This is a genomic window from Mesorhizobium sp. P160927 (assembly GCF_057766385.1).
The window spans coordinates 4858806-4916476 of the sequence record NZ_JBYMDW010000001.1; the positions used below are offsets into that span (position 1 = coordinate 4858806).

44 protein-coding genes (1 of these 44 only partly in view) are annotated in these 57671 nt (G+C 63.4%); 21 read left to right on the plus strand and 23 right to left on the minus strand.

The window, feature by feature from the left end; all coding sequences use genetic code 11:
* Nucleotides 1-38 precede the first annotated feature (38 nt).
* Nucleotides 39-527, minus strand: a complete 489-nt coding sequence (locus AC3CB8_RS23695; protein ID WP_023782739.1) for a hypothetical protein — start codon at nt 525-527, stop codon at nt 39-41.
* A gap of 213 nt (nt 528-740) precedes the next feature.
* Here AC3CB8_RS23695 and AC3CB8_RS23700 point away from each other — a divergent pair, with 213 nt between their 5' ends.
* Entirely contained in the window at nt 741-1136 is a 396-nt protein-coding gene (locus AC3CB8_RS23700) for a DoxX family protein (protein ID WP_015317141.1), read from the plus strand.
* 18 nt (nt 1137-1154) lie between these two features.
* Here the strand turns inward: AC3CB8_RS23700 and AC3CB8_RS23705 are convergent, their stop codons facing one another.
* Nucleotides 1155-3596 (minus strand): GcvT family protein, encoded by a 2442-nt coding sequence (locus AC3CB8_RS23705; protein ID WP_023782740.1) that lies wholly within the window; start codon nt 3594-3596, stop codon nt 1155-1157.
* Between the two features lie 90 nt (nt 3597-3686).
* Entirely contained in the window at nt 3687-5225 is a 1539-nt protein-coding gene (locus tag AC3CB8_RS23710) for a trimethylamine methyltransferase family protein (protein WP_023769599.1), read from the minus strand.
* Nucleotides 5226-5441: 216 nt separating this feature from the next.
* Here AC3CB8_RS23710 and AC3CB8_RS23715 point away from each other — a divergent pair, with 216 nt between their 5' ends.
* Entirely contained in the window at nt 5442-6032 is a 591-nt protein-coding gene (locus AC3CB8_RS23715; RefSeq protein WP_023792305.1) for a transglycosylase SLT domain-containing protein, read from the plus strand.
* Nucleotides 6033-6100: 68 nt separating this feature from the next.
* Here AC3CB8_RS23715 and AC3CB8_RS23720 read toward each other — a convergent pair whose 3' ends face one another.
* From AC3CB8_RS23720 to AC3CB8_RS23755, 8 genes are all read right to left on the minus strand, one after another.
* Nucleotides 6101-6538, minus strand: coding sequence for a TA system VapC family ribonuclease toxin (locus tag AC3CB8_RS23720; RefSeq protein WP_352563834.1), 438 nt, complete (start codon nt 6536-6538; stop codon nt 6101-6103).
* Nucleotides 6535-6762, minus strand: a complete 228-nt coding sequence (locus tag AC3CB8_RS23725; RefSeq protein WP_023769596.1) for a hypothetical protein — start codon at nt 6760-6762, stop codon at nt 6535-6537. Before AC3CB8_RS23725 ends, AC3CB8_RS23720 begins: the two co-directional genes overlap by 4 nt.
* Before the next feature lie 164 nt (nt 6763-6926).
* Nucleotides 6927-9119: a dipeptide ABC transporter ATP-binding protein gene (locus tag AC3CB8_RS23730; RefSeq protein ID WP_023769595.1), complete on the minus strand. Its 2193-nt coding sequence runs from the start codon at nt 9117-9119 to the stop codon at nt 6927-6929.
* A 50-nt stretch (nt 9120-9169) separates the two neighbouring features.
* Nucleotides 9170-10327: an ABC transporter permease gene (locus AC3CB8_RS23735; protein WP_023769594.1), complete on the minus strand. Its 1158-nt coding sequence runs from the start codon at nt 10325-10327 to the stop codon at nt 9170-9172.
* Nucleotides 10328-10338: 11 nt separating this feature from the next.
* The gene (locus tag AC3CB8_RS23740; RefSeq protein ID WP_023769593.1) at nt 10339-11373 is read right to left on the minus strand and encodes an ABC transporter permease; all 1035 of its coding nucleotides are present in this window, start codon (nt 11371-11373) and stop codon (nt 10339-10341) included.
* A gap of 148 nt (nt 11374-11521) precedes the next feature.
* Nucleotides 11522-13180: an ABC transporter substrate-binding protein gene (locus AC3CB8_RS23745; RefSeq protein WP_023782742.1), complete on the minus strand. Its 1659-nt coding sequence runs from the start codon at nt 13178-13180 to the stop codon at nt 11522-11524.
* 252 nt (nt 13181-13432) lie between these two features.
* On the minus strand, nt 13433-19486 hold the full coding sequence (locus AC3CB8_RS23750; protein WP_352563833.1) for a translocation/assembly module TamB domain-containing protein: 6054 nt from the start codon (nt 19484-19486) through the stop codon (nt 13433-13435).
* Nucleotides 19487-19488: 2 nt separating this feature from the next.
* Nucleotides 19489-21417 carry an autotransporter assembly complex protein TamA gene (locus AC3CB8_RS23755; protein ID WP_488377347.1) on the minus strand — a complete coding sequence of 643 codons (1929 nt, stop codon included), beginning with the start codon at nt 21415-21417 and terminating at the stop codon, nt 19489-19491.
* A 280-nt stretch (nt 21418-21697) separates the two neighbouring features.
* On the opposite strand from AC3CB8_RS23755, the gene AC3CB8_RS23760 reads away from it, so the two are divergent.
* From AC3CB8_RS23760 to AC3CB8_RS23805, 10 genes are all read left to right on the plus strand, one after another.
* On the plus strand, nt 21698-27178 hold the full coding sequence (locus AC3CB8_RS23760) for an MG2 domain-containing protein (RefSeq protein WP_352563831.1): 5481 nt from the start codon (nt 21698-21700) through the stop codon (nt 27176-27178).
* Nucleotides 27179-27376: 198 nt separating this feature from the next.
* Entirely contained in the window at nt 27377-29482 is a 2106-nt protein-coding gene (gene pbpC / locus AC3CB8_RS23765) for a penicillin-binding protein 1C (RefSeq protein WP_031240740.1), read from the plus strand.
* An 18-nt stretch (nt 29483-29500) separates the two neighbouring features.
* On the plus strand, nt 29501-30223 hold the full coding sequence (locus AC3CB8_RS23770; protein WP_023782748.1) for a M15 family metallopeptidase: 723 nt from the start codon (nt 29501-29503) through the stop codon (nt 30221-30223).
* Nucleotides 30224-30433: 210 nt separating this feature from the next.
* Nucleotides 30434-31462 carry a sulfate ABC transporter substrate-binding protein gene (locus tag AC3CB8_RS23775; protein WP_023782749.1) on the plus strand — a complete coding sequence of 343 codons (1029 nt, stop codon included), beginning with the start codon at nt 30434-30436 and terminating at the stop codon, nt 31460-31462.
* A 22-nt stretch (nt 31463-31484) separates the two neighbouring features.
* On the plus strand, nt 31485-32336 hold the full coding sequence (gene cysT, locus AC3CB8_RS23780) for a sulfate ABC transporter permease subunit CysT (protein ID WP_023769584.1): 852 nt from the start codon (nt 31485-31487) through the stop codon (nt 32334-32336).
* On the plus strand, nt 32329-33213 hold the full coding sequence (cysW, locus tag AC3CB8_RS23785) for a sulfate ABC transporter permease subunit CysW (RefSeq protein WP_023769583.1): 885 nt from the start codon (nt 32329-32331) through the stop codon (nt 33211-33213). Before cysT ends, cysW begins: the two co-directional genes overlap by 8 nt.
* A 12-nt stretch (nt 33214-33225) precedes the next feature.
* Nucleotides 33226-34266 carry a sulfate/molybdate ABC transporter ATP-binding protein gene (locus AC3CB8_RS23790; protein ID WP_023769582.1) on the plus strand — a complete coding sequence of 347 codons (1041 nt, stop codon included), beginning with the start codon at nt 33226-33228 and terminating at the stop codon, nt 34264-34266.
* 275 nt (nt 34267-34541) lie between these two features.
* Complete coding sequence (locus AC3CB8_RS23795) at nt 34542-35528, plus strand: sulfate ABC transporter substrate-binding protein (protein ID WP_352563830.1); 987 nt, start codon at nt 34542-34544, stop codon at nt 35526-35528.
* A 246-nt stretch (nt 35529-35774) separates the two neighbouring features.
* Nucleotides 35775-36224, plus strand: a complete 450-nt coding sequence (locus tag AC3CB8_RS23800) for an RrF2 family transcriptional regulator (protein WP_023769580.1) — start codon at nt 35775-35777, stop codon at nt 36222-36224.
* Between the two features lie 10 nt (nt 36225-36234).
* Nucleotides 36235-37383 (plus strand): lysophospholipid acyltransferase family protein, encoded by a 1149-nt coding sequence (locus AC3CB8_RS23805; RefSeq protein WP_352563829.1) that lies wholly within the window; start codon nt 36235-36237, stop codon nt 37381-37383.
* On the opposite strand, the gene AC3CB8_RS23810 is transcribed toward AC3CB8_RS23805, so the two are convergent.
* The 7 genes from AC3CB8_RS23810 to AC3CB8_RS23840 form a co-directional block, all read right to left on the minus strand.
* Complete coding sequence (locus AC3CB8_RS23810) at nt 37378-37926, minus strand: gluconokinase (protein WP_352563828.1); 549 nt, start codon at nt 37924-37926, stop codon at nt 37378-37380. The genes AC3CB8_RS23805 and AC3CB8_RS23810 overlap by 6 nt on opposite strands.
* Nucleotides 37927-37928: 2 nt before the next feature.
* On the minus strand, nt 37929-38915 hold the full coding sequence (locus AC3CB8_RS23815) for an ABC transporter permease (protein WP_023769577.1): 987 nt from the start codon (nt 38913-38915) through the stop codon (nt 37929-37931).
* On the minus strand, nt 38912-39892 hold the full coding sequence (locus AC3CB8_RS23820) for an ABC transporter permease (RefSeq protein WP_023769576.1): 981 nt from the start codon (nt 39890-39892) through the stop codon (nt 38912-38914). Before AC3CB8_RS23820 ends, AC3CB8_RS23815 begins: the two co-directional genes overlap by 4 nt.
* Nucleotides 39889-41436 carry a sugar ABC transporter ATP-binding protein gene (locus tag AC3CB8_RS23825; protein WP_023782754.1) on the minus strand — a complete coding sequence of 516 codons (1548 nt, stop codon included), beginning with the start codon at nt 41434-41436 and terminating at the stop codon, nt 39889-39891. The genes AC3CB8_RS23820 and AC3CB8_RS23825 overlap by 4 nt, the downstream gene beginning before the upstream one ends.
* A 77-nt stretch (nt 41437-41513) precedes the next feature.
* Nucleotides 41514-42641, minus strand: coding sequence for a sugar ABC transporter substrate-binding protein (locus AC3CB8_RS23830; protein ID WP_023769574.1), 1128 nt, complete (start codon nt 42639-42641; stop codon nt 41514-41516).
* Nucleotides 42642-42927: 286 nt separating this feature from the next.
* Complete coding sequence (gene gntR / locus AC3CB8_RS23835) at nt 42928-43956, minus strand: HTH-type transcriptional regulator GntR (RefSeq protein ID WP_023782755.1); 1029 nt, start codon at nt 43954-43956, stop codon at nt 42928-42930.
* 158 nt (nt 43957-44114) lie between these two features.
* Complete coding sequence (locus AC3CB8_RS23840) at nt 44115-45344, minus strand: MFS transporter (protein WP_023782756.1); 1230 nt, start codon at nt 45342-45344, stop codon at nt 44115-44117.
* A gap of 171 nt (nt 45345-45515) precedes the next feature.
* Between AC3CB8_RS23840 and AC3CB8_RS23845 the strand changes: the two genes are divergently transcribed.
* The gene (locus AC3CB8_RS23845; RefSeq protein ID WP_015317112.1) at nt 45516-45806 is read left to right on the plus strand and encodes a DUF3175 domain-containing protein; all 291 of its coding nucleotides are present in this window, start codon (nt 45516-45518) and stop codon (nt 45804-45806) included.
* A 93-nt stretch (nt 45807-45899) separates the two neighbouring features.
* Here the strand turns inward: AC3CB8_RS23845 and AC3CB8_RS23850 are convergent, their stop codons facing one another.
* The 3 genes from AC3CB8_RS23850 to AC3CB8_RS23860 all read right to left on the minus strand — a co-directional run bounded on the left by AC3CB8_RS23850 (nt 45900) and on the right by AC3CB8_RS23860 (nt 48272).
* Nucleotides 45900-46343 carry an SRPBCC family protein gene (locus AC3CB8_RS23850; RefSeq protein ID WP_023769571.1) on the minus strand — a complete coding sequence of 148 codons (444 nt, stop codon included), beginning with the start codon at nt 46341-46343 and terminating at the stop codon, nt 45900-45902.
* Between the two features lie 153 nt (nt 46344-46496).
* Nucleotides 46497-47273, minus strand: coding sequence for a FadR/GntR family transcriptional regulator (locus AC3CB8_RS23855; RefSeq protein ID WP_023782757.1), 777 nt, complete (start codon nt 47271-47273; stop codon nt 46497-46499).
* 102 nt (nt 47274-47375) lie between these two features.
* On the minus strand, nt 47376-48272 hold the full coding sequence (locus AC3CB8_RS23860) for an NAD-dependent epimerase/dehydratase family protein (RefSeq protein ID WP_023782758.1): 897 nt from the start codon (nt 48270-48272) through the stop codon (nt 47376-47378).
* A 91-nt stretch (nt 48273-48363) separates the two neighbouring features.
* On the opposite strand from AC3CB8_RS23860, the gene AC3CB8_RS23865 reads away from it, so the two are divergent.
* The gene (locus AC3CB8_RS23865; RefSeq protein WP_348626362.1) at nt 48364-49332 is read left to right on the plus strand and encodes an NAD(P)-dependent oxidoreductase; all 969 of its coding nucleotides are present in this window, start codon (nt 48364-48366) and stop codon (nt 49330-49332) included.
* A 20-nt stretch (nt 49333-49352) separates the two neighbouring features.
* Here the strand turns inward: AC3CB8_RS23865 and AC3CB8_RS23870 are convergent, their stop codons facing one another.
* Both AC3CB8_RS23870 and AC3CB8_RS23875 read right to left on the minus strand, forming a co-directional pair.
* A complete protein-coding gene (locus AC3CB8_RS23870) occupies nt 49353-50135 on the minus strand; it encodes a FadR/GntR family transcriptional regulator (RefSeq protein ID WP_023782760.1) in 783 nt (260 codons plus the stop codon).
* 186 nt (nt 50136-50321) lie between these two features.
* Entirely contained in the window at nt 50322-51311 is a 990-nt protein-coding gene (locus AC3CB8_RS23875; protein WP_023769566.1) for a sugar-binding protein, read from the minus strand.
* Nucleotides 51312-51760: 449 nt separating this feature from the next.
* Here AC3CB8_RS23875 and AC3CB8_RS23880 point away from each other — a divergent pair, with 449 nt between their 5' ends.
* The 7 genes from AC3CB8_RS23880 to AC3CB8_RS23910 form a co-directional block, all read left to right on the plus strand.
* Nucleotides 51761-52504 (plus strand): ATP-binding cassette domain-containing protein, encoded by a 744-nt coding sequence (locus AC3CB8_RS23880; protein WP_023782761.1) that lies wholly within the window; start codon nt 51761-51763, stop codon nt 52502-52504.
* 61 nt (nt 52505-52565) lie between these two features.
* Nucleotides 52566-53564, plus strand: coding sequence for an ABC transporter permease (locus AC3CB8_RS23885; protein ID WP_023782762.1), 999 nt, complete (start codon nt 52566-52568; stop codon nt 53562-53564).
* Between the two features lie 176 nt (nt 53565-53740).
* On the plus strand, nt 53741-54568 hold the full coding sequence (locus AC3CB8_RS23890) for a helix-turn-helix domain-containing protein (RefSeq protein WP_023792374.1): 828 nt from the start codon (nt 53741-53743) through the stop codon (nt 54566-54568).
* Between the two features lie 114 nt (nt 54569-54682).
* Nucleotides 54683-55126 carry an SRPBCC family protein gene (locus AC3CB8_RS23895; RefSeq protein ID WP_023769561.1) on the plus strand — a complete coding sequence of 148 codons (444 nt, stop codon included), beginning with the start codon at nt 54683-54685 and terminating at the stop codon, nt 55124-55126.
* A gap of 10 nt (nt 55127-55136) precedes the next feature.
* Nucleotides 55137-55931 carry an FAD binding domain-containing protein gene (locus tag AC3CB8_RS23900; RefSeq protein ID WP_023769560.1) on the plus strand — a complete coding sequence of 265 codons (795 nt, stop codon included), beginning with the start codon at nt 55137-55139 and terminating at the stop codon, nt 55929-55931.
* A gap of 53 nt (nt 55932-55984) precedes the next feature.
* On the plus strand, nt 55985-56467 hold the full coding sequence (locus AC3CB8_RS23905) for a (2Fe-2S)-binding protein (protein ID WP_023782765.1): 483 nt from the start codon (nt 55985-55987) through the stop codon (nt 56465-56467).
* 12 nt (nt 56468-56479) lie between these two features.
* Nucleotides 56480-57671, plus strand: partial view of a xanthine dehydrogenase family protein molybdopterin-binding subunit gene (locus AC3CB8_RS23910; protein WP_023769559.1) — the 5' portion only. Its footprint extends 176 nt past the window's final position; 1192 of the gene's 1368 nt are visible here — the first part of the coding sequence; the start codon lies at nt 56480-56482; its stop codon lies off the right edge, out of view.

Below are 57671 nucleotides of genomic sequence, written 5' to 3' on the forward strand. Positions count from 1 at the left end.
CCGCGTCAACCGCTGATATCATGCTTGCTGGCGTCGGCTCATTCCGGTGCCAGCACCGCGACCTTGAGGGTCTCTTTCTTGGCACCGCTGAACTGGACGGTGGCTTGGCCGGCCGCGAGCTTGAAGCGCACGCTTTTGCGGATGCCGGGGCAGGTCTTGACGCCGCTATAGCCGGACGATTTCACGGCTTTGCCGTCCTGGATGACATCGACCCAGGCCTCTCCCGACAGGCTGATCTGGATGGTCCCTTCCGGCGGCACCGCCACATTGGCGACAGCGCCGAACGTGCCCTGCGCGGGCGCGCGTTCGGGCGGCACCGGAAAGCCGGCCTTCTCGGCCGGTACCAGGGCCAGATCCGCGGCCTCCCCCACTGCCAGTGTCGCTCCGGACGGCGTTGAGGGCGCAGTTGCAAACAGCGCCTGTTCGCGCGTCACAGGCCATTTGAAGGCCTCGCAGCCGGCGTCCTCGGCCTTGACTAAGCTGGTACTCACAAGGATCGCGAACAGGCTGATGGCGGCTTTTTTCATGGCAAGAGGACCCACATGTCAAGAGCGTTCAAATCGGCGACTACAACCAATACAACCATACAGAAAAGAATGCAACCTAGACGAGAGCATAATGAAAGGTCAGGCCGGGGAACAGTTCCAATCACTAATTGTTGATGGCCGGCCCTGGGAAGTGAATGGTCCACCGCCGGGCAATAACCTATGGCCGATCCGAGAAGCTAAACGGAGTTTTGGATGAAGCTTTTCGATGGCCTTGCCAGATATCAGCCGCAGGCGCTCGGCGTCCTGCGCATCATGACCGCGCTGCAGTTCATCGAGCACGGCACGCAGAAACTGTTCAATTTCCCTGCCAGCGATCACGCAGCCACCGCGTTGAGCGGATTGCCGTTAGCAGCCGGCATCCTCGAATTCGCCGGCGGCATTCTGCTGGCGCTGGGCCTTTTCACGCGCCCGGTCGCATTCCTTCTGGCCGGCGAAATGGCGATCGCCTATTTCATGGCGCACATGCCGCGTGACTTTTTTCCTGTCAACAACAGCGGCGATTCGGCGATCTCGTTCTGCTTCATCTTCCTCTATCTGGTCTTTGCCGGCGCCGGCGCCTTCGCGCTCGACAACCGCCGGAGCGCGTGATCCCCGTGCGGGGGTGGTTCACCCCCGCATCCGTTCGAAATTCGCATCGAACAGCGGCGCCGCCTGCATGCGCGCCGCATGCCGCTTGCCGAGCAACTCGATTTCGAAGCCGTCGCTCTCGTCCGCGATCTCCTTCGGCACATAGCCGACAGCGACCGACTTCTTCGAATGATGGGCATAGCCGCCCGACGTCACCCAGCCGCGCACCGCGCCACCGAACCAGATCGGTTCGTCGCCAATGACATCGGCATCGTCGGCATCGACGATGAAGGCGCGCAGCCGCAACTTGCCGCCCTGTTTGCGCTCGGCCAGAGCCGCCGCCTTGCCGATGAAATCCGCGTCCTTGCCGTAGGCGACGAAACGATCGAGGCCGGCTTCCAGCGGCCCGTAGATCGGCCGGTATTCGCGCCCCCATGAACCGTAGTTCTTCTCCAGCCGCAGCGCGTTGAGCGCGCGCGAGCCGAACAGGCCGATACCGAATTCCACCCCCGCCGCCATCAGCGCCTGATACGCGGCACGTTGATATTCCGGCGCCACCCAGATCTCGTAGCCGAGATCGCCGGTGTAGCTGACGCGGCCGACCAGGCACGGCGCCATGCCGACGTCCATCTTGCCGACTGCCATGAAGGGAAATGCCTCGTTAGATGTGCCGGAGCGCGTGGCTTTTGCCAGCACGTCCCTGGCCTTGGGGCCGGCAATCGACAGGCCGGTAAGCTTTTGTCCCAGCGCTTCGATATGAACCGAGCCATCATCAGGCAGATGCTGCTCGAACCAGCGCATGTGATATTGCTCGGCAATGCCGGAGCCGGCCAGGAACCAGCCCCCTGCTTCCCGATCTTGGGGGCTGAGATTGGCCAACGTGAAGTCGCCGATCAGCCTGCCGTCTTCCTTCAGCATCGGGGCGAGCGTCATGCGACCGGGTTTCGGCAGCTTGCAGGCGAGCATCCGGTCGAGCCAGGCCGCCGCCCCCTCCCCTGTCACCTTGTATTTGGCGAAGCTCGATATCTCCGATAAGCCGACGCCTGCGCGAACCGTGGCGACTTCGGCGGCGACATGGCTGAAGTCGCTCGAGCGCCGCCATGAGAACTCGTCCTTGACGCCTTCCGGCGCATACCAGAGCGGCACCTCCAGCCCGTAGGCGACGCCCCACTGCGCCCCCTTGGCCGACAACAGGTCATAGACGGGCGTAGTCTTCAGCGGCCGCCCGGCCGGCAATTCCTCGTTCGGGAAGCGGATCGAAAAACGCCGGGAATAGTTTTCGCGCACCTTGGCGTTGGTGTAGGCCATACCAGCCCAGTCGCCGTAACGCGCCACGTCCATCGCCCAGATGTCGGCGCCGGGATCGCCCTCGATCATCCAGTTGGATAGCGCCAGACCAACGCCACCGCCCTGGCTGAAGCCGGCCATGACGCCACAGGCGACCCAGAAGCCCGGCAGGCCGCGCACCGGCCCGACCAGCGGGTTGCCGTCGGGCGCGAAAGTGAAAGGCCCGTTGATGATCTGCTTGATGCCGGTGTTCTGGAAGGCCGGGAAATGCCGGAAGCCGACCTCGAGCGACGGCGCGATGCGGTCGATATCCGGCGCCAGCAATTCATGGCCGAAATTCCACGGCGTCTGGTATTCTGACCATGGTTTGTTGGCCTTCTCATAAGTGCCCATCAGCATGCCGCCGCGCTCCTGGCGCAGATAGAGCTCGCCGTCGAAATCGACCGCATGGATGATTTCGGTGCCGGTTTTCTGGTTCCAGGCGGCAACCTCCGGCATGTCCTCGGTGATCAGGTACATGTGCTCCATCGCCAGCACCGGCAGTTCGAGCCCGACCATGCGGCCGACCTCGCGCGCCCACAGGCCGCCGGCATTGACGATATGCTCGGCCACCACCTCGCCCTTGTTGGTGATGACGCGCCACAGCCCGTCGGGACGGCGCACGATATCCTCGACCTTGGTGAAGCGCTCCACCTCGGCGCCGAGTTTTCGCGCCGCCTTGGCATAGGCGTGGGTGACACCGGAGGGATCGAGGTGGCCGTCCTCCTTGTTGCGGACGGCGCCGACGAATTGCTTGGGATCGAGCAGCGGCATCAGTTCGGCCGCCTCCTTCGGCGAGATTTCCTCCAGCTCGATGCCGAGATAACGGCCCTTGGCGACGACGCCGCGCAGCCAGTCGAGCCGCGCCTCGGTGGCCGCCAGAAGCACGCCGCCGGTCAGGTGGACGCCGGTCGCTTGTCCCGACAACTCCTCGATCTCCTTGTAGAGATTGATGGTGTATTTCTGCAGCTTGGCGACGTTGGGATCGCCATTGATCGTGTGCATGCCGCCGGCCGCGTGCCAGGTCGAGCCTGAAGTCAGCTCGTCGCGCTCCAGCAGCACGACGTCGGTCCAGCCATGACGGGCAAGATGGAACAGCACGGAACATCCGACGACGCCACCGCCGATGACTACGACCTTTGCATGCGATTTCATCGATTTTTCCCTGATATCAGTGAGTTGGGAGAGAAAGTGATGCGAAAGGACAGCGCCCGGCTCCCCTGCCGCGCGCCAACACCGCGAAATTCACGGCTCGCCCTGCCCGATCGCTTCCTTGCGCTTGGCCACATAGGCCTCGAGCGCTTCGCGCACGGCGATGTCCATCACCGGCTCGACATAATCCTCCAGCGCCTTCTTCCACAGCCGCGTCGCGCGCGCGGTCGCGTCGAGGCCGCCGGCCTCCTGCCAGGCTTCGTAATTTTGCCAGTTGGAGAGCATCGGCTGGTAGAAGGCGGTGGCGTAGCGCTCCAGCGTGTGCGGCTCGCCGAAGAAATGGCCGCCGGTCGGCACAGCCCCCAGCGCCTCCACGGCAAGCTCCGCCTCATCGACCACGATCGGGCGCAGAAACTCCATCATGTGCTGGATCATCTCCACGTCGATGATGAATTTCTCGAACGACGCCGTCAGCCCGCCCTCCTGCCAGCCGGCGGCGTGGTAGACGAGATTGCCATGGCCAAGCACCGCGCCCCACAACGCCATCAGCGTCTCATAGGCGCCTTGCGCGTCGGCGGCATTGGAAGCCGAGCCGGGCGTCGTCCGGTATGGCAGGCCATAACGGCGCGCCAATTGTCCCGAAGCAATGTTGGCCTTGGTGTTTTCAGGCGTGCCGAAGGCCGGCGCGCCCGACTTCATGTCGACATTGGAGGTGAAGGCGCCGTACATCACAGGCGCGCCTGGCCGCACCAGTTGCGTCAGCACCACGCCGAACAGCGCCTCGGCATTCTGCTGCGCCAGCGCCCCGGCCAGCGTCACCGGGCTCATCGCTCCCATCAACGTGAACGGTGTCACCGCAACCGACTGGCCGTACTCGGCCATGGTCATCAGCCCCTCGGCCATCATCTCGTCGAAGCGACGCGGCGAGTTGACCGAGATGATGGTGGCAATGCCGGGATCATCAGCCATCTGGGCCAGCGTCATCCCACGCGCGATCGCCATCATCTCGATGCCGTCCAGCGCCCTGCCGCGGCCGATCGCCGAGACATGAAAACTCTTGTCGGTCAGCGTCAGATTGGTGAAGTATGTATCGAGATGGCGTGAGTTGGCCGGCAGTTCGACCGGCGCGCAGACCTGGTTGCCAAGCATGTGGACGCAGTTGAAATGCTGCGCCAGCCTGGTCAGATCCGCATAGTCGCGCAGATTGCCGGCACGGCGGCCCCGCTCCATGTCATGCACATTGGGAGGACCGGCAACCAGCGTGAAATTAATGGTGTTGCCGCCGAGATGGATTGTGTTGGCCGCATTGCGTGGGGTCAGCGTATAGCCGGACCGCGTCGTCTTCAGCGCCTCGTCGATCATGCCGCGATCGACGCGCACATTCGCCGAGGCGTGATCAACCTTCGCGCCGGCCTGCTCGAACAGCGACAGCGCACGCGGACTCATTACCTCGATGCCGAAATTCTCCAATATGTGCATCGACGCCTGATGGATCGCCTCGACCTGTTCTGGTGACAACAACGCCATCGGCGGATAGGGATTGATCACCCGCCTGGGCGGCAGTTGCGTGATGGGCGCTGGCCCCCGGTTGCTGGTGCGCTCGGCGCCGCGCTTTCGTCTAGGTTCGCTCATGTCGGCATCAAAGCTTCGGCAGGGCGGTCAAGCTGTCGGAAATACGCCATTTGTCGACGCGATTTTAGCCAAGGCGCCATATATGCGATGTCCATTTAGAAAAGGCGACAAATAGCGTCGGAATACCTATATGGCATTTTCTTGCCCGCTCGTGCCGACAAGGCGTTAACGGCGACAGCAAGATTCCTTTTATGATTTCGGCCTATTGCTCATCCAATGCGTAGGTCGAGTTTTAGTAAAATTGTAGCGGTTGGCGTGCTGCTGGCACTTTCGGCCTGCGCGACGGCACCCAGTCACATCAACAATGTCTGCGCCGTCTTCGATCAGAACGATGGCTGGTTCGACAATTGGCAGTCGGCTGCAGAGCGCGCCTCACAGAAATACGGTGTGCCGGTGCCGGTGCTGATGGCGACCGTGCGCAAGGAATCCGGTTTCAAGAGCAACGCCCGCCCGCCACGCACCAAACTCCTCGGCTTCATTCCGTGGAAACATGTCTCCTCGGCCACCGGTTTCTCGCAGGCGCTGGACGGCACCTGGTCGCAATATCAGCGCGAAACCGGCAACTGGGCGGCGCGGCGCACGAGATTCGCCGACGCCGTCGACTTCGTCGGCTGGTACCATTCCAAGACATCGGACAGCTACGGCGTCGCCCGCAACGACACCTACAACCTCTACCTCGCCTATTATCTCGGCTGGACCGCCTATGGCCGCGGCAATCGCGGCGATGCCGGCGTCCAGGGCTACGCACGGGCCACCGACAAGATGGCCCGCGACTATGACGCTCAGCTAAGGCAGTGCAACAACTGATCCGCCGGGGTCAGCGAAATCACTCGGCATCTTTGATGCTATGTCAGAGCCGGGCCTGAGTCCGGATTTCACTCGGTCGGTATGAGGTGGAGAACCAACTTTCCTCCCTTTACCGCCGCCGTCGACAATTTTCGATCAAAGGTCGCCAACTTGCCGTCACGCGCACTGGCTAGCGCCAGTAGGTAACTATCCGTGACTTGCGCCGAGGTCAGGATCTTGCCGGTATCGATATCGGCAGAACCGACCAGACTGATGTCGTCCGGCCAGAATTGATGTCCTGGAAGTGCGTGCATTTTACCAACAATCCGCGCAACGACCGCAGGCGAGCCGGGAGAATTGGGGTATTTGGAATTGCCCACGATCCTGATGACACCATTCTCGGTGATAGGGCTTGTGGCCCATGAGGTGCGTCCGACGGATTCGAACCATCGATGGGCATCGTCATGCGCGACATGGCTGGGATCGATCAGCGCGATCAAGACATTCACGTCGAGCAGGAAGATCACGGCAGTTCGTCGCGAAGCCTGTTGACCGTCTCGAGATCAACCATCGTGCTGCCAGGCTGGGACGACAGCAAGGGAATGCCATTGCGCTCATCGCCCGCCTGAGGCCGATGCAGCGAGCGGCGAACAAGATCGGAAATGACCTCCCCAACGCTGCGATCCTGCTGCCGCGCCATGGCTTTGGCGGCAAGGAGGACATCATCGTCGATGGCAAGTGTCGTTCTCACAACTTATCTCCTTGCGCGCATCAAGCATCACGCATCACATAGGACAACAAGGAGAAATACTCAAGGCGATGGGGGGAATATGGTCCGCCCTCCAAACGCATGTAAGATATCCCGGCCGCTTCGAGAGGCAATGCGCCGCCCTGACGGCCCGGCTTTAATGCATATCAAATCGGCTTCTTGCCATGTGGCCGCTTCGGCGGCTCGCCGGCAAAGCCCGGACCTTCGCCATGGGGCGCGTCGTCAGGCACGCCTTCATGGGCAGCATGTTCCTTGTCGAACTTGATCACCGGCTCCATGGTCTTGAGCACGTCGTCGGAGAGCCAGCACAGGCTCATATGGCCATCGCCGAGGTTCTTGACCGGCGGCACCTTGGTCTCGCACAGATTGTCAGGCACCAGCTTCTTGTAGCCGCAGCGTGTCTGGAACGGACAGCCGGACGGCGGGTTCATCGCCGAGGGGATGTCACCTTCCAGCACGATGTGCTTCTTGACCACGCTGGTATCGGCAATCGGGATCGCCGAGAGCAACGCCTCGGTATAGGGATGATAGGGCGGCGCGAAGATCTGGTCGGTCGTGCCTTGCTCGACGATATAGCCGAGATACATGACGACGACGCGGTCGGCTATGTAGCGCACGACGGAGAGATCGTGGCTGATGAACAGCATCGTCGTCTTGTTCTTGCGCTGGATATCCATCAGCAGTTCCGTCACCGCCGCCTGCACCGAGACGTCGAGCGCCGAAACCGGCTCGTCGGCCACCACCACCTTGGCATCGCCGGCGAAGGCTCGCGCCACGCCGATACGCTGCTTCTGGCCGCCGGAAAGCTGACGCGGCTTGCGGGTTTCGAACGCCCGCGGCAGTTTCACCAGGTCGAGCAGTTCCAGCATGCGCTTGCGCCGGTCGGCGACGGTCCTGCCGACGTTGAATTTTTCCAGCGTCCGGATGATCTGCGACCCGACCGAATGGCTGGGGTTGAGTGTGTCGAACGGGTTCTGGAACACCATCTGGATCGACGACACGGTGTCGACGCTGCGCTTCTCGATGCCGGTCGACTGGATTTCCTTGTTGCCGAGCGTGACGCTGCCGGAGCTGGCGGTTTCCAGTCCGAGCAGCACCTTGGCCAGCGTCGACTTCCCGCAGCCGGATTCGCCGACGATGGCGACTGTCTCGGATTCGCGTGCCATGAACGAGATCGTCTCGTTGGCCTTGACGACGCGGCCTTCGCTCGAGCCGAACACCTCGCTGCCGCCGACCTTGTAGTATTTCCGCAGGTCCTCGATCTTGAGTACTGGCGCGCCCGGTACGACGCGCTCATTCACCTTCTTGGCGCCCGGCGGCAATGCCTCCCAATCGATCTCGTTGAAGCGCACGCAGCGCGAGAAATGACCCTCGTGTCCGGCGACTTCTATCATCGGGATTTCGGCGGCGTTGCAGACGCCCTCGACGAAATGGTGGCAGCGCGGGCCGAAATTGCAGCCTTTTGGCCGTTCATGCGGCAGTGGCAATTGCCCCGGGATCGAGATCAGCGGCCGCGAGTTCTTGTCCGCGCCAGGCAGCGGGATCGAACGGAACAGCCCCTGCGTATAGGGGTGGCGCATCCGGTCGAAGACGTCCTTGATCTTGCCGGTCTCGACCGCCTCGCCCGAATACATCACAGTGATGCGGTCGCAGGTTTCCAGGATGAGGCCGAGGTTGTGCGAGACGAAGATCATAGAGGTGCCGAACTTCTCGCCCAACCCCTTGACCAGATCGACAATGCCCGCCTCCACGGTCACATCGAGCGCCGTCGTCGGCTCGTCGAGCAGAAGCAGCGCCGGCTTCGACAGCAGCGCCATCGCGATAACGATGCGCTGCTGCTGGCCGCCGGAAAGCTGGTGCGGATAAGAGCGCATCATGCGCTCGGGATCGGGAAGCTTGACCGAGCGCACCATTTCGAGCGCCCTGGAGTAGGCCTCTTTCGTCGACACCTTGTCGTGGATCAACGGCACTTCCATCAGCTGCTGGCCGATCTTCATCGCCGGATTGAGGCTGGCCATCGGCTCCTGGTAGATCATTGCGATCTTGTTGCCGCGGATGCCGCGCAGCTCCTCGTCGGAGAGCTCGCCCATGTCCTTGCCCTGGAACTTGATCTTGCCGCCGACGATCTTTCCGATATTGGAGAGGTCGCGCATGATGCCGAGCGACACGGTCGACTTGCCGCAACCGGATTCGCCGACGATGCCCATTGCCTCGCCCGGCATCACCGTGCAGGAAAAGTCCATGACGGCCGGTATCTCGCCCTTGCGGGTGAAGAAGGAGATCGAAAGGTTTTCGATCTCGATGATCGGCTGTGCCGGATTTCGAACTGCCTCGTTCATGGGTCGCTCCAATCCTAATTCTTGGCCAAGTGGGATCTGGGACCCCGCCATCAATCCTTCATCGATTGCTCACGCAGTGAGTCGGCGAGCAGGTTGAGACCCAGAACGAACGACATCAACGCGATCGTCGGCGGCAGCGCCGGGTGAATGAAGGAACGCAGCAATCGGCTGGCATCCTTGATCGCCGTACCCCAGTCCGGGCTCTCGGGCGCAAGGCCCAGGCCGAAGTAACCCAGCGTGCCAAGCAATATGGTTGTGTAGCCGATGCGCAGGCAGGCATCGACGATCAGCGGCCCGCGCGCATTGGGCAGGATCTCCCACAGCATGATGTACCAAGGCGATTCACCGCGCGTCTGCGCCGCCGCCACATAGTCGCGCGTCTTGATGTCCATCACCAGGCCACGCACGATGCGGAACACGCCCGGGCTGGAGGCGAACACCACCGCCACGAAGATGTTGAGCTGGTTGGGATCGATGTGGACGATGTGCAGCGGGTCCCTGTCGAAGACAAGGCCGAGGTAGATCCAGCCGCCTATGATCAGTGTCAGGCCAAGCAGGATATAGATCCGGTCGGGCCGGTTCTTGTAGCGCGTCCAGAACAGCACGCTGAAGAAAATGATCGGAAACAGGAAGAAGACGCCGGCCAGCGCATAGGGGATCGGCGTGTCCATGATGCCGGGCGTTACCAGCAGGTAGAACAAGAGGATCACCGGGAAGGCCAGTACGAGGTTCGCCAGGAACGACAGGATGGAATCGATCTTGCCGCCGTAGTAGCCGGCCGGCAGGCCAAGCGTGATGCCGACCATCAGCGCGAAACCGGTCGCGGCGGGTGCGATGATCAGCACGATCTGGCTGCCATAGACCATGCGCGAGAACACATCGCGCGCCAGCTTGTCGCCGCCGAACAGATAGGCGAGCCCCGATTGCGGTTCGATGGCGCCCGGCAGCGTGTCCTTCATCATCGGGATCTGGCCGAGCGGATCGAAGGGCGAGATGGTCGAGGCGAAGATCGCCGTGAACAGCCAGAACAGGCAGATAAAGACGCCCGCTACGCCGACGCCGCTATCGAACAACTGGCCGTAGAGCGCCAGCTTCTTCTTGTAGAGAAAGCTCGCACCCATGACGATGGCGAGGGCGACCCAGACCGGCCAGAAGCGCCAGAGCACTTCGAGGATGATGGTGGAGGCGCCGATATATTGAGCTTGCATGCGCCTTCTCCCTACTGAACGCGGATGCGCGGATTGAGGAATGCGTAGCCGACGTCGGAAATGAGCTGGGTGATCAGCACGATGAACACCGAGACCAGCGAACAGCCGAGCAGAAGATCGATGTCGTTGTTGCCGGCGGCCTCGACCAGCGTGTAGCCGAAGCCCTGGTAGCGGAACATCACCTCGACGATGACGACGCCGGTGAGCAGCCAAGGGAACTGCAGCATGATGACCGTGAAGGGTGCGATCAAGGCGTTGCGCAGCGCGTGCTTGACCACGACGCTTTTAAAGGAAAGCCCCTTCAGGCGTGCCGTGCGGATATATTGCTGCGTCATCACCTCGACCATGGAGGCGCGTGTCATGCGTGCGATATAGCCGATGCCGTAGATCGCCAGCGTGATCACCGGCAGGGTGAAATTGTAGAATGTGATGCCCTGGCTCGCGGAAGCGGCCGACCCGTTCAGCCAGCCGAGCCAGGAGGCGAAGACGACGGTGAAGATGACGCCCGACACATATTCAGGTGTCGCCGTCGAGGCGATCGAGGCGATCGACAGAACGCGATCGGTGCGCGACCCCTCCCGCATGCCGGCAAGGATGCCAACCAGCAGCGACACCGGCACCATTACGCCCAGCACGCAGAGCATCAGAATGCCGGTAGCGCCCAGCGCAGGGAATAGCTTGGCCGCGACCGTGGTCTTGAACTTGGTCGAACAGCCGAAATCACCCTCGATCACGCCGGAGAATGTCGGCACGGCCGGGTCATTGCAGAAGGAGAAGCGCTGCGTGGTCTTTCCGGTCGCCGAATCCGTGATCGGCTGCTTGGGCACGACGCCGAGCCACTGGCCATAGCGAACGAAGAAATTCTGGCGATAACCGTGATTGACCAGCCAGCTTTCAAGCTGCTCGGCCGATGTGTGCATTTCGGTCTGGCTGATCGCCAGCTTCTTCAGATTGGGTTCGAGATTGACGAGGAAGAAGACGACCAGCGTCAGGCACAGCATCGTGAGCAGTATCGTGCCGATGCGTCTGATGATGAATGAGAACATTGTGCCCCCCTGCCGGCCGGGTTGGGGTCAGATATGGTCAACCCTGTGACGAAAACCTTGTGACGTCACGCCGCCGCTGCATCCAATGCAACGGCGACGATCCTGAGAATATGAGGGACACGCGCCCCTCATATTCATCAAGCAGCGGTCACGCCTTGTCGAGCCAGACCTTGCCGAAATCGTGCTCGTAGGTGGGGTGCATCGAGTGGTTCTTCACCTCGGGCTTGATGTTGATGTAGAGCTTGCGCCAGTAAGGCTGGATGATGATGCCGGAATCCTGCAGCATCTGCTCGATATCCTTCATCACCACCTTGCGCTTCTCCGCATCAGCGACGCCGAGCGCCTCGTTGACTTTCTTGTCGAAGTCCGGATTGGCATAGGCCGTCTCGTTCCAGGCTTCGCCCGAGCGGTAGGCGATGGCGATGACCTGGATGCCAAGCGGACGCATGTTCCAGTTGGTCTCCGAGAATGGATACTTCGTCCAGTCGTTCCAGAAGGTCGAGCTCGGCAGCACGGTGCGCTTCACCTTGATGCCGGCTTCGCGCAACTGGGCCGCGATCGCGTCCGTGGTGTTCTTGTGGTAGTCCTCGTCGTTGCTGATCAGCTCGTGTTCGAAATCGATCACGCCGGCTTCCGTCAGCATCTGCTTGGCCTTGGCGACGTCGCGCTTGATCTTCGGCAGTTCGACATATTCCGGATGGATCGGCGCGACATGGTGGTTTTCGGCCGGCGTGCCGGCATTGCCGTAGCCGAGTTGCAGGACCACCGAATTGTCGACGGCCAGGCACATCGCCTGACGCACCTTCTGGTCGCCGTAAGGCTTGGCGTTTACGTTGAAGCGCGACACCACGGTAGCCGCGGTCACCACTTCCGAAGGCGGCGCGCCGACGTCCGCGATGATCTTTACGTAGTCGGCGGTCGTTTCGTGGTTGGTCTGCACTTCGCCCGATTCGAAGGCCGAAACGGTCGCGGCCGGATCGGTGCCGTAGTCGATGAACTCGACGCCGTCGAGGAAGGCTTCGCCCTGCCACCACTTGCCGGTCGTGCGGCGCTTGTAGACCACCTTCTGGCCGACATCATAGGAGACGAGCTCGAACGGACCAGTGCCGATCGGGCAGTTCTTGAAGTTGGCGCCCTTCTCGTCGAAGCTCTTGTGGACGACGAGGCCGGGATAGTCGCACAGGTTCGGGATGATGGCGATGTCGGGCTTCGACAGCTTCAGTTTCACGGTCATGTCGTCGACCTTGACGATCGACCCTTCGCGCAACTTCTTGGTCTTTTCGTCGACGAGGCTGCCGAGACGTCCCGGCATCGAGTTGCCTTCGGCTGATTTGTCGGCCCAGCGTGTGAAATTGTAGATCACGTCATCGGCCGTGAACTTGTCGCCATTGTTCCATTCGACGCCAGGCCGCACATGCAGCGTGTACTCGGTGGCGTCGTCGTTGATGTCCCAGCTTGCCAGCAGATATGGAGCGAATGTGTACTCCTTGGTGTATTTCACCAGCGGCTCGAGCGCCTGGCGCTGGGCGTTGGCAATCTCGGACCAGTCGGCGGTACGCGGATCTTTGGGATCCTTGACCGACATCGCCACTTTCAGCACGCCGCCCTTCTTGCCCTGGACGTCCTCGGCCTTGGCCGGGGTCGGAGCGGCAAGGCCGAGCAGGCCGTAGGCCATGGCGGTCGAGGCACCGAAGACGCTGGCGAGCGCGAGGAATTCGCGGCGATCGACTTTGCCCGACTTGGCTTCTTCGGCCATCGCCAGGATGTGATCCGGAACGCTGTCGCCGTTGCTCTTATAGATTGTCATGACTAACTCCCATTGTTGGCTTTCCGCCGATTAACATTCCGCATCCGGGCCATGATGTCAAAGACGGCATGGATTGGGAACATGTTAGCGAATGTGCAACTTTGGAAGGGGGGCAGTTCGCGTGATAGCGACAGTCTTGGCGCAAAATTGCTAGTGCGCCCAGATTTCGCCAAAATCTCTTCGAGCAATTAAATTGAGACATTCGCACTGGTTACGACAGCGCCAGCTGCGGCCAGGATGAAGGCCAGGGCCTCAATATTCCTTCTCGTAGAAGATGCCGCCCTTGGCTTCACCGGCGTCCGTCGCCTCGCCGCGCAATTTGACGCCGCGCCCGACATTGAGGTCGATGGTCGCCTTGCCGGAACCCGGCTTGTCCCCCTTCTGGATGGTCACATAGGTGCGGTCGTTCAGGTACTTGCCGGCCGAGACCGCCGTGCCGCCCTTGTCGTCGGTGGTCACGTCGAGGTCGTCGACGCCGATGGCGCTGCGCAGGTTTTCCAGAAGAGACGTCGAACCGCCGACGCCGGCCAATTGTCCGGCGGCCTCGGCCAGCTGCGCGATCTGCAGCGGCGACAGGTTCGACATCGACCGCCCGAAGATGAGTTGCGCCAGCACCTCGTCCTCCGGCAGCGCCGGCACCGAACTGAAGTTGAATTTGGGATTGGTCGCCTCGCCCGACACGACGATGGTGACGGTCGCGCCGGTTGTCGTCGTTGTCGCCGTCAGGTTGAGATAAGGCACCAACGAACCTGAGAACCCGACCGTGCCTTCGGTGAAGGTCAGCCGCTTGCCAAGGATCGACAGCCGGCCGCGCTGCAAGGTGAAGGTGCCGACGGCTTGCGGCGACGAGGCCGGGCCGGTCAGCTTGAGCGAGCCGCCGAGTTCGGCGTCGACACCCCTGCCCTGGATGAAGATCTGGTTCGGCGCGTTGACCGTGACGTCGAGCGCAAGACCGCTGCCACCGCTCTTGCCGCTGGTCGTGGCCGGGCGCAGCGCCTTGTCCTGCGCCCTGACCGGTCCCGGCGCATTCTTGTGCCTGACGTCGAGCGCCGAGAGCGAGCCCGGCAACTTGTCCGGGACCGTGATGACGGTCTTGGCCAGGTTGACGGTGCCGGCAATCGCCGGTGCCGAAGTCAGCGGTCCCTTGATCGTCAGGTCGCCGCCAAGGTTGGCGGTCACCACGCGACCGTCCGTATAACGACCGTCCGTGAGCTTGATCGACAGGTCGGCCGGGAACCCTTGCGCCGGATTGATACCGACCGTGCCACTGGCCGACAGGCTGCCGCGCGTCGACAGTGTACCGGTCAGCCGGTTGATCCTGGCGACGCCGTTGCCGATCGAGACATCGAGGGCGATGTCGTTGACCGCGAGGCCCGAATTGGCATCGACCAAGCGTGCGCCGGACGCCCTCACCGTACCGCCGATGACGGGCGATTTCGCCGGGCCGCGCACCTGCACATTGACATTGGCGTTGCCGCTCAGCGACAGGCCCTGCGCGGCAAGCTTCTCGCTGAGGAGACCGAACGGCACCGCACCGTTGAAGTCGAGCGACAGCGCCGGCGTGCCTGATGTCGTCACCGTGCCGCCGCCCTTGAGGCCAAGGCCGGCCCCGTCGCTGATATTGGCGTTGAAGGCCAGCTTGTTGCCGGCAAAGGTGCCGGTCGAGGAAACGCTCACCGCGCCGACGCCCGCGCCACGGGTCTGCGATGTCTGCACGCCCGCCGCGTCTATGTTGAAGGCAACAGCGGGGTTCGCCGGTGCGCCCGTCACCTTCACCGTCCCGGAAATGGAACCCGCGGCATCGAGCCCGGGCGAAAAACCGTTGGCGAGCGACATCGGCACGCGCGCCAGCACCGCATTGATGTCGAGCGCCTGCCCGACCTTGCCGGTTACCGTCGCGGTGCCGCCGCCAAGGTTGAGCACCAGCCTGTCCAGCGTCGTCGTGCCATTGGCGATGCTGACGGTCGAGGCCTGGGCGATGGCCGCCTTGATGCCCTGGACGGTTGCCTGCCCCGAAGCGAGCTCGATCGTGGTGGTGCCGCCGGCCACCTTCACGCGGCCGGCTGCCTTGGCCGGAATGCCCTTGACCGTGGCGCCGCCGGAGAAGCCGGTCCAGTCGCCGTCGCGCCTGAGGTCCACGTCGATGCCGCTGATCACGGTGCCGCCCGATATAACCGTGTCGGCGCGGATCTTGCCGGAGACGACTGGCGCCGCAAGATAGTTTGCGATCAACGCATCGATGGAAACTGCCTTTGCCTGGAGATCGCCACGCGTGATCGAGGTCGTAGCCGCCTTGATGGCGACCTGGGGTGCCGCGCCATTCCTGGAGAAGGCGATCGTGCCGCGAACGTCGCCTTCCGCCTTTTCCAGCGCCAGCGCGGCAAGTGGCCCGATGTCGGGGAGGTCGAGCGAAATTGTGCCTTCAGGCACGAACTTGTCGTCCAGCGCCAGATCGCCTGAGACCCGGTTCTTGCCCAGCGACAGCAGCAGTCCGTTGATGGCGCTCTTGCCGTTCGTCGTTGCCAGCACGGCACTCCCCTGCAGCGCCTGCCCGGCGACATTGCCGGTGAGTTGGACATTGGCCGCCGGATTGGCGGCATCGGCCTTGCCGGTAGCCGTGAGCTTCAACCCGGTGATCTCGCGCGATGCCACCGAGAGCCTGTCGCTGTTGACGGTAAGCGACAGGTCGGGCGCCATGGCCGGCCCTTGCGCGCTCAGCGCGAAGGCGATGGCGCCCTTGGCATCCCTAGACAATGGCGAGATGTCGCTCAGCGTCCCCCTGATGTCGGCGGTCACCTTATTGTCGGCAAGGCTTGCCTGTCCGTCGGCGCTCAGCGCGCCGGAAGCCAGCTTCAATCCACCGATATGGAGATTGCCGTTGGGTTCGCGCTTCAGCGTGGCGCTTATCTGGGCGCGGTCGCCAAGCATGCCGCGTGCCGCCGTCGGCAAGGCCGACGATGGCGCATCCGCCTTCAGGTTGAGATCGATGGCACCGTCACGCAGCGATACCTGGCCGGCCACCTGGCTGCTCAGCGTATCGCTTTTCAGCGAGCCGCTGTCGATGGCCACGGTGTCGGCGCTCAGCCGGGCGCTGAGCGCGGCCGTGACCTTGCCGGCGATGAGCGGCGCAATCGTTGGATTGTCGAGCCCAACCTTGTCCACCGATACCGTTCCGGAAACCGGCCCGGCGCGATTCCGGAGATCGAATGCGTCCGAGTGCAGTGCCAGGGTCAGTCCGTCCACCTTCGCCGGGCTGGTGACGACCGAGGGCAGGATCACGGAAAGGTCCACTCGGGCATGCGTGCTTTCGCCCGCGATTTTGGCCGATACTGATCGGACCTCGATCTTGACGGGGCTCTCGGCGCTGCCGACCGTCAGCGGCAGGCTGGGGCCCGACGAGGTCAGATCGATCGCAAAATCGCTCGCCCCATTCGGATTGATGGTGCCTGTCGCCTGCCCGGAAACCTTGTCGCCGGACAGGGTAGCATGGTCGAGGGCGACGCCGCCGGCGATTGTGTAGCTGCCGGCCGCATCGACGGCGAGCGGACCGAGCCCTGCCTGGCGGGTCTGGCTAGTCTCGGCACCGGCCAGTTTCGCGTTGAAACGGATGTCGGGAGTTGCCGGCGCTCCGCTCACTTCAGCGATACCGTCAAGCGTTCCCGTGGCATCCAGGCCAGGCGAAAACGCATTGGCAAGGGCCGCGGGCAAGGCGGATACCTGCGCCGCCAGATCGAGCGTCTCGCCAGCGCTGCCCGACAGCGCCACCCTGCCGCCGCCAATATCGAGCGCAAGCTTCTCGATCTTGGCCGTACCGTCGGCGATGGTCAGAGCCGACGGTTCGGCGATCGCCGCCTTGATGCCGCGAACGGTGGCCTCACCCGAGGCGATCTCGACGCTGGTGGTGCCCGCGGCGATCTTCACCCGGCCGGCAGCGGTCGCGGGAATGCCCGCTATGGTCGCGCCACCAGTGAGATCGGTCCAGTCGCCGTCGCGCTTGAGGTCGACGCCGACGCCGCTGATTTCCGTGCTTCCCGAAGTGACCGCATCGGCCTTGATGGTGCCCGAGATCGCCGGCGCCTTGAGATAATTGGCGACCAGCGCATTGATGGCGATCACTTTGGCGGTAACCTCGCCTCGCGCGACCGACGTGCTCTTGGCATCGATGGCAATGGACGGTGCATCGCCGTCCTTGCTGAACAAGATGGTGCCGTTGATGTCGCCGGTCACCGCCTGGCCGGCGAGCGCGGCCAACTGGTCGATGGCAGGTGCGGCGAGCGTCAGCCTGCCCAAGGGCATGAACTTTTCGTCGAGCGCCAGGTCGCCCGAGACCTTGTTGTCGCCCAGCGACACCAGGAATCCATTGATCGAACGCTTGCCCTCGCTGGTCACCAGGGCCGCCTTCATGTCGAGCGGCTGGTCGTTGACGGCGCCGGTCAGCGAGACGTTGGCGGAAGGGTTCGTTATGTCGGCCTTGCCGCTCGCGGTCAGCTTGATGGCCTTGACCGTACGGCCCGAAGCGGTCAGGCTATCGCTGTTGGCGCTAACGGTGAAATCCGGCGCGGTCATCGCGCCGCTTGCCGACAGCGCGAAATCGACCCCGCCGGCAACCGGCACGCCGACCGTCGGCGACAACACCGAAACGTCGCCCAATTTGCCCTTGATGTCGGCCTGGATGTCAGTGCCTTGCATGCTGGCCGTACCGCTGGCGCTGAGCGATCCTGAAGTGAGTTCGATGGAGTTCGCGGCGAAAGATCCCTGCGGATCGCGCGATGCCGTGGCCGAGAACTTCACCCGGCCGCCGAGTACCGAGGCTATCTGCTGGGGAAACGCGGTGGCCACGGCATCGGCATTCATTTTGAGCTGCATCGACATGTCGGCGAGCGCCACCGTCGCCGTCAGCGAGGCATTGACCGCATCGGAGCGCATCGTACCCTGATCGATGGCAATGGCGTCCTTGCTGATTGAACCGGCCAGATCGACATTGACCTTGCCGGTGATCAGCGGCGCCAACGTCGCGACGTCGGTTTTCAGGCCGCCCGCCTCCAGCTTGACGGCAACCGGGCCGGCGCGGTTCTGAATATCGAACCCGTCGGAATGGATTTGCGCTGCCAGATCGTCCAGCCGCGTGCCGCCGGCGACGATCGAAACGAAGGAGGCGCCGATGTCGACGATCGGCGCCTTGCCGTCGCCGAAGGCGCGCGCGGTGGCGTTCTTGATCGCGAGCGTGATCGGCTGCGCCTTGCTGCCGACACTGATCACCACGGGCGGGCCCTTGGCGGCGAGTTCGACCGACAGGTCGCTGGCGCCGGCAGGATCGGCAATGCCGGAGGCGGTGCCGTGCACCGCATCGCTCTCGATGCTGGCCCGGTCGATGCTGATGCCGCCCGCCGACGTGGCGGTGCCCGCGACATCGAAACTGGTCTTGCCGGCAAACAGCGGCTTCAGGTTTTCCGGCAGGAAACGCGCAAAATCGCCGTCGCCCTTTGCTTCGAGATGATTGCCCTTGTCGGTGAGCTGGTGACGGCCGGTGAGTTGGGTGACGATCCGATGGTCGACGAGGAAGGTGCCGACACCGCTCCAGTTGGCAAGCGGCCCGCTGCCCGAAACCACGATATCGACCGGTGGCGCATCCGGCAGCTTGAGCAGGTTGGCAATGATGCCGCCGGCCGGCTCCGACGCCTTGAGGTCGAGGTCCAGCTTGTTATCGGCGGGTGCGAAGTGGATCTTGGCGTCGACATTGCCCTGTTTGCCGTCGTGACGGGTGACGTTGAGCACCGTCTGGACCGCCAGTGGCGCGGCATCGGCCTTGAGCATTCCCTTGGCCGCCAGCTCGGCGATGCCGCTGCCGGCCAGTTGCTGGCCAAGCGCGATTTCCGGAAGCTCGATCTGCTTGATGTCGATGGAGACCGGCAGCGTCGTCGTGCCGCTCTGTGCGGGCGGCTGCGTACCGGCCACCGGCAGGCGTGCGAGTTCGACGCGATCGGCGGCGATGCGATCGGCGCTGAAGCTTTTGGACAAAAGGGCGGTCGGCGACCAGTCGACGGCCACCTTGCGCGCTACTAGCCAGGCGCCCTCACGGTCCTCGAGCACGACATGGTCGACGCTGAGATTACCCGACCAGATGCCGTCGATGCCGCTGACGGTGACCTTGCGGTCGTCGCTCGAAGCCAGCCGCGAAATGATGCCGGCGAGGTTGTCGCGCCCGCGCTCGGTTTTGGTCAGCACGACCAGCGCGCCGATCGCACCCGCGACCACGATCAGCAGCGTGTAAAGGACAATGCGAAGAATGCGCCAGACCGTCTTCATCGTCAGAACGCCTGTCCGATGCCGGCATAGATGCCGAAGTGCGGATCACCTGGATCGCGGTTGAGCGGCACGGCCGCGTCGATACGCAGCGGCCCGAACGGCGTGACGTAGCGCAGGCCGACACCGGCGCCGACCTTGACGTCGGAGAAGCTGGGAACCGACTTGGTCGACACAGTGCCGGCATCGACGAACGGCACGATCCCGATCGTGTCGGTGACGGCGATGCGCATCTCGACTGAAGTCTCGAAGAAGGACAGGCCGCCGATCGGCTGGCCCGTGAAGTCCTTCGGGCCGATGCCCTGATAGGCATAGCCGCGCACCGAACCGCCGCCGCCGGAATAAAAACGTCGGTCGGCCGGGACGTTCTGCAGCCCGGTACCGACGATCGAGCCTACGGCGACACGTTCGGCCAGCACGAATTTCGAGGCCGTGTCCAGCGACTGATAAGCCGACCCTTCGCCCTTCAGCTTGAGGAAGGCCGCACCGCTCAAAATATCGTAGCTCGGCTCGGCATAGGCCAGCAAACGGAAGCCGGTGGTCGGATTGAGCCGGTTGTCTCTGTTGTCATAGACATACTGCAGCGGAATGCTGGCGATCAGGTATTTGTGCTTGCCGAAGGCGTCGTGAATGCGCGAATAATCGAGCGCGACCTCGGCTGACACGGTCTGCTTCTTGTCGAGTTCATAGGACAGGCCGGTGCTGCCCTTGACCGAGAAATGGTCGTAGGCGTCGGGATGTTCCAGCACCGTCTTGACGCTGGCGAAGAACTTCGACGCCGGCCCGATGACGCCGGGTTTCTCGAACATGATGCCGGCATTGTAGTTCAGTTCGGACAGATTGTTGCTGCCGATGCCGCTGATGGCACCGTCGATGCGCAACTTTTCGGCACGGCCAAACAGGTTGCGATGGCCCCAGTAGCCCTCCAGGCCAAGCCCCTCGGTATTCGAGAATGTGCCACCCAGCCCGAAATAACGCGGCTTGCGCTCGCTGACCTGGACGCCGATCGGGATGTTGCCGTCCGCGTCGAGCTTGTCGGCTTCCTTGAAGGTGACACTGTTGAATACCTCGAGCGCCAGCAGCCTGTCGCGCGCGTCACTGATCTCCTGCGGCGAGTATTGCTTGCCGCGCTTCAACCCGGTCATGTATTCGGTGAAGTCGCGGTCGACCTTCTCGGTGCCTTCCACCGTGGTCGCGCCATAGCCGGCTACCGGGCCGGCCGCGACCGTCAGCGTCACGTCGAGCGTCGATGTGGCATGGTCGGCGACGATCTGCCGGTCGGTCACCCTGGCCAGCGGCCTGCCCTGCTCCTTCAGCGTCCGCACGATCAGCGCCTCGGCCTTGAGCACCGCGCCCGATCCGGCGTCGCCGCCTGATATCAGCCCATAATCGGCGCTCATCAGCCCCGCTGCGTCGCCTTCCAGCCTGATGTTGCCGAGCGTGAATTTGGGGCCGGCTGAGATGGTGATCACTACCGGGATGGGCTGCGGCCCCTTGAATTCGGCGTCCGGCGGCAATTCGTCGAGCGGCTTGCCGTCGATGGTGACGGTGACGACGCCTTCATAACGGGCATCGGCATAAAGGGCTGCGACCAGCTGTTCACGGTCGCTGCGTGCCTTGGCCATCAGCCCGAGCGAGCCCGAAACCGGTCGGTCCTCGTCGCTTTTCAGCGCCGAGGCGTTTTCGAGCTTCTTGACGAGGTCCTTGTCGGCATCGGGCGCGGAGATGGTCACCGCATAGCGCAGGGGATCGACAATGTCGGCGTCCTCGTCGCTGGACGATCCCCACAGCTTGATGCCGAAAAGCTCGAACGCGGCCGCGGACCCCAATTCGCAAAGCAGCGCCATCGAGCACATCATGGCCAAAGCCAGGGCGCGCGGAAGCACGCGCCCTGGCGCGATCCCTCCTGACATCTGCTCTTCATGCGCCGGCATTAAGACAACCTAGTTCGTAAAACTAAAATTGGAATGAAGTTCTGAAGCGCTCGTAAAGGGGCCACAATCCAATTGTCTGAAATAGGACGGGCTTGGAATTCACACCTTCTGCGTTTCCGCAAGAAAGCGTGATCCCCTTTGCCATGGAGGTTACTGTTCGCATACCGGTCCTTGGCCGGAAAATAAACCGTTGGCAGGCGGCACCTGCCGCGTTCGCGCGTTGACAAGCCCGACTGAAGCTTGATCATGCCCGGACGTCTGCAATTGTCTGGAGGGTGTAATGGCAATGCGCGCGGCTCGTGGTCTGTCGATTCTCGTCCTTTTTTTTCTTGCCTGGGGTAGCGTCGCGCAAGCGGCCGAGGCCCGGCGAATCGCGACGACGGACAATTCCGATTATTTCGGCTTCGATCTCCGGTCCGACCAGAACGTCACGCTCGACCAGTGCAAGACGACATGCCTCGGCGATCCGGCCTGCCGCGCCTTCACCTACAACACCAAGGCAAAATGGTGCTTTCTCAAATCCGACCATAACCAGTTGAAATCCTTCACCGGCGCGATCGCCGGCAAGGTCGTCAACATAGACGGCGATCCCGATATCGGCGCGCCGCCGGAACTCGCCTTCTTCCCCAACTGGATGGCCGACCAGGCCCAGCAATACCGCAACAAGCTGCTCGGCCCTGCCTTCGACAAGCCGACAGAGGGCATGGCGGCACTGACCAATGCCGCCGAACAGGCCGTGTTGACCGGCGACCATCGCTCCGCCATGCAGAAATACGAGGCCGCGGTCTCGGTCATGCCTGACGATGGCCAGCTCTGGCTCAAGCTGGCGCGCGAAACGCTGGCCGTGCAGCCTGCCGCCAACACCTCCGAAGCCTCGACTTTGCCGGCAAACGGCACGTCGGCCGCGTTCAACGCCTATAAGCTGCTGCGCACCACCAAGACTCGCGCCGAAGTGCTGGCGCTGCTCGGCGACGGTCTCGATAAGCGCGATCTCTACCGGCCGGCGCTGCAGGCCTATGAGGCCAGCCTTGCGCTGGAAGGCTCGCCCGCGGTCCAGGCCGACTATGCCGATCTGAAAGCCCGAAAAGGATTCCGCGTTGTCGATCACAGCATCGATGCCGACACCAGCGCGCCGCGCATCTGCGCGCAATTCTCCGAGGATCTAGTCAAGACCGGCGTCGACTACGCGCAGTTCGTCACCGTCGACAACGCGCCGCCAAAAGGCGTCGAGGCCAAGGACAAGCAGATCTGCGTCGAAGGCCTGGAGCATGGCCAGCACTACGACGTCACCTTCCGCGCCGGCCTGCCGGCCGCGATCGGCGAAGTGACCGCCGCCCCAGTGGTGCTGTCGATCTATGTGCAGGACCGCGCGCCGTCCGCCCGCTTCACCGGCGACAGCTTCGTGCTGCCGGCCGGCGCGCGCCGCGGCATCCCGGTCGTCACCGTCAACATGAACGCCGCCGAAATGAAGCTCTACCGCATCGGCGACCGTTCGCTGGCGCAGCTTCTGTCGGGCTATCAGTTCCTGCACCAGCTCGACGGCTATGACATCTCCAACATCTCCGAGCAGATGGGCGCGCCGGTCTGGCAGGGCCAGCTCGACATCGGCAACGACCTCAATAAGGAAGTCACCACCTCCTTCCCGGTCGACGAAGCGCTGCCGCAGCGCAAGCCCGGCGTCTATGTGCTGACCGCGCAGCCCGTCAACGACAAGAGCGACGACTACGGTTCGCTGGCCACGCAGTGGTTCGTCGTCTCCGACATCGGCTTGTCGACCTATACCGGCCAGGACGGGCTCAATGTCTTTGCCCGTTCGCTAGGCAGCGCCAAGCCGATTGCCGGCGCCGAATTGACGCTCGTTGCCAGGAACAACGAGGTTCTCGGCACCGCGACGTCGGATGCCGACGGCCATGCCGTCTTCAACCCTGGCCTGACGCGCGGTGACGGCGGCATGGTGCCGGCCGTGCTGATGGCCAAGCAGGGCGACAATGATTTCGTCTTCCTCGACATGGCCAAGGCCGGCTTCGACCTGTCCGACCGCGGCGTCACCGGACGCGCGGCACCAGGCGCGCTCGACGTCTATGCCTGGACCGAGCGCGGCATCTACCGCGCCGGCGAGGACGTCCATGTCGCCGCCCTTGCCCGCGATGGTGCGGCCAAGGCGGTCGAGAACCTGCCGCTGACCTTCATCTTCTCGCGCCCCGATGGCGTCGAGGACCGCCGCATCGTCAGTGACGGCGCATCGGCCGGCGGCCATGCCGTCGACCTGCCCCTCGAACCCAACGCCATGCGCGGCACCTGGTCGGTGTCGATCCATACCGACCCCAAGCAGCCGGCGGTGGCAAGCCAGATGTTCCTGGTCGAGGACTTCGTGCCGGATCGCATCGAATTCGACATGAAGGCCGACAAGCAGGAGATTGCGCGGGGCGAAACCGCCAACATCAACATTGACGGCCGCTTCCTCTATGGCGCGCCGGCGGCGGGCCTTGCGCTGGAAGGCGAGCTGACGCTGTCGACCTCTCGTGACTGGGACCGCTTCCCCGACTTTTCCTTCGGCCTCGCCGACGAGCAGTCGTCGGAGCCGACGGTCACGCCGCTCACCGACCTGCCGGTGGTAGGCGATGACGGCAAGGCGACCTTCCCTGTTACCGTCGACCAGTTGCCCTCGACCACCAAGTTGGTCGACGGCAAGGTGACGGTGCGCATGCGCGAAACCGGCGGCCGCGCCATCGAGCGCTCGCTCAACATCGGCATCCGCCCGCAAGGCCACATGATCGGCATCCGTCCGGATTTCGCCGATGGTGAGGTGCCGCAGGGCGGCACCGCCAAGTTCAGCCTGATCGCCGTCGATCCCGACGGCAAGCGCGAGGCGCTGAAAGCCGCGCAGTGGACACTGGTCAAGGTCGAACGGAACTACCAGTGGTATCGCTCCAACAATTCCTGGAACTACGAGCCGGTCTCCTTCACCAAGTCGATTGCCAACGGCCAGGTCGACCTCGGCGCCGACGGCGACGCAACCGTCTCCGTGCCGGTCGATTGGGGCCAGTACCGGCTCGAGGTCGAGACATCCGATCCCGAGGGGCCGGCGACCAGCTATGAGTTCGACGCCGGCTGGTATGTCGCCTCGACGACCACCGAAACGCCCGACGGCCTGGAGATCGCCCTCGACAAGGACAATTACGCCGCGGGCGAGGTTGCCAAGCTGAAAATCTCGCCGCATTTTGCCGGCGAACTTCTCGTCAACATCGGTTCCGACAAGCTGTTGAAGACCATCACGGCGACCGTGCCGGCCGGCGGCAGCACCGTCGATATTCCGGTCGGCGACGATTGGGGCGCCGGCGCCTATGTCACGGCCACCCTGTTCCGGCCGGGCGATACGCAGGAAACGCGCATGCCGGCCCGCGCCATCGGCGTGAAATGGCTGACGGTCGATCCGGGCGCCAAGAAGCTCGCCATCACCCTGACGCCGCCCGACAAGACCGTGCCGCGCCAGCAACTGTCGGTCCCGGTTTCCGTGGCCGGCGTGCAGCCGGGCACGAACGCCTATGTCACGGTTGCCGCCGTCGACGTCGGCATCCTCAACCTGACCAACTACAAGGCGCCAGACCCGGAGAACTGGTTCTTCGGCCAGCGCATGCTGGGCATGGAGATCCGCGACATCTACGGCCGCCTGATCGATGGCTCGCTGGGCACCACCGGCAAGCTCCGGACCGGCGGCGACGGCGCCAACATGCAGGCGCAGGGCAGCCCGCCCACCGAAAAGCTGGTCGCCTTCTTCTCCGGCATCGTCCAGCTCGACGCCGACGGCAAGGCGCGGATCGACTTCGATATCCCGCAGTTCAACGGCACCGTGCGGGTCATGGCCGTCGCCTGGACCAAGGAAGCGGTCGGCCATGCCCAGGCGGACGTGATCGTGCGCGATCCCATAGTGATTACCGCCGGCCTGCCGCGCTTTCTGGCGCCTGGCGACAACGCCGTCATGCGCCTCGACGTGGCCGACACCGATGGCCCGGCCGGCGACTATGCGCTGTCGATCGATACGACGGGCGACCTGTCGACCGGCGACAAGCCCCTGCCCCAGAAGCTGACGCTCGCACACGGCAAGCGCCAGACGCTTACCGTGCCGCTGATCGCCAGGACGGCGGGCAATGCCTCGCTCACCATCAAGCTGGCGCACGCCGACGACACCAAGGTCGAGCAGACGCTCTATGTGCCGGTGCGCCCGGCGCAATTGCCGGTCACCACGCGCCTTGTGGTCGACCTCAAGGGCAATGGCGGCGCGCTGCGCATCGACAAGGAACTCTTGGCTGCCAGCCTGCTCGACGGCGCTTCGGTCAGTGTCGGCGTTTCGCAGGCGGCGGCCTTCGACGTGCCCTCGCTGCTGATGACGCTCGATCGCTACCCCTATGGCTGCGCCGAGCAGACCACCAGCCGCGCCATGCCGCTTCTCTACGTCAACGAGATGGCATCCGGCGTCGGCATGGAAAGTGATCCGGACCTGCACGGCCGCATTCAGGATGCGATCTACAAAGTCCTGAGCTACCAATCCTCGAGCGGCAGCTTCGGCCTGTGGGGTCCGGGCTCCGGCGACCCGTGGCTCGACGCGTATGTCAGCGAATTCCTGACCAGGGCGCGGGAGCAGAAATACGACGTGCCGGCTCTCGCGATGAACCAGGCGCTCAACAACCTGCAGAACTCGCTCGGCTACGACCAGAGCGTACAGGACCGCGGCAGCGAGATCGCCTACGCGCTCTATGTGCTCGCCCGCAACAAGAAGGCCTCGATCGGCGATCTGCGCTATTACGCAGACACGCAGCTCGAAGCCTTCTCGAGCCCGATGGCCGTTGCCCAGCTGGCGGCCAGCCTGGCGCTCTATGGCGACGCGCAGCGTTCGGAGGCGACGTTCAAGACCGCACTGCAGCTCGCCAAATCGAGCACGGACTACGATTGGTACCGCTCCGACTACGGTTCGGCGTTGCGTGACGACGCGGCCATGCTGTCGCTGGCGGCGGAATCAAAGCCCGTATCGACCATCGTGCCCGAGCTGATCAAACTGGTGACCAGGGAACGCGCCGAAGCGCGCTGGACCAGCACCCAGGATGATTCCTGGATGCTGCTGGCGGCGCGCGCGCTGAAGGAAGGCAACGACTCCATCGCGCTGACCGTCAATGGCGCGCCGCATTCGGGTGGTTATTCCAACCAAGTCAACGGCTCTGAACTGGTCGACAGCCCGCTGGAAGTCGCCAACACCGGCAAGACCCCGCTGCAGGCCGTCGTCACCACCGTGGCGTCGCCGATCCAGCCCTTGCCGGCCGGCGGTGACGGCTTCACCATCAGCCGCACCTACTACAAGCTAGACGGCACCGAAGCCAATGTGACCGAGGCTACCCAGAACGAACGCTATGTCGTCGTGCTCAAGGTCACCGAGCAGAACAGCTGGCCGTCGCGCCTGCTGGTCACCGACCTGTTGCCGGCCGGCTTCGAGATCGACAATCCAGGCCTGGTCTCCAGCGCCCAGTTGACGAACTTCTCCTGGCTGGCACAGACCGACGCCGCGCATCTGGAATTCCGCGACGACCGGTTCGTCGCGGCATTCAACCCGGCCGATGGCGACCATGACCACAATCTGACGCTTGCCTATGTCGTGCGCGCCGTGACGCCGGGTACCTACGCCCATCCGGCGGCAACGGTTGAGGACATGTACCGTCCGCAATATTCAGCCCGCACCGCCACCGGCATGATGGAGATCAAGGCACCGTAAGGCGATGCTGGCGAATATGAACAGGACGACGGCGCTGCCCCTCATCCGCCTGCCGGCACCTTCTCCCCGTATAGTGACGGGCAGAAGGGAGCTATCTCGAACTTCGCCGCTTTTTCTGCAACGCTGGCGATTGGCGAAACCATCAGCAACAGCCTCTTTCTCCCCGTTTCTATACGGGGAGAAATGCCCGGCAGGACAATGAGCGGCGGCGCCATGTTCTCCAGAAAATTCCTGCGCCGCGCCGCCATAACCGCGGCTTCTTGCGCCGGCTTTCTCGCCCTCTCCACCGCCACCCTCTGGCAACTCGACCGTGCCTTCCCGCCCCCGCTTCCTGAAAGGCTCACGGTCTCCACCGAAGTCCAGGACCGCGACGGCCAGCTGTTGCGCGCCTTCGCCACGCCGGACGGCTACTGGCGGCTGGAAACCCGGCTCGACCAGGTCGACAAGCAGTTCGTCGACATGCTGGTCACCTATGAGGACAAGCGCTTCTGGGACCATGAGGGGGTCGACGTGCTGGCACTGGCGCGCGCCGCCGGCCAGTTCGCAACCAGCGGCCACATCGTCTCCGGTGGCTCGACCCTGTCGATGCAGCTTGCCCGCCTGATCGAGCCGCGTGAGAGCCGCAGCCTCGGATCCAAGATCAAGCAGATGCTGCGCGCCGTCCAGATCGAACGGCGGTTGTCGAAGCGCGAGATCCTCGAACGCTATCTCACACTGGCGCCATATGGCGGAAATTTGGAGGGCGTGCGTGCCGCTTCGCTGGCCTATTTCGGCAAGGAGCCAAAGCGGCTTACCGTTTCCGAAGCCGCGCTTCTGGTGGCCCTCCCCCAATTGCCGGAAAAGCGCCGCCCTGACCGCAACCTCCAGATCGCCCACGCAGCTCGCGACCGTGTGCTCACCCGCATGGTTTCATCAGGCCTGATCGGCGAACGCGAGGCGGCACGCGCGGCGCTTGAGGATGTGTTGAGCCTGCGCCGGCGCTTGCCGGCGCTCGCCGCGCATGCCTCTTACGCGATGCTGCCCAAGGCCGTCCCCGGCCAGCCGCTCAAACTGACGATCCGCAAAAGCGTCCAGCAAGGACTGGAACAGGTGGCCCGCGACGCCGCCACCAGGCTCGGGCCGCGTCTGTCGGTCGCCATGGTGCTGGCCGATGCCCGCACCGGCGACATTCTGGGCGAAGTCGGCTCGGCCAATTTCTTCGATTCCAGTCGTTCCGGCTGGATCGACATGACCAAGGTCGTGCGCTCGCCCGGCTCGACACTGAAGCCGTTCATCTATGGCCTCGCCTTCGAACAGGGACTGGTGGCGCAGGAGACGCTCATCGAGGACAGCCCGGTCGATTTCAGCGGCTACAGGCCGAAAAATTTCGACATGGGCTATCAGGGAGATGTCTCGATCCGCCAGGCGCTGCAATTGTCGCTCAACGTGCCGGCGATTCGGCTGCTCGACGCGGTCGGTCCGGCGCGGCTGACGGCGCGGTTCCGCCAGGCGGGCGTCAACCCGATCCTGCCGGTCAATGAGGCGCCGGGGCTGGCGATCGGCCTTGGTGGCGTCGGCGTCACGCTGCGAGACCTCGTCCAGCTCTATACGGGGCTCGCCAATGGCGGCAAGACGCACTCGCTGCGCGACGGCACCGAGCCGGCCAATGCCGTGAGTTCGACCACCACCATCCTCAACGACCAGGCCAATTGGCAGATCATCGACATCCTCTCCGGAGTAAAACCGCCCGAAGGCGCCTTGCAGCGCGGCATTGCCTACAAGACCGGAACCTCCTACGGCTATCGCGATGCCTGGTCGGTGGGCTTCGATGGCCGCTATGTGCTGGGCGTCTGGGTCGGCCGGCCCGATGCCGGCGCTGTGCCGGGCCTCTCCGGCTATGTCTCGGCCGCTCCCATCCTGTTCGAAGGTTTTGTCCGCTCCGGCCTCGCCACCGTGCCGCTGCCGGGCAAACCGCCCGGTGTCTTCGCACCCAAGCGCGAGGACTTGCCTGTGACGCTTGCCCGCTTCGGTGCCGGCGCGGATGGCTTGGTGCAGGCGACGCCGACCGAACCGGCGCCGACCATCATCTTCCCGCCTGACGGCGCCCGCGTCGATCTCGCCACCAACTCGGCCGACGCCTCGCCGCTGGTGCTGAAATTGCAAGGCGGCCGCGCCCCGTTCCGCTGGCTGGCCAACGGCAAGCCCCTCATCGGCCTCGACCGCCGCCGCACCGCGACCTGGCTGCCCGACGGCGCGGGTTATTCCACGCTCACTGTGATAGATGCGGCCGGGCGGGCGGCGAGTGTGAAAGTGTTCGTCCAGTGAAAGCGATCCTTGAATAGTATGCGCCAACCGATTCAGCGCATTGGCTTTTGTGCGCTGATGATTGCCGGCTTCGCCCTGCCGGCGCGTGCCGATCCCCTCCCCGCGGGTTTCGTTCGCCTCGCCGATGTCGCGCCATCTATCCGCCAGGACATCCGCTACGCCGCAACCGACAACTTTCTGCACCGCAAGGTGAATGGCTATGACGCGCCGGTCTGCATTTTGACCCGGGAGTCCGCCGAGGCGCTTTCCCGAGTCCAGCGGGCGATCGCAACCAGAGGCCTGACGCTGGTCGTCTTCGACTGCTACCGCCCTGCCCGCGCCGTGTCCGATATGGGCCACTGGACGGCCGCCGGTGGACCGCCGGACCCGCAATGGTATCCGACGGTCAAGCGTGGCGATCTCATCGCCAAGGGCTATGTCGGTGAACGGTCCAGCCATTCGCGCGGCTCGACCGTCGATGTTGCCATCGGGCCTGTCGACAGTACCCCCGTTCCGAAACCGGACTGCGGCGCGATCGATGCCGACACCGTCGATTTCGGCACCGGCTTCGATTGTTTCGACCCGATGAGCGAGACCGCGCATCGCCCGCTCGGCGCCGAAGCGGCGGCAAACCGAAAGCTGCTCGTCGATGCCATGCGTGCTGGCGGGTTCAAGAACTACACGCGCGAATGGTGGCACTTTGCGCTGGCCCGCGAGCCATTTCAAAAGCAGCGTTTCGATTTCCCGGTGACCGCCGAGTAACCTGCCCAACCAGCCTTGCCCGGCAACCGCGCATCCCTAGATAGGCCGGATGGCGGGCCGACTCCGGCGCGGAGCGACCCCGAGCAAAATAGTTCTCACAACAGCGACATATCGCCGAAGATTTTCTTCACGAGGGCAAAAAAGGCAACATTCAATGCATCTTATTTCTACCAATTCGCTAGATTTGGCGCGGGTTCAAAGGAGGCAGAAATGACCAAACCTCATTTCCGGAAATTGCTCGGCGCACTGATGGCCGCATCTGTCCAGTTCGGCACGCTCGGTTTCGCGTTCGCCGATACCACCATTCTCAACGTGTCCTACGATCCGACGCGCGAGCTCTACAAGGCCTATGACGAGGCCTTTGCCGCGCATTGGAAGACGGAGACCGGCGAGACGGTGACCATCCAGCAGTCGCATGGCGGATCGGGTGCCCAGGCCCGCGCGGTGATCGACGGCCTCGACGCCGATGTGGTGACGCTGGCGCTCGAAGGCGACATCAACGCCATCGTCTCCAAGTCAAAGAAGATCAATCCCGACTGGCGCACCAAATTCGAAAACAATTCAGCGCCCTACACCTCGACGATCATCTTCCTTGTCCGCAAGGGCAATCCCAAGGCCATCCACGACTGGAACGACCTCGTCAAGGACGGCGTCCAGGTGATCACGCCTAACCCCAAAACCTCGGGCGGCGCACGCTGGAACTATCTCGCGGCCTGGGCCTATGCCAATGCCAACGATGGCGGCGATGAAGCCAAGACGAAGGAATTCGTCGGCAAGCTCTACGCCAATGCTCCGGTGCTCGACACCGGCGCGCGCGGCTCGACGGTGACCTTCGCGCAAAAAGGCCTGGGTGACGTGCTGATCGCCTGGGAGAACGACGCCTATCTGGCGCTCGACGAGTTTGGCGCCGACAATTTCGACATCGTTTATCCGCCGACCTCCATCCTGGCCGAGCCACCGGTGGCCGTGGTCGACGCCAATGTCGACGCCAGGGGCACGCGCAAGGTAGCCCAGGCCTATCTGAGCTATCTCTATTCCAAGGAAGGCCAGACCATCATCGCCAAGAACCATTATAGGCCGTCCAAGCCCGAATTGGTTCCCCCCGAGGATCTCGCCAAGCTGCCGCCAGTCAAGCTGATCACCATCGACGATCCGCTTTTCGGCGGCTGGAAGAAAGCGCAGCCTTATCATTTCGGCGACGGTGGTATATTCGACCAGATCTACAAGCCGGCCCAGTGAGCTAAACCTAGATCAGGACGACATGACCACAGCACCCGCGCAGGCGGGGTGGCGGTTCAGACAGCCGAGCGTCATTCCGGGTTTCGGATTGACGCTCGGCTTCTCGCTTGCCTACCTCACCCTCATCATCCTCATCCCGCTATCCGGGCTGATCTGGCGTTCGGCCGCGCTCGGCTGGGTCGATTTCTGGGCCATCGCCACCGACCGCCGCACGATCAACGCCCTTCGAATCAGCTTCGGTACGGCGTTCATCGCGGCTGTCGTCAATGTCGTCTTCGGCACGCTCGTCGCCTGGGTGCTGGTGCGCTACCGTTTTCCCGGCCGCCGCATCGTCGACGCCATGGTCGACCTGCCCTTCGCCCTGCCGACGGCTGTGGCCGGCATCGCGCTGACCACGCTCTACGCGCCGAATGGCTGGATCGGCAAATTGCTGATGCCGCTCGGCATCAAGGTCGCCTACACGCCGCTGGGCATCGTCATTGCGCTGATCTTCATCGGCCTGCCCTTCGTCGTGCGCACCGTGCAGCCGATAATGGAAGAAATCGACAAGGAAGTGGAGGAAGCCGCAGCCACACTTGGCGCCAGCCGCTTCCAGATCATCACCCGCGTGCTCTTTCCCGGCCTGGCGCCGGCCATCATCACCGGCTTCTCGCTGGCCTTCGCGCGCGGAGTCGGAGAATACGGCTCGGTCATCTTCATTGCCGGCAACCTGCCCTACAAATCCGAGATTGCGCCGCTTTTGATCGTCATCCGGCTCGAGGAATACAATTACCCGGCGGCGACCGCGATCGCGGCGATCATGCTGGCGCTGTCGTTCCTCATGCTGTTGATCGTCAATCTGGTGCAGACATGGAGCCGCAAGCGCTATGGCTGATCCCGAGATCAAATCCTACGAACCGTTTCATGAAAGCCGCTCGGCGGCGGTGACCGAGAGCCGGCCGGCGCAGTCCGTGCTGATGGCCATCGTCTTCGTCTTTCTCGCCGTATTCCTGTTGCTGCCGCTGATCATTGTTTTCAAGGAAGCTTTCGCCAAAGGCGTTGGCACTTACTTGCAATCGCTAAGCGATGCCGACACGCGTTCGGCGATCCGCCTGACCTTGCTGGTGGCCGCGATCTCGGTCCCGCTCAACATCGTCTTCGGCATCTCGGCCGCATGGGCGATCGCCAAGTTCGAGTTCAAGGGCAAGGCCTTCCTGACCACGCTGATCGACCTGCCCTTCTCGGTCTCGCCGGTCATTTCGGGTCTGGTCTACGTGCTTCTGTTCGGTGCTCAGGGGTTGCTCGGCGAGTGGCTGAAGGCACATGGCATCCAGATCCTGTTCGCAGTGCCGGGCATTGTGCTGGCCACCGTCTTCGTCACCTTCCCCTTCGTCGCGCGCGAGTTGATCCCGCTGATGCAGGAACAGGGTAATGGCGACGAGGAGGCGGCCCTTTCGCTTGGCGCCAATGGCTGGCAGGCCTTCTGGTACGTGACCTTGCCCAACGTCAAATGGGGCCTGCTCTACGGCGTGCTCCTGTGCAACGCGCGCGCCATGGGCGAGTTCGGAGCGGTTTCGGTGGTGTCGGGCCACATACGCGGCCTGACCAACACCATGCCGCTGCATGTCGAAATCCTCTACAACGAGTACAACGCCGTCGGCGCCTTCGCCGTCGCTTCCTTGCTTGCCGGGCTGGCGCTCGTCACGCTGGTCTTGAAAACACTGCTCGAGATGCGCTACGGCGCCGAACTCGCCGCGACGCGCGGACATTAGAAGGTTCATTGCATGGAAGTTCGCGTTGCCAATGTGCGCAAGGAGTTCGAGCGGTTTCCGGCGCTCCACGATGTCTCGCTCGACATCAAATCGGGCGAACTGATCGCGCTGCTCGGACCGTCCGGCTCCGGCAAGACGACGCTGCTCAGGCTGATCGCCGGGCTGGAGCGCCCGACGCGTGGAAAAATCTTTTTTGGTGACGACGACGCTTCGCAGAAATCGATCCAGGAGCGCAATGTCGGCTTCGTCTTCCAGCACTACGCCCTGTTCCGCCACATGACGGTGGCCGACAATATCGGCTTCGGCCTCAAGGTGCGGCACGGGCCGACGCGGCCGCCGGCCGCCGAAATCCGCCGCCGCGCCTCCGAGCTTCTCGATCTCGTCCAGCTTTCAGGGCTGGAGAAGCGCTATCCCGCGCAGCTTTCGGGCGGCCAGCGCCAGCGCGTGGCGCTCGCCCGCGCCATGGCGATCGAACCCAAGGTGCTGCTGCTCGACGAGCCGTTCGGCGCGCTCGATGCGCAGGTGCGCCGGGAACTGCGCCGCTGGCTGCGCGAAATCCATGACCGCACCGGCCACACCACCGTCTTTGTGACCCACGACCAGGAAGAGGCTTTGGAGCTTGCCGACCGCGTCGTGGTGATGAGCCAGGGCCGCATCGAGCAGGTCGGCACAGCCGATGATATCTACGACACGCCGAACTCGCCTTTCGTCTACGGCTTCATCGGTGAATCCAGCTCCCTTCCCGTCAAGGTCGAGAATGGCGAGATCTGGCTGGCCGACCGTCCGATCGGATTGTCGGCGCCGCATGCGCCCGAGGGCGACGCGATGCTCTACTTCCGGCCGCATGACGTCGAACTGCTGGACGGTTGCAGCGGCTGCATCGCCGGCACCGTGGCCGCCAGCCGCCGCGTCGCCGGCACAAGGCGCGTCGAGCTTGAAATTGGCGGCGAACGCCAGCGGGTCGAGATCGAACTGCCGGTCGATCATCCGGCGGCGCAGAAGAGCCGCGTGGCGTTCCGGCCGGGGCGCTGGAAGCTGTTCCCGGCTGCATAAAAACACGACCAATATGAATTTTGTCGCCACCCGGTTCGACAGCGGTCGACTACCGTTTCACCGGGCCCCTTTCAACGACAATACCAGGATCATCGGTTGAAGGACTGGCAAGGAAAGGGTTCACAGGATGACCCTATTTGAAAGAAAAAACTACGATCCGCATGCTCGGGAAACGGTTTTCTAGCAACAAGTGCCAAGCCCTGATTCTATGCCTCGCCGCCCGTCTTGGCCCCGGCTATGGTCCGGCAATAGAGCGTTGCATCCGGAGCCCTTTCATGAAGCGATTTTTCCTCGGCGTTGCCGTCGCAGCCGGCCTCATCCTCGCATCCTCCCAAGCCTGGTCGGCCGACAAGCTGCTTAACGCCTCCTATGACGTCGGCCGGGAACTCTTCGCGCAGGTCAACAAGGCCTTTATCGCGAAGCATCCGGGTGTCAGCATCGACCAGTCCCATGCCGGCACTTCGGCGCAGGCGCGTGCCATCGCCGAGGGCCTCGCCGCCGATGTCGTCACCTTCAACCAGGTCACCGACGTCGACTTCCTGGTGAAGAAGGGGCTGGTCTCGGCCGACTGGCAGAAGGATTTTCCAGACAACGCCTCGCCCTTCTATTCGCTGCCCTCGTTTCTCGTCCGCGCGGGTAATCCCAAGCACATCAAGGACTGGAACGATCTCGTGCGCGACGACGTGCAGGTGATTTTCCCCAATCCGAAGACATCGGGCAATGCGCGCTACACCTATTTGGCGGCCACCGCCTACGCCAAGGAAGCCTTCAAGGGCGACGACGCCAAGGTGAAGGAGTTCATCACCAAGCTGTTCAACAACGTGCCGATCTTCGACACTGGCGGGCGCGCCGCGACCACCACCTTCGTGCAGCGCGAGATCGGCGACGTGCTGATCACCTTCGAATCCGAGACGCGCGGCATCCGCAAGGAATATGGCGACGACAAATTCGAGCAGGTCACCCCTTCGGTCAGCCTTCTGGCGGAATTCCCGGTGGCGATCGTCGACAAGGTCGCCGACGAACACGGCACGCGCGACCTAGCCAAGAGCTATCTCGACTTCCTCTACACCCCCGAGGGCCAGGGCATCGCCGCCGAGAATGGGCTGCGCGCACGCGACGCAGCTGTCGCGGCCAAATACAAGGCCGATTTTCCGGATGTGCGCCTGCTGACGGTGGAAGACGTCTACGGCGGTTGGGACAAGGTCCAAAAAGAGCATTTCGCCGCCGGCGGCCTGCTCGACCAAGCTTATGGGAGCCGGTAAGTCTCCACGCCCAACAATAAGATCGACGAAAGCCGGCCCGGGGCCGGCTTTCCTTGTTTAGGCGATAAGGCAAATCAGGCGCGCATCGTGCAAAACGTTACAAACAATCAACGCGTTTGTGTCAAACATGCCTTTCCAATGGCTTGTTTTCGCGAAACGGCAGCGTGTGAAAGCAATGCCGTCATCATTTGCACACAAACAGCCGCCAGATGCGGGGTGGTTGGGGCTTAAACGGGTTATCAGGGCATGCTGACGAAAAAAGGCAAATACGGCCTCAAGGCTCTCGTGCATCTTTCCAATCTTCCGGTCGGCCAATTGGCCTTCGTCAACGACATCGCCGTCGCCAACAACATCCCGAAGAAATTCCTCGATGCCATACTGGGCGAATTGCGCAACGCCGGCTTCGTCCAGAGCCGCAAGGGCAAGGAAGGCGGCTATCGCCTCGCCCGTCCCGCTTCCGAGATCAAGATCGGCCATGTCGTGCGCGTGCTCGACGGTCCGCTGGCGCCGATACCTTGCGCCAGCCGCACGCAGTACCAGCGCTGCGAGGATTGCGACGAAGCGACCTGCCAGGTCCGTCACATGATGCTGGAAGTGCGCCAGGCGATCGCCGAGGTGCTGGACAACCGCAGCCTCGCCGCCATGCGCGATGCCGACAACGACGATTTTCCGGTCGAGTTGACATCCCAGATCTAGAGCCGGGCGAATGAGGCTGTCGAGGTTCACGAAATCCCGAAAAGTCCCCCGTAAGCCATCGGCAGCCAGCTTTCGCACCGAGATCATCGCCGACGTCTTTGTCCCCGAATATGCCGAGGACGTGCGCTTCTTCAGCCGCAAGCAGCTTAACGCCGGCAAGCTCCGCCGCTTCTCCACCACGGATCTTCGCGAAAGCCTGGCCGTCCTCTTCTACCTCGCGGTCGCGGCGGTGCTGCCGGTGCGCTGGTGGTCGCCGATTTGCGATTGGGCGTCGAGGTTTCGCCTGAAGCGCCATATGCGCAAGGATTTCCCCGGATATGCCGCCGCAACCCGCGCGGTGCTCGGCAGCGACATCGATGCGCGCAAGCTGTTCGAGGCGTTGCTCGCGGCGCGCCATCGCCGCCGCATGCAACTTGCCGCGCATCTGGTCGCCCGTCGCTGGAGGCCGGCGATCCGGCTGGAAGGGATCGAGGACTTGCAGGCCGCTTTGCAACGCGGCCATGGCGCGATCCTCTGGTGCGATCAGTTCACCGCCCAGACAATGATCGGCAAGCGCGCCATGCACGATGCCGGCATCGAAGCGCATCAGGTCAGCGTCAACACGCATGGCGTATCCGAGACGGCATTCGGCCAGCGCTTTCTCAATCCGCTAATGGTTCATGTCGAGAACCGGTTCCTGAAAAGCCGGATCGTCTTTGACCGTGAAGACGCCTATCAGGTCACCATCCGCATTCAGAAGATGCTGAGGCAGAACGGCGTCGTGATGATGACCAACACCACCCACGCCGGCTCGACCTTCGCCGAAACCGCGCTTGGCGAAAGCGGCTGGACGCACCTTGCCTCGGCACCGGCGAATTTCGCCGCCCGCGGCAAGACGGCCCTGTTTGCGATGTCGACCTTCGAGGTCGTTCCCTTCCGGGAATATCGCGCCGTCTTGAGCCCCGAACTGGTGCCGGCTCCACAGGCGCTCCAGGCAGCGGACACAATCAGGGACGGCGCCAAGAACATGGCCCTGCAGGCATGCTACATCCTGCTCAAACGCGACCGCCTGCTGCAGGCGCTGAAAGAATACCCCGAGCAGATGATGTCCTGGTCGCGCCACGAGCGGTTGACGGAAGCCCAGGGCGGCATCGGCATCAGCGCTGAAGAAGGCTCATGACCGGCGTACCAAGCGCATTGCCTGGCCAACGAGTTCGTCGACCGGCCCCGTCGCGTCGAGCGTCAATGCCCGCTCGTCTTGCCCCGGCGGCTCGAGGATGGCGAACTGGCTGTCGACCAGGCTTGCCGGCATGAAATGGCCCTTGCGGTTGCCAACGCGCCGCCGCGCGGTGGCGGGATCGATCTCCAGATAGAGGAAGACGATATCAGGGCAAAAACCGCGCAGGCGCTCGCGATAACCGCGCTTCAGCGCCGAGCAGGCGGCGACCACACCTTGCCCCTTGGCGATCGTGGCCCGGATCTGCTCGCCGATCGCATCGAGCCAGCCTTCGCGCAGTTGATCGGTGAGCGGCTCGCCGCGTGCCATACGGGCGACGTTTTCGGGCGGATGCAGCCTGTCGCCCTCGATGAAGACGGCATCCAGCGCGGTGGCCAGCGCGATGCCGACGGCTGACTTGCCGCAGCCGGCGACCCCCATCACCACGTTGGCCAGAGGCGCCAAACCTGAAGCGCCTGTCGACGCCTGCGCTGCGTTTTCGTCCACCGTCAGCGGCTCGCCGGCGCGCGGCCATAAAGAAGGAGCATGGTGACGATGACGACGCCATAGATGATCTGCCGTCCCGCCTCCGGCATCTGCATGACCGACAGGATGGATTGCAGCAGCGTGATCAGGATGACGCCGGCAACGGTGCCGAGATAGGAGCCGCGCCCGCCCAGGATCGAGGTGCCGCCCAGCACCACGGCCGCGATCGACGGCAGCAGATAGGCATCGCCCATCGACTGCGCCGCCTTGGAGGCATAGCCGGCCAGCAGCACGCCGCCGAAGGCGGAGAGCCCTCCGGAGACGGCGAAGGCGATCATCACCACGCGTCTCGTGTCGATGCCCGAGAGATAGGCGGCGCGCTCGCGGTTGCCGATACCATAGACCGCGCGGCCGAAGCCGGTGCGCGTCAGCACGAACACCATCGCAATCCCTATAAGCGCCCAGATGATGACGGCGTTGGGAACGCCCGGAATGGTGAAGCCGGTGGCCAGGTAGCGCATGGCGCCGGTCGCCGAATCCTGTGGCGAGAAGCCGCCGGTGTAGACCACCATCAGCCCTTGCGCGACGGCATTGGTGGCGAGCGTGATGATCATCGAGGGAATGCGCAAATAGGCCACGCCGATGCCGTTGACGACGCCGATCAGCACGCCGCAGAAGATGCCGAAAGGGATCGCCAGCACCACCCCGGCCGGACCGTAGGCGGCCGCCGCGCAGGCCATCATCGCGCCCGCCGCCACCGACCACGGCACCGACAGGTCGATCTGGCCGAGCAGGATGACCAGCATCATGCCGGTGGCGATGACGCCGAGGAACGAGGCCACCTTGAGCTGCTGCAGGAGATATTCAGGCGACAGGAAGCTCCGTGAATAGAGACTGCCGACCAACAGCAGCACCACGATGCAGGCAAAGGCGGTCAGCACCGCCGGATCGGCGCGGCGGATGAATTTCGGCATGCGGCCGGCAATGCCGCCCAAGGTCGTCTCGCTCACAGGAACCACTCCAGCCGGTTGCGGACCCGAAACAGGGCGAAGGCGCCGAGGCTGACGGCGACCAGCAGGATAACGCCCTGGAACAGCGGCTGCCAGAGCGGATCGAAGTCGAACACGAACAACAGGTCGCCGATGGTGCGGAAGGCAAGGGCGCCGAAGATGGCGCCGATGGCGCTGCCCTTGCCACCAAACAGCGACACACCGCCCAGCACGACAGCCGCGATCGAGAACAACGTGTATGCATTGCCGCTGGCATAGGCGGCCTCCCCGGTATAGGTGAAAAACGTCAGGAACAGCCCGCCGATCGCGGCCAGCAGCCCCGCCAGCGTGTAAGCGCAGAACTTGCCGCGCCTTATCGGCACGCCCGACATGTAGGCCGCTGTTTCCGAAGAGCCGGCCGCGTAGGCGGCACGGCCGAGTACCGAGCGGCTGAACGGCACCCAGATCAACAGCACGACCGCCAGCAGCACGATCAGGCTTGCGGGCACCAGATCGAACAAACGTCCTGTCATAGCATCGGCCAGATCCTCGTTGACCGAGCCGCCCGGAAAGGGCCGCAGCAAAAGGCCGATGCCGTAGTAGACCGCGCCGGTAGCGATGGTCGCGACGATCGGCTGCAGCCTTCCATAAATGACGATGGCGCCGTTGACGGCGCCGCACAGAAGGCCCGCCACAAGCACGGCGATGACGCCAAGCGTGGTCTGCATCGGCGTGCCCACCACCAGCCAGGAGGCCAGGCAGTTGGTGAGCAGGAAGATCATGCCCACGGACAGGTCGATGCCAGAGGTGATGACGACCAGCGTCTGCGCCATGGCGACGAAGGCAAGCAGCACGCCCTTGTTCGCCGCCGTCTGCACGACATTGGCGGTAAAGCCTGCCGGATGGTTCGAGGTATAGATGACGAACATGACGATGAAGATGCCGAGCGCCAGCAACGTTCCGCGCTGCTCGGCCAGCCAGTAGCGCCAATCTTTCACACGCTTGCTCCCAGGCCCACCGGGCTCTCCTCGCCATGGATGTTGAGCGCGCTCGCTATCAGCGCCCGCTCGGTGATCTCGCCGCCGACCAGCTCTCGCTTGACGGCGCCGTCATAGAGCACCAGGACCCGGTCGCAGCAGCCGATCAGCTCGTCATAGTCGGTCGAATAGAACAGGATCGCCGCGCCCGCATCCGCCAGCTTGCGCATCAGCTGATAGATCTCCTGCTTGGTGCCGACGTCGATGCCGCGCGTCGGGTCGTTGAGCAGGATGATGCGCGGCTGGCGCATCAGCCATTTGGCGATCACCACCTTCTGCTGGTTGCCGCCCGACAGCGCGCCGACCGGAATGTCGAGGCCCGCGGTCTTGATCGCCAGCAGGCCGACCATGTCGTCGATCAGCCGCTGTTCGGCGGCACGGTCGATGATGCCGCCTTTCGACAGCCGGTCGAGCGCGGCGAAGGACAGGTTCTCGCGCACCGTCATCGGCAGCATCAGTCCTTCGGTCTTGCGGTCCTCCGGGATGAGGGCCATGCCGATGCCATCCTCGCGGGCCGCTGCCGGGCTGGTGATCGTCACCGGCCTGCCGTCGATCAGCACCTCGCCGGAGAGGCCGCGGAGCACACCGAAGAACGCGAGCAGCAATTCGCGCTGGCCCTGGCCGTCCAGCCCGCCGAGGCCGACCACCTCGCCTGCCCTGACTGTCAGCGAGATATCGTGCAGCCGGTCGGCCCAGGACAGCTTGCGCGCCTCGAGCCGGGGGGCGGCACCGGCAGGTGCCGCTGCTGGCTTGGGCGGAAAAATATGGCTGTATTCACGGCCGATCATCAGCTCGACCACCTCGTTGTCGCTCTTCGAGCCGGCCTCGTAGCTGGCGACATTGCGGCCATTGCGGAACACGGTGCAATGGTCGGCCAGTTCGGCGATCTCATTCATGCGGTGCGAGATGTAGAGCAGCGCCAGCCCTTCCGAGCGCAGTCGTTTCAAGACGCCGAAGATCTTCGCGACATCCGCCGCCGTCAGCGCCGAAGTCGCTTCGTCGAGGATGAGGATGCGCGGTTTCCTGGCCAGCGCCTTGGCGATCTCCACCATCTGGCGCCGTGACAGGGGCAGATCCTTGACCAGTGCCAGCGGATGGATGTCGGCGGCCCCCGCGCGCGCCAGCGCGTCCTCGGCGATGCGCCGCTGCGCCTTGCGGTCGATCATGCCGAAGCGTTTGGGCGGATCGGAGATGACGATGTTGTCCGCGACGCTGAGTTCGGGGATCAGCGACAGTTCCTGGAAGATGCAGACGATCCCGGCCTTGTTCGCCGCACCCGGCGACGCGAAGGTCACCTCGCGTCCGTCCAGCGTCATGTGGCCCTCGTCGGGCGCCACGACACCGGCCATGACCTTGATCAGGGTCGATTTGCCAGCCCCGTTTTCACCGAGAATGGCGTGGATGCTGCCGGCCCCGACCGTCAGTTCGGCCTTTTCCAGCGCCCGCACGCCGCCATAGCGCTTGGAAATGCCTTCCATGCGAAAGAGTGGAGCCGCACCGTCCATCAACCCTCCCGAGGCGATTGTGGGATTGCAGGCTGGCGCCGCGGGATCAGCCGCGGGCGCCAGACTATAGCCAGCGACTACTGGTTTTCCTTGGTCTGCCCCATGATTTCTTGAGCGCTGAAATTGATGCCGCAGGTCGGGAAGGAATTGCCGACGAAGAAATTGTCGGACTGGTCGGGGAAGAAATCCTGGCCTGCCTTGAAGTTCGGATCCTCGACAATGGCCAGCGGCAGCTTCACCGATTGCGGCACGACATTGCCTTCGAGGGCCGCGATTGCCGTCTTGATTGCCACGGCCACCTGGGCGGGGCCGGTGCCGGCGGAAGAGCACTTCAAGCCGTCGCCGGCATGCGCGGCGCAGAATTTGCGAAAGCCGTTCTCCGTCTCGCCGCCGAACGGAACGAATGGATGCTTGGCATCCATCATCGCCTGCACGATGCCGGTGTCGCCGCCTTGCCCGGTGATGCCGTCGAAGGGTCCGTTGGTGGCAATCGCGTCCGCCGTAGCTTTCTGGGCGACGCCATCGTCCCATTTGCCGACCACCTCGGTGACTTCCCATTTCTTGCCCGAGCCGTCGAGAACCTCGTGGATGCCGGCATGGCGGTCCGTATCGACGGAGGTGCCGGCGACGCCGCGCACTTCGAGCACCTTTCCGCCGTTCGGAACATGTGAGACCAACCACTTGCCCCACAATGCGCCAAGGCCCTTCTGGTCCACATTGACGTTGATGGCATCCTTGGTGTCGAGGATGTTGTCGAAGGCGACCAGCACGACCCCCGCTTCCCTGGCGCGCTTGATGACCGGCCCGAAGGCGGTCGGATTCTGCGCGTTGACGACAATGGCGTCAAAGCCGGAATCAATGAAATTGTTGATCGCGGAGATCTGCGCCGGGACGTCCTCGCCGGTCGACACAACCTTGAATTCCTTCAGTTTCTTGGCGACATCCGGCTGTGCCGCGTACGCCTTGGCGGTCTGCACCATCTGGATACGCCAAGTGTTGGCGATATAGCCGTTGGCGAGCGCAACGCGATATGGGCCGGCCTTTTTGGGGAACTTGAAGAATTGCGTATCGGCTGCCCATGGGGCGAAGCAGTCCGGCTCGGCTGCTGGTCCCTTGACGACTTCTGGGCCTGCGGCCATCGCCGCTGAGCTCAACATGACGAATGCAGTGGCGGCAACGATGCCACCGACGAGTGACTTGATCATCGATATTCCTCCCAGTTGCAGTTCTGACTTCTTTGTTTAGCTGCGGTACAATGACGTGTTGACCCAAGCACCTCCCGCCGTAGTCCCACGCACGTCAGGTGGCCAGCGCCAACCTGCTCCTCCTTTTCGCTTCCTTAAGCGGGAGCAAAAGTATCATATTATCAATAATAAACAAGGAAATTCTGTCGCTTATGTATAATAAACAACACGCCGACGCCATGTGGTTTCGAATGGTAGCGCTACCAAGAATGCCTGTAAAGGCTGATTCAGCAGGTTCTAAAATGTTTCAGCGCGCCGTGCTCTCGCGGCGCTTCAGCTCGAAGCCAAGGTCGACGACGCGCTGCCGCGGCCTGTCACCTGATATCGCCGCAAGCGCCATGGCCACCGCGCGCCTGCCGATTTCGTAGCGATGGGTGCGGATGCTGGTGATCGAAGGAAACGCCACTTGCATCATGTCGAGATCGTTGAAGCCGACAATGCCAATGGTCTTGGGCACGTCGATGGAAGCGCGATGGCATTCGAACAACACGCCGAGCGCGATGTCGTCATTGTTGCAGAACACGCCGTCGAGCGTTGGCATCTTGGCAAGGGCATCGCGGAACAGTTCGCGACCAAGCGGCACGCTGGACAGCACCGGCGTTGTGGTGATCAGGCGCGGGTCCGAGAGGCCGGCGTTCTCCATCGCCATCCGGTAACCAGCCAGGCGCCGCTGCGAGCGGGGGTCCATGCGTGCACCGATGAAGCCGATCCGGCGATACCCCGCCTCGATCAGGTGCTCGGTCGCCGTCCGACCGCCATCGAGATGCGAGAAACCGACCATCATGTCCACCGGATCAGGCCCGGTCTCCATCACCTGCACCACCGGGCAACCGGCATTCTCCAGGAGTTTTCGCGAAGCGGTCGTCTGGTCGATGCCGGCAACGATGAGCGCGGCCGGGCGTTGCGAACCGAACAACTGCAGCAGCCGCTCTTCCTCCAGTCCGGAATAGTGCGTATTGCCGAGCTGGATGCGGAACGGGCTGTCCGACAGGCTGTCATAAATGCCGCGCACCACCTCGGCGAAGACGTTATTGGTCAGCGAAGGCACCAGCACACCGAACACTTCGGCGCGCGCCGAGGCCAGTGCGCGCGCATTGGGGTCCGGCACATAGCCGAGTTCGTCGACGGCGGCCTGAATCTGGCGGCGCAGCTCCTCGGAAACGCGCGCCGGGTCGCGCAGCGCGCGTGAAACGGTGATGGCGCCGACGCCGGCCTTGCGTGCCACATCCGATAGGGTTGGGCGGCCACCGCCCCGGCGCGAACGCGGCTTGATCACGATCTTGGCCCATGCGCATGGCCATCGAAGCGCGCCCGCAATGCGATCTTTCCAGCTGTCGCCATCTCACCGGCCTGTTGCCGCACCCTCCGCCTTGGCGTCGCGCAGTGACTGCCCGTTGTCAAGCCGGGCCACCGAATGGCCGTGCTTGGCTTTCCTCAGGCGGCTACGGCAGCCCTGTCCCTTGCCTTCCAGATGAACAGTCCGATCGCGAGTATGTTCAAGAGGTTCCAGGCAATCCCGTTCAGGAACGCGGCGGCATAGGAGCCGGTCAGGTCGTAGATCCAGCCCGACATCCAGCCGCCGATCGCCATGCCGAAAATCGTCGCCATCATGACGATGCCGATGCGCTGGCCGGCTTCCTTGGCGGGCAGGTATTCGCGCACGATGATCGCATAGCAAGGGACGATGCCGCCTTGCGACAGGCCGAAGACCAGCGACACGGCATAGAGCGAGGCGAGCCCGTCGAACGGGATGTAGAACAGCAGTGACAGGCATTGCAGCACGGAGCCGATAAGCAAGGTTTTGACACCGCCGATGCGGTCGGCGACAAAGCCCGAAGCGAGCCGGCTGACGACGCCCGCGGCCATCATGATCGACAGCATGTCGGCGCCATGCGCCATGCCGTAGCCGAGATCCATGCAATAGGCGACGATATGCACTTGCGGCATCGACATCGCCACGCAGCAGCCCAGTCCCGCGACGACCAGCAGCATCTGCATCGCGGCTGGAGACATTGGCATCGGCTGCACAGACCGGCTTCCGGCCGAGCCGGCGGCTGCCGCTTCCGGAGCGCCACGGCGCAGCAAAAGCACCAGCGGCACCATGGTGACCAGGCAGAAGACGCCGATGGCGGCATAGGTGAAGCGCCAGCCTTCCGCTTTGATCAGCGTCGGCATGATGGTCGGCCAGATCGCTCCGGCGAGGTAATTGCCGGCCGCGGCCGCGGTGACGGCGACGCCGCGCCGGCGATTGAACCAATGCGATATATCGGCGATCAGCGGCCCGAAGATCACCGATGTACCGAGACCGATCAGCACGCCCTGGGCAAGGGTGAATTGCAGGATCGAGGTCGACAAAGCCGCGAGCAGAAGGCCGGCGGAGAGCGCGATCGAGGAAAACAGCGCCGGAATCCAGTAACCCATGCGGTCGATGGCGCGGCCGACCAGCACATTGCCGGCGGCGAAGCCTACCATGGTCGCGGTGTAAGGCATGGATGCCGCGGCGCGGTCGACGCCGAACTCGGCCTGTACCGCCGGCAGCACCACGACAACGGCCCACATGCCGACCGCGCCGATCGTCGCCAGCAGCATCGAGATAGCAAGGCGCATCCAGGCGTAGGAACTGTCGATACCGGGGCTTGGCCGGCTCAAGTCGGCTCGTGACAAAGGCGTTTCCTGTCGGCGGCCTCAACCGCTGCTGTTTTGGCCACTATCGACGCATTCTCGGCGCACAGCAGCGCCACGGCGGGCAAATCCGTGGTTCCAGGGAGGTACGAGTGCGGAACCGACGCCAGCATCTGGAGTTTCCGATCAGCAACCCCGCAAAGGAGTCCAGCCATGACCGCCACCAAGCAGAAATGGTCGGCCGAGGTGACCGAGCACAGCGATGCCATGGATCTCGAGGACCACGTGTTCGAATCCGACGACGCCAAGAAGATCGCCGCCTCGCTCAAGCGTTCGGCCGAACACAGCCACCGCCGCAAGGCCGAGCCCTTCCAGTCCGCGATGTCGATGCTGAATTTTTACATCAACAGGGCCGGAAAAAACCTGCCCGCGGCACGCAAGAAGATCCTCGAGGACGCCAAGGACGAATTGCGCGCGGCATTCGGGCGGCCAAAAGAGGATTAGGCCCTCGCCGCCAATGGCTCCTCAAACTTGTTTCTCACCATCGAAAACGAGGTGAGGAACCCGTTTCTTACCGCTACCCAGACGGTCGGCGCCCTATTGCCTGATCTCGGGTTCGACAAGCTTGGCCAGGTTGCGCAGCGACTCTTGCCAGCCGAGATAGCAGGCTTCGGCGGGAATGGCGTCTGGAATGCCGGCTTGTGTGATGTTCACTTCGGTGCCTACGGACACTTTCTTCAACGTCACGGTCACCTGGATCTCGCCGGGCAGGTTGGGATCGTCGAACCTGTCGGTGTAGCGCAGGAGTTCGCCCGCGACGAGCTCGACATACTCACCGCCAAACGAATGGCTGTCGCCAGTGGTGAAGTTGCGGAACGACATCTTGAAGGTACCGCCGACCTTGCCTTCGAAGTGATGAACCGTGCAGGTGAAGCCGTTCGGCGGAAGCCATTTGGCAAGAGCGTCGGCCTCGAGGAACGCGCGGTAGACCTTCTCCGGGCTGGTGGTCAGAACGCGATGCAAACGTACGGTGCTGGGCATGTCGATACTCCTTCGTGGTCTCTGTTCGATGCCCCAAGGACGGACACAACACAGCCGGTCCGACATAGGCTTTAGAATTTTTTGCGGTGCTCCCCGAATTGCTTCGAGCTCGAAGGCGCAAACACCCCCGCCGAACGGCCGTGTCGCGGAAATCTATCGCGAACGGATGACGTTGTCGGTATTGGCCAGCAGCTTGCGCACGGCATTGCGCGCTGCGTCGGGCCGCTGGAGGCGGATATTCTTTTCGATTGCCTCGTGCATCTTCTGGGCGAGCTGCAAATCGTCGAGTTCACGGGTCGTGTAGGCAAACAGGTGGTCGAAGGCGGATTCGATCAGCACGCCGAGCGGCACCAGCAGATCATTGCCCGAGGCACGCAGGATGGCGAGGTGGAAGCGGGTGTCGGCGCGGGTCCGCTCCTGCAAGCTTTTCGCCTCGCCCATCTCACGACAGGCCTGGCTGATCTCGGCCATCTGCTCGTCGGTTCGCCGCATGGCGGCGAAGGCGGTCGCTTCCGGCTCGATGATGTGGCGGAATTCCTGCACCGTCTTCAGGAACACCTCGCGGTCGGGCGACGTCGCGTACCAGGCGAGCACGTCGCGGTCGAGCAGGTTCCAGCGCTCCTTCGGCTCGACCCAGCTGCCGATCTTGGGGCGCGATGCGAGCAGGCTCTTGGCCATCAGCATCTTGATCGCCTCGCGCACCGCCGAGCGGCTGACGCTGAAGGTCTCCGACCATTTGGCCTCATTGGGCAGGATGGTGCCGGGCGGATAGTCGCCGCGCACGATCCTGAGGCCAATCTCGCCGGCCAGTGATGTGTGCACGCTGGAGCCCGGAATACGTGCCGCGTCGGCTCGCCGAACACCGGCCGGACGATCGGCGGCTACAGCCTTTTTCGGCGATTTTTCCTTGTTCGGCTTCGCGTCCCGCATGGGTTCCAGAAAGGCCGGTTTAGGGGAGCTGTCAAGCGCGGTGCGAGCGTGGGGCCGCGAAGCCGGCCCTCTATGCACAACCCAGCCGTGATTCGAGCTCGCTCAGGCGGTCTTGACGTATTTGCGCCAGCTGTGCTCCGGGCGGAAGCCGAGCATGTCGCGCGCCTTGCGGTTCGACAGCAGCGTCTCATACTCACCGAGTTCGCCGTTGACCGGCACGTCGGGATAGAACCGCTTCAGGAGCTCGGCGGTCGGCAGATCGGACGAGGTGTCGTCATTGGCGGCATTGAACACCTGGTAGCCCAGCCCATCCTTCTCGACGGCGCGCAGCGTGATCTGGCCAAGGTCGCGCGCGTCGATGTAACTCCAGGCGATGCGCTTGCGAAAACCAGGATCGGCGAACCATTTCGGAAACAGCGAATACTCATGCGGCTCGATGACGTTGCCGATGCGCAAGGCATAGATATCCGTGCCGTTGCGCTGCGCGAAAGCGCGCGCGGTCTTCTCGTTGACGATCTTTGATAGCGCATAGCTATCCATCGGGTCGACGTCATACTCCTCGTCGAGCGGGAAATGCGTGGGGTCGCGCGGCTCGTTGGCGAACACCAGGCCGTAGGTCGTCTCGCTGGAAGCGATGATCACCTTGCGAATACCGAGCTTCACCGCCGCCTCGATGACGTTGTAGGTGCCCATTGCATTGATGCGGAACACCTCGTTGTCGGGCGTGATCATGATGCGTGGGATGGCAGCGAAATGCACCACGGCGTCCACTGGCTGCGGGCGTAGCGAGGGGTCGAATTCGTGCAGCCCCATATAGCTCGACAGCGCGTTGAACACCTGGCCGCTGTCGGTGATGTCGGTGATCAGCGTGCGCACCTTGGGATTGTCGAGCGGCTTGGTGTCGATGTTGAGCACCTGGCAACCCTGCTCGACCAGATATTGCGCGACGTGGCGCCCAGCCTTGCCGCTGCCGCCGGTGAACATGATCCGCTTCGTCATTTCTGGTCTCCACGAAAGTCCTGGGATTTACGTGTATTGTCAGACAATATTGCTTTCTGCAACCGTCTATGGCTAAAACAGCGGCGACATTATCGATAATCACGGGAACAGGACAGACAGCATGAGCACGAGCGCTACCGGTGAGAAGATCGGCTTTGTCGGCCTTGGCCTGATGGGGCACGGCATAGCCAAGAACATTGTCGACAAGGGATATTCCCTGACCTTCCTCGGCCGCAAGAACCGCAAACCGGCGGAGGATCTTCTCGGCCGAGGGGCTCGCGAGGCATCGACTTCCCGCGATGTGGCGGCGGCATCCGATATCGTTTTCATCTGCGTCACCGGCTCGCGCGAGGTGGAGGCTATCATTCGCGGTCCCGATGGCCTCAAGGAGGGTTTGAAGAAGGGGGCGGTGGTCGTTGACTGCTCAACATCGGATCCGGTCTCGACCGTGGCACTTGCCGCGGAACTCAAGGCGCTCGGCGTCGACTATGTCGACGCGCCGCTCAGCCGCACGCCGAAGGAAGCCTGGGAAGGCACGCTCGACGCCATGGTTGGCGCGCCCGACGCCGTCTTTGCCAGGGTCAAGCCGGTGATCGACACCTGGGCCGGCCGCATCGTGCATATCGGCGATACCGGAGACGGCCACCGCATGAAGCTGCTCAACAATTTCATCTCGCTTGGCTACGCCGCACTCTATTCCGAGGCCTTGGCACTGGCGGAGAAGGTCGGCATCTCGCCGCCGCGTTTCGACAGCGTCATTCGCAACGGCCGCATGGATTGCGGCTTCTACCAGACCTTCATGCGCTGGACGCTGGAAGGCGACCGCGACGCCCACAAATTCACCATAGCCAATGCCTTCAAGGATTTGACCTATCTGGAATCGATGGCGGGCGCGGCGGGCATCGCCAATCCGCTCGGCAACGCCACCAAGAATTCCTTCGCCGGCGCTCACGCAACCGGCCCGGCCGAGCAGTTCGTGCCGATGCTGGCCACGCACATCGCCAAGGTCAATGGCATCGACCTGATGCCGACGAAGGATGGAAAGAAGCAGACGATCTGAGACCCGGACGGCGGCTGGCCTCAGCGCCGGCCCCTTCCGATCCCCTCATCCGTGTCGGCAAGCAGCTTGTGCACGGCGTTGCGCGCCGCGGCTGGCCGCTGCAGGCGGATGCTTTTCTCGATCGCCTCGTGCAGTTTCTGTGCCCGCCGCTGATCGCCGACCTGGCGCGTGGTGAAGACGAAGAGATGGTCGAGCGCCGATTCGATCAACACGCCGAGCGGCACCAGAAGGTCGTTGCCCGACGCCCGCAGGATGGCGAGGTGGAAGCGCGTGTCGGCACGGATGCGCTCGGGCAGGTTGGCCGCCTCGCCCATCTCGCGGCAGGCCAGGCTGATCTCGGCCATCTGCTCGTCGCTGCGCCGCATGGCGGCAAAGGCGGATGCTTCCGGTTCGATGATGTGGCGGAACTCCTGCACGGTGCGAAGGAACGCTTCGCGATCCGGCGCGGTCGCGTACCAGGCCAGCACGTCGCGGTCGAGCAGGTTCCAGCGCTCCTTCGGCTCGACCCAACTGCCGATCTTTGGCCGCGAAGCCAAAAGGCTCTTGGCCATCAGCATCTTGATCGCCTCGCGCACCGCCGAACGGCTGACATTGAAGGTTTCGGCCCATTTGGCCTCATTGGGCAGGATGCTGCCAGGCGGATAGTCGCCGCGCACGATCCTGAGGCCAATCTCGCTGGCGAGCGAGGCATGGACGCTGGACCCGGGAAAGTGCGCCGCATCCGCCCTGCGCATGGCTGCTGGGTCATGGCTGGCTTGCGCCTTGGCCCGGCCGGCTTTTTTCTTTGCCTTCTCGTCCGGCATTCACGTTCCAATAGGTCGGCCGCCAGTCACCCGGATTGATCCGAACCCGCGTGGCGCACCGATCCCGTTGCCGAAAATCCAAACCACTGACGCGTCAAAGCCGGAGCCCGATTGCCCCAACCAAGGCGTCCTGTTGAAGAGTGGAGGAAACGGGACGCTCGTTGGCGAGCGCCCCGAAATCGCGGCCTACTTCTGGATGCAGGTGTCGACGGTGTCCTTGGTGCATTCGTCGAGACCGGTGAAGACCGGATCGTCAACCTTCTTGCCTTCGACCAGGTCGATCATCACCGATGGTGCCTTGTAGCCCATTTCGAAGGGCCGCTGGCCGACCAGCGCGGTGACAAGGCCGTCCCTGGCGATCGCCACCTCGTCGCCGATCGTGTCGGCGGCGCCGATGACGAAGTCGTTCTTGGCCAGCCGGTCCTTGAGCGGGCCGATCAGGTCGCGGTAGGGCTGCGGCGCGCCGAACAGCGGCCACCCGCCCATGATGCCGAACGCGTCGAGCTTGGGGTTGGCGGCGAGGATGTCGGTCATCGCCTGAACGCCCTTGGCTCCGTCGTCATTGGTGAACACCGGGCAGCCGGCGACTTCCGTCCAGCCGCCTTCGCCGGCAAGTGCCGTGAGGCCTTCCTTGCCGGTCAGCGCGTCGCGCATGCCTTGCGCGCGGCGCAGGATGTTGTCGGCCGCCGGATTGCCCTCGATGGTGCAGATCGTGCCACCATTCGGCTTGGCCTTCTTGATGTACTCGCCGATCTTCTTGCCCATCAGGTAGTTGTCGGTGCCAAGATAGGTCTTGCGCAGTGCCGCGTCTCCCTTGGCGAGATCGGCGTCGACGGTCATGATCGGGATCGACGGATTGGCGCTCTTGATCGTCTGTGCGATCAGCGGCGCGTTGGACGGCGAGATCGCCATCGCAACCGTGTCGGCCTTGCTAAGCATATCCTGCACGATCTGCGCCTCGCCGGCCTCGTCGGAAGTCGATGCCGGGCCGGTGTAGAAGCATTCATATTCCGAGCTGGCGTTTTCCTTGTTCCATTTCTCGCAGCCCTGGTGGATGGCTTCGAAGAATGGATTGTCGAGACCTTTCACCACGATGACGAGCTGCTTCTTGGCCAAAGCCGGCCCGGCGCCCAACGCCATGGCGGCGACGGCGGCGAGCAATACTGTTTTCCTCATGTCAGTCCTCCCTTTGCAACCAGACGGACACGGCGTGCCCGCCACACAAACCAGCCAGGATGCGAGATGACTGAGACGCGTGCGCCCATTCAATCCGGCCAGGCCGATAAGCATTTTCAGATGCGACCCTCCCAGCGACGACGCTGCACGATCGCCAAAACCTTCTTGCCGTTGGCGCCGCCGATGGCGTCGTCAAAGCCGGCATGTCTTCCTCCGACGCTCAACTAATAACGGCTTGCCGCCAACGTCAATGCTATTTGTCCTACAAAACGGATTTTTCAAAATCTGCACGGCACTATTCGTCTGACAATTGCCTGTTCGACAATTGACGCCCGCGATACCATTCGCGTAAATGACCGCATCGCTGCCCCCGGGAGGAGCTGGGGAAAGCCAATGGAAGCTGTCGCCTGTCCGCGTGAGGATGGGTCAGGCATGGGAGGCAAAGACTGGTGGCGGTTCTCGAACTCACCAACATCTCGAAGCATTTCGGCGCCATCCAGGCGGTCAACGACGTGTCGCTGTCGATCGAGCCCGGAGAGGTCGTCGGCCTGATGGGCGACAACGGCGCCGGCAAGTCGACGCTGGTCAAGATGATCGCCGGCAATTTCCGCCCGAGCCATGGCACCATGCGCATGGACGACAAGGAACTCATCCTGCACAAGCCGGTCGAGGCGCGCCAGCACGGCATCGAGATCGTCCACCAGGACCTGGCGCTCTGCAACAATCTGACGGCGGCGGCCAATGTCTATCTCGGCCGTGAACTGCGTCGTGGCGTCGGCCCGTTCCGTATCCTCGACTATGCGGCGATGTACAAGCGCGCCGGCCATATCTTCGCCGAGCTGAAATCCGAGACGCGCCCGCGCGATCTCGTCAAGCAGATGTCGGGCGGACAGCGCCAGGCCGTGGCGATCGCCCGCACCATGCTGTCGCAGGCCAAGATCGTGCTGATGGACGAGCCGACGGCGGCGATCTCGGTGCGGCAGGTCGCCGAAGTGCTCAACCTCATCCGCAACTTGCGTAAACAGGGCATCGCCGTGGTGCTGATCAGCCACCGCATGCCCGACGTCTTCGACGTCGCGGACCGCGTCATCGTGATGCGGCGCGGCAGGAAGGTCGCCGACAAGGCGATCGCGTCGAGCTCGCCCGAGGAAGTCACCGGGTTGATCACCGGCGCCATCGAGCAGGCGGCGTGAGAGCGATAAAACCGGTTTTCATTGCGCTGGCGCGTTTCGCTGCCGGCAGGAAAGGTCGATAATGGCAGTCACCCTTGACCAGACGATCGCGCAGAAGCAGCACACTCTCCTGTCGCGCCTGTTCTCCAGCCAGACTTTCTGGGTGGTGGTCGCCGTCGTCCTGGCCTGCATCTTCTTGTCCTTCGCCACCGATGCCTTCGCCACCTCGAAGAACCTCTACAACATCACGCGCAACATCACCTTCGTCGCCATCGTGGCGCTCGGCATGACCTTCGTCATCATCACCGGTGGCATCGACCTGTCAGTAGGCTCGGTGCTGTGCCTGTGCTCGATGGTGCTGGCCGTCACCATGCATGCAGGCTATTCGATCGAGATCGGCATTCTGGCCTCGATCGCCACCGCGCTCGTCATCGGCGCGTTCAACGGCATTTTTATCGCCTATCTGGGCTTTCCGCCCTTCGTGGTGACGCTCGGCATGCTGTCGATCGCCCGCAGCCTCGCCATGGTCGCCTCCAACAACACCGTCGTCTTCCAGTTCGGCCCGGACCACGACAAGCTTCTGGCGCTCGGCGGCGGCGCCTGGGTGTTCGGCATCGCCAATCCGGTACTCTACACGATCCTTTTGGCCCTGATCACCGGCTTCGTCCTGCGCTGGACGAAGTTCGGCCGCCACATCTTTGCCATTGGCGGCAACGAGCACGCCGCGACGCTGACCGGCGTGCCGGTTCGCCAGATCAAGGTCGCCGTCTACATGATCTCGGCGCTGTCGGCCGGCATTGCGGGCATCATCGAAACCGGCTGGCTCGGCGCTGTCACCACCAATCTCGGCAACGGCATGGAACTGCAAGTGATCGCGGCCACCGTCATCGGTGGCGCCAATTTGGCCGGCGGCGTCGGCACCGCCTTTGGCGCCATCGTCGGTGCTGCCCTCATCGAGGTGATCCGCAACAGCCTTGGCTTGCTCGGCATCAACGCCTTCTGGCAAGGGACTTTCATCGGCGGCGCCATCCTGCTCGCGGTTTTGTTCGACCGCATCCGCAATTTCAGGCGCAGCGATTGAGGGCTCTTCGCCGTCGAAGCGCTAGTCGTTCTGATCCTATCGCTCAGTCTGAAAATCGGCCGAAGCCGACGGCCTTTGATGCCGGCCAACAGCCGATGCCTTGACGGATGCCGAAAACCGGCCGCACAATCCCCCTGCAGGCGAAGGGAGGCCAGTCGCTTGCGGGAGGATATGCCATGACGGAAGCGATCAGGCTCTACTGGGGCCGGTTCGGACATGTTTCTGTCCTGAATGTCGCGAGCGACTTCGTCACCCATGCCCATGTCGAGGCTCATCTGATCATCTGGCTCGAAGGCACCGCCGGCGAGATGACCATCGGCCGCGAGACGGTCAGCCTCGGCCCCTGCACCGCCGCCGGCATCAATTCCTTCCAGCCCCACAGCCATGTCCTGTCGCAAAACGGGACGCCCGGTCTGTTTCTCGCCTTCTACATCGATCCCGACTGGGCCCGCCGCCGGCGCGACCTGCCATCCAACGCGCCGCTGTTTTCGCGGGCGGCGATCGCGCTCGAGCCTTGGCTGCACCAGGCGGCCGCCAGCCTGCTCGACCATCTCACCGACAATGAGAGCGTCGACGATGTCGCCAATTACGAGATCGAGCGCTTCGTCGACTCGGTGCTCGATGCCGCCGATGCCTCGGCGCCGCAGGACGCGCGCGGCCGCATAAACACGGTGCAGGATTTCCGCGTCCGCAAGGCGATTCAGCTGATGAAGGCCAATATCTGCGAACGCATCTCCTTCGACGACGTTGCCCGCGCCGTTGGCCTTTCGCGGCCGCATTTCTTCGCCTTGTTCAAGGAACAGACCAACCTGACGCCCAATGTCTACTGGAACACGCTGCGCATGGAGGAAGCGGTGCGGCAGTTGCAGTGGTCGCGGGAGCCGCTGATCTCGGTCGCCTGCAATCTCGGCTTCACCACGCAAGGCAATTTCTCGCGCTTCTTCCGCGACCATGTCGGCGTGCCGCCGACGCTCTACCGCGAGGCCGCGCGGGCAACGGCCTGAGCAACAGCTATCTGTTTTTTCAGACTGGTTGATAGACGCTCAAGACGCATTGATAAGCGCTGCCCGCTGTAGCGCCCTACCCTTGCCGCAACGAAATTCGCAAGGGAACATCTTATGCCCAAAGTCACCATCTCCAGCGTCATCGACGCACCGGTCGAACAGGTTTGGGCGCGCATACGCGATTTCAACGGGTTGCCGGATTGGCATCCACGCATGGTCGAAAGCCATATCGAGGACGGCAAGGATGCCAGCACGATCGGCTGCGTGCGCAACTTCCAGCTGGCCAGCGGCGCGCGGCTGCGCGAAAAACTGGTCCACTTTTCCGATGACGATTTCCTCGTCAGCTATTCTATCCTGGAAACGCCGCAGCCGCTCACCAACCACAAGGCGACGCTGCAATTGCGGCGCATCACCGACGGTGACCGCACCTATGCCGAATGGACCGCCAGCTTCGACGCAGCACCCGAAGAAGCCGACAAGCTGGCCGAGGGCATGGGCGCCAATGTCTTCCAGGGCGGCTTCAACGCCTTGAAGAGCCATTTTGCCGGCCAGGGTTGAGGAGCGGGCCATGGCGCTGGCATTGCAGAGTTTTGCAACGGTGAAGGACGCCAGCGCGGCGCTGGAAGCCTCCGGCACGCGCTATCTCGGCGGCGGCACGCTCGTCGTACGCGCCGCCAATGAAGGCGATGTTTCGGTCTCCGGCCTTGTCAAGTCGACAGACCCGGCCCTGTCGGCAATCGCGGTCTCCGGTGGCACGGTGCGCATCGGCGCTTCCGTGACCATGGCGGCGATCGGCCGCCATCCCGAATTCGACCAGCTTGCCAAGGCCGCGCGTGCCGTTGGCGGTCCGGCGATCCGCAACATGGCGACCATCGGCGGCAATCTGTTCGCGCCGGCGCCCTATGGCGATTTCACCGTGGCCCTCCTGGCGCTCGACGCAACGGTCGCTACGAATGACGGCGAAAGACCCATCGAGACCTTCCTGGCCGCACGGGACGACAGCCGCGCCATCGTCACGTCGGTCGGTTTCACGCTTCCGAAGCCCGACAGCTTCCGCTTCCTCAAAGTGTCGCGGGTCAAGCCCAAGGGGGTCTCGGTGCTGAGCATCGCCGTCGTTCTGGAACAGGCTGAAGACGGAACCGTGTCCTCGGCACGGGTCGCGCTGGGCTGCATGGCCGATCGGCCGATGCGTGCCAAGGCAGCGGAAAAAGCGCTGCTCGGCAGGACGCTCGACCCGGACGGCATCGCACCGGCGCTGGCCGCCGCGGCTGAAGGCATCTCGCCCATCACCGACCCGATCGCCAGCGCCTGGTATCGCGCCGAGGTTCTGCCGGTGCATCTCGGCCGGCTGCTGCTCGGCTAATCACAATCGGGGGCGCGCGCTTGCCCCGCGGGGCAGGTGCGCAAGGAGGAAGAATGGCAAAGGTCCCGGTTCAATTCACGCTCAATGGCTCCGAAAAAGCCGAATTCATAGAAAGCGGCACGACGCTGCTCAATGCCTTGCGCGACAAGATCGGCGACACCTCGCCGAAGGGCGGCTGCCACCAAGGCACCTGCGGCGCCTGCTCCGTCATCATCGACGGCGAGTTGAAGCTCTCCTGCCTGACGCTGGCCGAGACCTGCAACGGTGCAATGATCACGACCACGTCGGGCCTCGCCGAAGGCGGCGTGCTGCACCCGCTGCAGCGCGCCTTCCTCGACACATTCGCCACCCAATGCGGTTTTTGCACACCGGGCATGATCATGGCCGCCAAGGTTCTGCTCGACCACACGCCCAATCCCAGCCGCGAGGATGTCGTCGAGGCGCTGTCCGGGAACGTCTGCCGCTGCACCGGCTATGAGCCAATAATCCAGGCGGTGCTCACCGCCGCCCGCGCCAATTCGCAGAACGCGGCCTGAGGGACCAAGGAAATGGAACTGCGCAAGAGCTACTTCGCCGATGTCCGCAAGGATGATCTGCATGAGATCGGCCAGGCCCGGCCGCGCTCGGATTCGCCAGGCCACGTCACCGGCAAGACCGCCTATTTCGCCGACCGCAACTTTCCCGGCATGCTGCATTTGAAGATGGTGCGCAGCCCTCATCACCATGCCCGCATCCGCTCGATCGACACGTCGGAGGCCGAAAAACATCCGGGCGTGGTGAAGGTGCTGACGGCCAGGGACGTGCCGCACAATGTCTACACGATCCTGATCCTGATCCAGGTCGGACCGGAAGACGAGACGGTCCTGGCCGATGGCAAGGTGCGCTGGAAGGGAGAGGCCGTGGTGGCGGTGCTGGCCGAAACCGAGCGTGCCGCCCAGGAGGCCGCCGCCAAGGTCAAGGTCGATTATGAAGTGCTGCCCGCCGTGTTCGACATGGAGGAAGCGCTGAAGCCCGGCGCGCCCATCGTCAACGAGTATCACGGTCAGAACTATTACCTCTATGACAGCGGCGCGTGCCGCAAGGTGCGCTTCGGCGATGTCGAGGCGGGCTTTGCCGAAGCCGATCACGTGCTGGAGCAAAGCTATCAGTCCTCGCCCATCGAGCACGCGCCGACCGAGACCACCGGTTGCGTGGTGGCGCCCGAGGGCAATGACCGCTTCACCTGCTACACCAACACGCAGGCCATGTTCTTCACCCTCGACAACACCTCGATCATCCTGCAGATGCCGGGCAGCAAGCTGCATTTTGTCGGCGGCACGGTCGGCGGCGGTTTCGGCGGCAAGGTCGATGTCATCGTCGAACCGATCGCTATCCTCGGCGCGAAACTAACCGGGCGACCAGTCTGTTTTATCTACAGCCGCGAGGAGGAGATGCAGATCTCCTCGCCCCGCGCGGCCGAAAAAGTCGTCATCAAGGACGGCGTCATGAAGGACGGCCGCATCGTCGCACGAAAGGTCACCGGCTACACCGATGCCGGTGCCTACTCCCGCCACTCGCCCTATGGCGCGCAGAAGGGCGCTGGGCACTATCCCGGTCCCTACACCATCCCCAACGTCTGGATCGACACCTACTGCGTCTACACCAATCGCACGCCGTCGTCGGCCATGCGCGGCTTCGGCGTCACCATCGGCGATTTCGCGCTGGAGGTGCAGATGGACAAGCTGGCGCGGCTGATCGGCA

Coding starts and splice junctions, on each gene's coding strand:
- AC3CB8_RS23830 (WP_023769574.1), bottom strand. CDS start 42,641: ATGATCAAGTCACTCGTCGGTGGCATCGTTGCCGCCACTGCATTCGTC.
- AC3CB8_RS23705 (WP_023782740.1), bottom strand. CDS start 3,596: ATGAAATCGCATGCAAAGGTCGTAGTCATCGGCGGTGGCGTCGTCGGA.
- AC3CB8_RS23890 (WP_023792374.1), top strand. CDS start 53,741: ATGACGGAAGCGATCAGGCTCTACTGGGGCCGGTTCGGACATGTTTCT.
- AC3CB8_RS23700 (WP_015317141.1), top strand. CDS start 741: ATGAAGCTTTTCGATGGCCTTGCCAGATATCAGCCGCAGGCGCTCGGC.
- AC3CB8_RS23735 (WP_023769594.1), bottom strand. CDS start 10,327: ATGCAAGCTCAATATATCGGCGCCTCCACCATCATCCTCGAAGTGCTC.
- AC3CB8_RS23695 (WP_023782739.1), bottom strand. CDS start 527: ATGAAAAAAGCCGCCATCAGCCTGTTCGCGATCCTTGTGAGTACCAGC.
- cysT (WP_023769584.1), top strand. CDS start 31,485: ATGACCACAGCACCCGCGCAGGCGGGGTGGCGGTTCAGACAGCCGAGC.
- AC3CB8_RS23895 (WP_023769561.1), top strand. CDS start 54,683: ATGCCCAAAGTCACCATCTCCAGCGTCATCGACGCACCGGTCGAACAG.
- AC3CB8_RS23885 (WP_023782762.1), top strand. CDS start 52,566: ATGGCAGTCACCCTTGACCAGACGATCGCGCAGAAGCAGCACACTCTC.
- AC3CB8_RS23745 (WP_023782742.1), bottom strand. CDS start 13,180: ATGACAATCTATAAGAGCAACGGCGACAGCGTTCCGGATCACATCCTG.
- AC3CB8_RS23805 (WP_352563829.1), top strand. CDS start 36,235: ATGAGGCTGTCGAGGTTCACGAAATCCCGAAAAGTCCCCCGTAAGCCA.
- AC3CB8_RS23850 (WP_023769571.1), bottom strand. CDS start 46,343: ATGCCCAGCACCGTACGTTTGCATCGCGTTCTGACCACCAGCCCGGAG.
- AC3CB8_RS23855 (WP_023782757.1), bottom strand. CDS start 47,273: ATGCGGGACGCGAAGCCGAACAAGGAAAAATCGCCGAAAAAGGCTGTA.
- AC3CB8_RS23860 (WP_023782758.1), bottom strand. CDS start 48,272: ATGACGAAGCGGATCATGTTCACCGGCGGCAGCGGCAAGGCTGGGCGC.
- AC3CB8_RS23790 (WP_023769582.1), top strand. CDS start 33,226: ATGGAAGTTCGCGTTGCCAATGTGCGCAAGGAGTTCGAGCGGTTTCCG.
- AC3CB8_RS23870 (WP_023782760.1), bottom strand. CDS start 50,135: ATGCCGGACGAGAAGGCAAAGAAAAAAGCCGGCCGGGCCAAGGCGCAA.
- cysW (WP_023769583.1), top strand. CDS start 32,329: ATGGCTGATCCCGAGATCAAATCCTACGAACCGTTTCATGAAAGCCGC.
- pbpC (WP_031240740.1), top strand. CDS start 27,377: ATGAGCGGCGGCGCCATGTTCTCCAGAAAATTCCTGCGCCGCGCCGCC.
- AC3CB8_RS23715 (WP_023792305.1), top strand. CDS start 5,442: ATGCGTAGGTCGAGTTTTAGTAAAATTGTAGCGGTTGGCGTGCTGCTG.
- AC3CB8_RS23710 (WP_023769599.1), bottom strand. CDS start 5,225: ATGAGCGAACCTAGACGAAAGCGCGGCGCCGAGCGCACCAGCAACCGG.
- AC3CB8_RS23740 (WP_023769593.1), bottom strand. CDS start 11,373: ATGTTCTCATTCATCATCAGACGCATCGGCACGATACTGCTCACGATG.
- AC3CB8_RS23800 (WP_023769580.1), top strand. CDS start 35,775: ATGCTGACGAAAAAAGGCAAATACGGCCTCAAGGCTCTCGTGCATCTT.
- AC3CB8_RS23845 (WP_015317112.1), top strand. CDS start 45,516: ATGACCGCCACCAAGCAGAAATGGTCGGCCGAGGTGACCGAGCACAGC.
- AC3CB8_RS23760 (WP_352563831.1), top strand. CDS start 21,698: ATGGCAATGCGCGCGGCTCGTGGTCTGTCGATTCTCGTCCTTTTTTTT.
- AC3CB8_RS23905 (WP_023782765.1), top strand. CDS start 55,985: ATGGCAAAGGTCCCGGTTCAATTCACGCTCAATGGCTCCGAAAAAGCC.
- AC3CB8_RS23730 (WP_023769595.1), bottom strand. CDS start 9,119: ATGAACGAGGCAGTTCGAAATCCGGCACAGCCGATCATCGAGATCGAA.
- AC3CB8_RS23770 (WP_023782748.1), top strand. CDS start 29,501: ATGCGCCAACCGATTCAGCGCATTGGCTTTTGTGCGCTGATGATTGCC.
- AC3CB8_RS23900 (WP_023769560.1), top strand. CDS start 55,137: ATGGCGCTGGCATTGCAGAGTTTTGCAACGGTGAAGGACGCCAGCGCG.
- AC3CB8_RS23755 (WP_488377347.1), bottom strand. CDS start 21,417: ATGCCGGCGCATGAAGAGCAGATGTCAGGAGGGATCGCGCCAGGGCGC.
- AC3CB8_RS23775 (WP_023782749.1), top strand. CDS start 30,434: ATGACCAAACCTCATTTCCGGAAATTGCTCGGCGCACTGATGGCCGCA.
- AC3CB8_RS23875 (WP_023769566.1), bottom strand. CDS start 51,311: ATGAGGAAAACAGTATTGCTCGCCGCCGTCGCCGCCATGGCGTTGGGC.
- AC3CB8_RS23825 (WP_023782754.1), bottom strand. CDS start 41,436: ATGGACGGTGCGGCTCCACTCTTTCGCATGGAAGGCATTTCCAAGCGC.
- AC3CB8_RS23795 (WP_352563830.1), top strand. CDS start 34,542: ATGAAGCGATTTTTCCTCGGCGTTGCCGTCGCAGCCGGCCTCATCCTC.
- AC3CB8_RS23750 (WP_352563833.1), bottom strand. CDS start 19,486: ATGAAGACGGTCTGGCGCATTCTTCGCATTGTCCTTTACACGCTGCTG.